39 protein-coding genes and 1 tRNA gene (2 of these 40 running past the window's edge) are annotated in these 47581 nt (G+C 54.0%); 16 read left to right on the top strand and 24 right to left on the bottom strand.

Features of this window, described 5'->3' with window-relative positions; genetic code table 11:
* Positions 1–133: 133 nt before the first annotated feature.
* The 4 genes from A6X21_RS05520 to A6X21_RS05505 all read right to left on the bottom strand — a co-directional run bounded on the left by A6X21_RS05520 (position 134) and on the right by A6X21_RS05505 (position 6237).
* Positions 134–2158, bottom strand: coding sequence for a DEAD/DEAH box helicase (locus A6X21_RS05520; protein ID WP_068846564.1), 2025 nt, complete (start codon positions 2156–2158; stop codon positions 134–136).
* 74 nt (positions 2159–2232) lie between these two features.
* On the bottom strand, positions 2233–2742 hold the full coding sequence (locus A6X21_RS05515) for a hypothetical protein (protein WP_068846563.1): 510 nt from the start codon (positions 2740–2742) through the stop codon (positions 2233–2235).
* A 148-nt stretch (positions 2743–2890) separates the two neighbouring features.
* Positions 2891–5101, bottom strand: coding sequence for an HlyD family efflux transporter periplasmic adaptor subunit (locus tag A6X21_RS05510; RefSeq protein WP_068846562.1), 2211 nt, complete (start codon positions 5099–5101; stop codon positions 2891–2893).
* A gap of 2 nt (positions 5102–5103) precedes the next feature.
* Positions 5104–6237, bottom strand: a complete 1134-nt coding sequence (locus A6X21_RS05505; protein WP_068846561.1) for a phosphatidate phosphatase App1 family protein — start codon at positions 6235–6237, stop codon at positions 5104–5106.
* A gap of 712 nt (positions 6238–6949) precedes the next feature.
* On the opposite strand from A6X21_RS05505, the gene A6X21_RS05495 reads away from it, so the two are divergent.
* The 9 genes from A6X21_RS05495 (at position 6950) to rplU (ending at position 16723) form a co-directional block, all read left to right on the top strand.
* Positions 6950–8431 carry an SDR family oxidoreductase gene (locus A6X21_RS05495; protein ID WP_068846559.1) on the top strand — a complete coding sequence of 494 codons (1482 nt, stop codon included), beginning with the start codon at positions 6950–6952 and terminating at the stop codon, positions 8429–8431.
* 115 nt (positions 8432–8546) lie between these two features.
* Positions 8547–8753, top strand: coding sequence for a hypothetical protein (locus A6X21_RS24275; RefSeq protein ID WP_131818200.1), 207 nt, complete (start codon positions 8547–8549; stop codon positions 8751–8753).
* A gap of 26 nt (positions 8754–8779) precedes the next feature.
* Complete coding sequence (locus A6X21_RS05490) at positions 8780–10048, top strand: PQQ-dependent sugar dehydrogenase (protein WP_068846558.1); 1269 nt, start codon at positions 8780–8782, stop codon at positions 10046–10048.
* A gap of 319 nt (positions 10049–10367) precedes the next feature.
* Complete coding sequence (hpf, locus tag A6X21_RS05485; protein WP_068846557.1) at positions 10368–10712, top strand: ribosome hibernation-promoting factor, HPF/YfiA family; 345 nt, start codon at positions 10368–10370, stop codon at positions 10710–10712.
* Between the two features lie 296 nt (positions 10713–11008).
* Positions 11009–11479 carry a PTS sugar transporter subunit IIA gene (locus tag A6X21_RS05480; RefSeq protein WP_013108643.1) on the top strand — a complete coding sequence of 157 codons (471 nt, stop codon included), beginning with the start codon at positions 11009–11011 and terminating at the stop codon, positions 11477–11479.
* Between the two features lie 155 nt (positions 11480–11634).
* A complete protein-coding gene (locus A6X21_RS05475) occupies positions 11635–11919 on the top strand; it encodes an HPr family phosphocarrier protein (RefSeq protein WP_013108642.1) in 285 nt (94 codons plus the stop codon).
* Between the two features lie 89 nt (positions 11920–12008).
* Positions 12009–13757, top strand: coding sequence for a phosphoenolpyruvate--protein phosphotransferase (gene ptsP / locus A6X21_RS05470; RefSeq protein ID WP_068846556.1), 1749 nt, complete (start codon positions 12009–12011; stop codon positions 13755–13757).
* A gap of 902 nt (positions 13758–14659) precedes the next feature.
* The gene (locus A6X21_RS05460; protein WP_068846554.1) at positions 14660–16273 is read left to right on the top strand and encodes an Rne/Rng family ribonuclease; all 1614 of its coding nucleotides are present in this window, start codon (positions 14660–14662) and stop codon (positions 16271–16273) included.
* A gap of 108 nt (positions 16274–16381) precedes the next feature.
* Positions 16382–16723 carry a 50S ribosomal protein L21 gene (rplU, locus tag A6X21_RS05455; protein WP_013108638.1) on the top strand — a complete coding sequence of 114 codons (342 nt, stop codon included), beginning with the start codon at positions 16382–16384 and terminating at the stop codon, positions 16721–16723.
* A 204-nt stretch (positions 16724–16927) separates the two neighbouring features.
* Here the strand turns inward: rplU and pdeM are convergent, their stop codons facing one another.
* From pdeM to A6X21_RS05440, 3 genes are all read right to left on the bottom strand, one after another.
* Positions 16928–17620: a ligase-associated DNA damage response endonuclease PdeM gene (gene pdeM, locus A6X21_RS05450; protein ID WP_205847388.1), complete on the bottom strand. Its 693-nt coding sequence runs from the start codon at positions 17618–17620 to the stop codon at positions 16928–16930.
* Positions 17621–17850: 230 nt separating this feature from the next.
* Positions 17851–19332, bottom strand: a complete 1482-nt coding sequence (locus A6X21_RS05445; protein WP_068846553.1) for a sulfatase family protein — start codon at positions 19330–19332, stop codon at positions 17851–17853.
* 142 nt (positions 19333–19474) lie between these two features.
* The gene (locus A6X21_RS05440) at positions 19475–23647 is read right to left on the bottom strand and encodes a PVC-type heme-binding CxxCH protein (protein WP_068846552.1); all 4173 of its coding nucleotides are present in this window, start codon (positions 23645–23647) and stop codon (positions 19475–19477) included.
* 390 nt (positions 23648–24037) lie between these two features.
* Here A6X21_RS05440 and A6X21_RS05435 point away from each other — a divergent pair, with 390 nt between their 5' ends.
* The gene (locus tag A6X21_RS05435) at positions 24038–24433 is read left to right on the top strand and encodes a hypothetical protein (RefSeq protein ID WP_131818199.1); all 396 of its coding nucleotides are present in this window, start codon (positions 24038–24040) and stop codon (positions 24431–24433) included.
* 70 nt (positions 24434–24503) lie between these two features.
* Entirely contained in the window at positions 24504–25427 is a 924-nt protein-coding gene (locus tag A6X21_RS05430) for an ADP-ribosylglycohydrolase family protein (protein ID WP_068846550.1), read from the top strand.
* 227 nt (positions 25428–25654) lie between these two features.
* Here A6X21_RS05430 and A6X21_RS05425 read toward each other — a convergent pair whose 3' ends face one another.
* From A6X21_RS05425 to hsdR, 15 genes are all read right to left on the bottom strand, one after another.
* On the bottom strand, positions 25655–26119 hold the full coding sequence (locus A6X21_RS05425) for a hypothetical protein (protein WP_068846549.1): 465 nt from the start codon (positions 26117–26119) through the stop codon (positions 25655–25657).
* A 252-nt stretch (positions 26120–26371) separates the two neighbouring features.
* Entirely contained in the window at positions 26372–26587 is a 216-nt protein-coding gene (locus A6X21_RS24270; protein ID WP_131818198.1) for a hypothetical protein, read from the bottom strand.
* 706 nt (positions 26588–27293) lie between these two features.
* Positions 27294–28043 carry a hypothetical protein gene (locus A6X21_RS05405; protein WP_068846544.1) on the bottom strand — a complete coding sequence of 250 codons (750 nt, stop codon included), beginning with the start codon at positions 28041–28043 and terminating at the stop codon, positions 27294–27296.
* 315 nt (positions 28044–28358) lie between these two features.
* Positions 28359–29198: a hypothetical protein gene (locus A6X21_RS05400; RefSeq protein ID WP_131818197.1), complete on the bottom strand. Its 840-nt coding sequence runs from the start codon at positions 29196–29198 to the stop codon at positions 28359–28361.
* Positions 29199–29706: 508 nt separating this feature from the next.
* Positions 29707–29895 (bottom strand): hypothetical protein, encoded by a 189-nt coding sequence (locus A6X21_RS05395; protein ID WP_068846540.1) that lies wholly within the window; start codon positions 29893–29895, stop codon positions 29707–29709.
* A gap of 228 nt (positions 29896–30123) precedes the next feature.
* Positions 30124–30579 (bottom strand): tetratricopeptide repeat protein, encoded by a 456-nt coding sequence (locus A6X21_RS05390; protein WP_165603686.1) that lies wholly within the window; start codon positions 30577–30579, stop codon positions 30124–30126.
* Between the two features lie 62 nt (positions 30580–30641).
* Complete coding sequence (locus A6X21_RS05385) at positions 30642–30935, bottom strand: hypothetical protein (protein ID WP_068846535.1); 294 nt, start codon at positions 30933–30935, stop codon at positions 30642–30644.
* A 512-nt stretch (positions 30936–31447) separates the two neighbouring features.
* Positions 31448–32536: a M14 family metallopeptidase gene (locus A6X21_RS05380; protein WP_068846533.1), complete on the bottom strand. Its 1089-nt coding sequence runs from the start codon at positions 32534–32536 to the stop codon at positions 31448–31450.
* A gap of 624 nt (positions 32537–33160) precedes the next feature.
* On the bottom strand, positions 33161–33967 hold the full coding sequence (locus A6X21_RS23640; RefSeq protein WP_083233415.1) for an HNH endonuclease: 807 nt from the start codon (positions 33965–33967) through the stop codon (positions 33161–33163).
* Positions 33968–34001: 34 nt separating this feature from the next.
* The gene (locus tag A6X21_RS05365; RefSeq protein ID WP_068846529.1) at positions 34002–35093 is read right to left on the bottom strand and encodes an endonuclease NucS domain-containing protein; all 1092 of its coding nucleotides are present in this window, start codon (positions 35091–35093) and stop codon (positions 34002–34004) included.
* A 3-nt stretch (positions 35094–35096) separates the two neighbouring features.
* Positions 35097–35222 carry a hypothetical protein gene (locus A6X21_RS25320; protein WP_261340637.1) on the bottom strand — a complete coding sequence of 42 codons (126 nt, stop codon included), beginning with the start codon at positions 35220–35222 and terminating at the stop codon, positions 35097–35099.
* Positions 35219–36121, bottom strand: coding sequence for a hypothetical protein (locus A6X21_RS05360; protein WP_068846527.1), 903 nt, complete (start codon positions 36119–36121; stop codon positions 35219–35221). The genes A6X21_RS25320 and A6X21_RS05360 overlap by 4 nt, the downstream gene beginning before the upstream one ends.
* An 11-nt stretch (positions 36122–36132) precedes the next feature.
* Positions 36133–37623, bottom strand: coding sequence for a restriction endonuclease subunit S (locus A6X21_RS05355; protein ID WP_068846525.1), 1491 nt, complete (start codon positions 37621–37623; stop codon positions 36133–36135).
* Positions 37620–39101: a type I restriction-modification system subunit M gene (locus tag A6X21_RS05350; RefSeq protein ID WP_068846523.1), complete on the bottom strand. Its 1482-nt coding sequence runs from the start codon at positions 39099–39101 to the stop codon at positions 37620–37622. Before A6X21_RS05350 ends, A6X21_RS05355 begins: the two co-directional genes overlap by 4 nt.
* A 3-nt stretch (positions 39102–39104) precedes the next feature.
* A complete protein-coding gene (gene hsdR, locus A6X21_RS05345; protein ID WP_068846521.1) occupies positions 39105–41525 on the bottom strand; it encodes an EcoAI/FtnUII family type I restriction enzme subunit R in 2421 nt (806 codons plus the stop codon).
* Between the two features lie 483 nt (positions 41526–42008).
* On the opposite strand from hsdR, the gene A6X21_RS05340 reads away from it, so the two are divergent.
* The 4 genes from A6X21_RS05340 to A6X21_RS05325 all read left to right on the top strand — a co-directional run bounded on the left by A6X21_RS05340 (position 42009) and on the right by A6X21_RS05325 (position 45929).
* On the top strand, positions 42009–43058 hold the full coding sequence (locus A6X21_RS05340) for a hypothetical protein (protein WP_131818196.1): 1050 nt from the start codon (positions 42009–42011) through the stop codon (positions 43056–43058).
* 184 nt (positions 43059–43242) lie between these two features.
* Positions 43243–43470: a helix-turn-helix domain-containing protein gene (locus A6X21_RS05335; protein WP_165603685.1), complete on the top strand. Its 228-nt coding sequence runs from the start codon at positions 43243–43245 to the stop codon at positions 43468–43470.
* Positions 43460–43642 carry a helix-turn-helix domain-containing protein gene (locus A6X21_RS05330; RefSeq protein ID WP_068846515.1) on the top strand — a complete coding sequence of 61 codons (183 nt, stop codon included), beginning with the start codon at positions 43460–43462 and terminating at the stop codon, positions 43640–43642. Before A6X21_RS05335 ends, A6X21_RS05330 begins: the two co-directional genes overlap by 11 nt.
* A gap of 262 nt (positions 43643–43904) precedes the next feature.
* Positions 43905–45929 (top strand): AAA family ATPase, encoded by a 2025-nt coding sequence (locus A6X21_RS05325; RefSeq protein WP_068846512.1) that lies wholly within the window; start codon positions 43905–43907, stop codon positions 45927–45929.
* A gap of 298 nt (positions 45930–46227) precedes the next feature.
* Here the strand turns inward: A6X21_RS05325 and A6X21_RS25145 are convergent, their stop codons facing one another.
* Positions 46228–46725 (bottom strand): hypothetical protein, encoded by a 498-nt coding sequence (locus A6X21_RS25145; protein ID WP_068846510.1) that lies wholly within the window; start codon positions 46723–46725, stop codon positions 46228–46230.
* A 9-nt stretch (positions 46726–46734) separates the two neighbouring features.
* Between A6X21_RS25145 and A6X21_RS25480 the strand changes: the two genes are divergently transcribed.
* On the top strand, positions 46735–47581 hold the 5' portion of the coding sequence (locus A6X21_RS25480) for a tyrosine-type recombinase/integrase (protein WP_369009486.1). The gene runs 20 nt beyond the window's last position; 847 of the gene's 867 nt are visible here — the first part of the coding sequence; it begins with the start codon at positions 46735–46737; its stop codon lies beyond the right edge, outside the window.
* A tRNA-Glu gene (locus A6X21_RS05305) sits at positions 47564–47581 on the bottom strand (it continues 55 nt past the right edge of the window). The genes A6X21_RS25480 and A6X21_RS05305 overlap by 38 nt on opposite strands.

The raw sequence follows: 47581 nt of genomic DNA, 5'->3' as shown, positions 1-47581 counted from the left end.
GATGTCAGATACCCAGGTCTTTTGAAGGAGTTTCTGCTTTTCGTAAAGACGAATCGCCTTAACTTGGTGCGTATGGGGCAAACGAAGACGTTTGACCCCAGCCACCCGCCAACTTGACCATCTGATTCAGATGTTATGGCTTGGGGCCGATGGAGCGTGTTCCCTTACCGTGCCGGGCCTTCAGATCGAACAGGCCAAAGATTTCTGATGCGGTCATCGAGAGCGAGGCATTGAGGTTATCTCCTTCACCGAGAATGGCACGGAATAACTCGCGTTTCTCGGTCAGGACTCGATCAATTTTTTCTTCGATCGTGTCTTTGGAAATAAAACGCGTCACGATCACCTGGCTTTTGCAGCCAATGCGGTGAGCCCGATTGATGGCCTGGTCTTCAATTGCCGGGTTCCACCAGCGGTCATAGAGGAAGACATAGCCGGCAAACTGCAGGTTGAGCCCCACTGCCCCGGTGGCGTAGCTCATCAGAATGATGTGCTTGGTGGGGTCTTCTTTGAACTGCTTGAGAACGGGTTCGCGAAGTTTGGTAGGAATACCACCGTGGTACACCAGCGGGCCAAAGCGTTCGAGTTTCTCTTTCAGAAAGTCGAGTGTCTTCGTCCATTGACTGAAAAGAATGGCTTTGCCACCACTGGCGGCCACTTCCTCCATATCCGCTTCCAGTCGATCGAACTTGGCACTCTCACCCGTCAGAGGATCCCAGTTGGTAATCTGTTTGAGGCGTAGCACCAGTTCGAACACATGCTGAATCGAAATGCTGTCACCCATTTCGTTGAGTTGAATGACCCCCTCTTTTTCAGCGGTGTCATAGGAGTATCTCTGGGCGGGGCTCAATTCGAGAATGGCATCGCGATCCAGTCTCGGAGGCATATCCTTCATCACGAGGTCTTTGGTCCGCCGAAGAATGAACTCCTTTGAGAGCGATTGTAATTGTTTGAGATCGGGCGTGCTGCCTGGAGGAACGAGTTCCAGAAACTCATAAAGTGCACCGAGTTCTTCCGGCCGATTTTCGATGGGTGTTCCTGTCAGTGCCCAAGCTCTGCGGCGAGGAATGCGGCGCGCTGTTTCAGCAGTACGCGACGTGCGGTTTTTAATCCGCTGAGCTTCATCCAGCACCACCAGATCGAACTTTGGAAACTCGTCACCAAAATTGGCGACATCCCGTACCAGAGTTTCATAATTGACTATCAGCACTGGGACACCTGGCATCGTCCAGGTAATGCGGCGGCGATCAGTATCCCCTTCGACCACGACAAAGGGGAGCTCTTCTGCCCATGTGCGGAACTCACGCTGCCAGTTGGGTAAGAGCGGCTTCGGGCAAACCAGTACCACGCGCCGAACCTGACCACTCCGCACCAGGAGACGAATGGCAGTAATGGTCTGCATCGTTTTCCCGAGACCCATCTCGTCGGCGAGAAGTGCCGCATCGTGCGAGAAGAGCCAGGCAATCCCTTCGTACTGATAAGGGAATGGCTCGAAGGGCATGATCAGCTCTTGTCCTTTGAGCCAGGTCTGCAAAGGGGGCTGCAAAAGATAGAAGAGTCGATCTTCGAGAGTCAGGACGCCTGCGGGTGGCTTGATGCGTGTGAGCTTGGTTTCAGGCTTTTCGGCCAGTGCCGCCGCGGATTTCTCAATGAGATCAGCAGCAGTGACATCCGCTGACGAGACAACGGATTCCTGTGCAGCGGCAGCTTCGGATACCGAGGCGTTTTCAGCCGTCGACTCCTGACGAGTTTCTTCTTTCGGTTTCGGTGGAGGTAAGAACTCCAGACCTTCGGGAAACTTGAGTCCAAAGGTCTGAATGCGTGGCCGGCTCGGCTTCCAGGCTGGCCCCAAGGGGATCGTTTTCATCAAAGTGACAGGCTCGGCATCAACTTTCGGTAGACGCTGCAGAGCACTGTTAATCCCTGCCAGATGCAGGTCTGTCCCCATCGAGAGAGGCACGTCCTTTGTATCAGGCGGTGCCACATTCTGGTTGTCGTACTGAGCAATCGACTCGAGAACCTGCGGCAACCAATGGGGAGCCGGAACTGCTGATGAGCTTGAACTCTGCTCGACTCCTTCGTGCAAGCCCTCTGAACTGGTACGTTCTGGAGCAGTGCGAAGGGTATGAGCCACGCTCGTTGTTTTTGAAGATTCGTCCATGATCTTCTGGGCTCCCAGGCTCCGGCCTCTCGTGAGCGACTGCCCGTTCCATCATGGGCCGCCTGTTTCGATACTTAGCTGCGATTGAGAGCCGCTTTCATCGTTTCCTGAAGGGCTTCCCGAATACGATCAAAAGGCTCTTTCAAGTCGGCTGATGTGGGAACGTCTTTGCATTGATCCCGCACATGATCCATTTCGCTGGCATGCGAGGAATGGAACTCCAGATGACGGTTGCCGATCCGTAAGGTGGCATTGGACTCGTCACTGAAACAGCCTACGGGGATATCGACATGCTCGCGTAACTCACAAAGACTCTCATCTTCAGTGAGGACAAGATGCGGCTTGACCCCCACCTTTTCGATCAAAGTCTTCCCGATCAATTCACTGAGCAGGTAGGGCCTGAGTGTCGGGCCATAGAGAATCTGCTGAGTTCGATTGGGTTTCACCGGCGTGGTACATTGAAATTCCAGTGGGCGACCGTACCGGTTTGTGACCAGCAAGCCGCCGACATAACCCCGCTCGGGGTCTTCCACGGCCGTCAGAAAGCCGAGGCGGAGCTGATCCTTCTTGGCCTGATCCGACATCCAGAGTAATCCTCAGAAAGCTCAGAAATGGGAAACAAGTCCTTCGCGTTGGCTTTGATCGTCGCCTCTTGTCGCGCGGCTTGAGCAGGAAGTGAACCTCCTTCGAGATAGAAGCTGGGTAAACTCTGCGGGGGCAGTTGCAACGACTTTACCAGTCGATCCGCAGAATCCGCCGGAATTCTCTCATCAGCCAGCGAAACCATGATTCGGGAGGAAGTTGAATCTTCGCTGATACTGGCATCCCGGTGAGAACTTGCTCTGAAGCATCGTTCAGTGTGGCTTTGACCTCGTAAACCCGCTGATCGGATGTGAAGGCTGGGAAGCCCCACTTCGAATCAGAGGCTCTGTTGACTGTACCGGTTGTAGCGATTGGAGCGTTTGAGATCTCTGTAATCGTCCCTTTGAGCAGGCGCTGCGTTGCACTTTGCGGCCAGATGATCACTTCCTGCCCGGGAGAGACCCTGACAATATCGCTCTGACTGACTCTCATCAGGACATCATACCCAGACTGGGGCGCGATCCAGGCCAGTTCGGCTCCGGCTTCGACAAAAGCTCCGCGATTGGAAGGATCCAGGATCGAGCCACTCCACGTGGGCAAAGCCAGTTCATTCCGCAGTGGATCCTCCATTGGAATCGCGGATCTGGCCTGAGTTTCGACACGCGGAATGGTGATCAACCTTCCGGAGACGAGAGCCTTGATTTGATGCCTCTGCTCTTCGGCTTCCCACTGAGCCAGTTGCTCTTGCAGATCTTGCAGTTCCTGCTCTGCCGTGGGAATCATCGCCTGAACGGCTGGCTCGAACACCTGTCGTTGCAACAGGCCTTCCAACAGGAGTTTCTGAGTGGCGACGCGCGCTTTCTGCTGGAGGAGTCTTTGCTTCTGGACACGATCTTCCAGTTCGAGAATGATCTCGCCTTGTGAAAGAGTCGATTTGCTGGTGGCGAACATGACACGACCTGAGACAGGGGATCTGACAATCACACCTTCATGGGGGATCACGTATCCATCCGCAGTCATCGAAGCTGGCCATGGCCAGAGCAATCCACCAGTGACCAACAGCACAATCGCCAGAGCGATCAGACGGGCACGCGTGGTTTTCAGAGCATTCTGCCGCTGGGTATCAGTGAAATATCTTCGAGATTGATTCACAAAGGAAGTTCCTGTTCCCACGAGCAACATGGATCCCAAGACCCAGGTCATGATGTCGAGGCCGTAGGGTTTGAGCCAGGTGTGCAGAGCGACGAGTATGGAAATCATCAGCCCCAGTCGAAAGAGGCTCGAAGCCACGGCATATCCGATCAAACCCGCCGCATTATGATAAGAAACGCCGCGTGGCCAGGGTCGAGAAAGACCTAACCAGCACCAGTCGAGAAAGACCGTCAGAGTCTGACGCGAACGATCAGCAAGATTGGGCATCTTGAGTGCATCAGCGAGTATAAAGTATCCGTCGTATTTCAGGAGTGGATTCCCATTGAAGACCAGTGAACTGATGCCACAGATCAGCATCAGTTGCAAAGCCATGTTGGAAACAAGACCAGGTTCAGCCAGCCACCAGACTAGCGTGGCCAGTGATGCAATCCAGAGTTCGATATAAATTCCAGCAGCAGCAATCGCCATTCGCGACCAGCGGGAAGGTAATCGCCAACTGTCGGTCACATCGCAGTAGAGGACGGGGGTTCCAACAAAGAGCATGACCCCCAGTTCATGGCAATGGGCACCATGCCTTAAAGAAGCGACTCCATGTGCCAACTCGTGGAGAATTTTGACCAGGCAGAGGCAGAGGGCCAGTTGCCAGAAAACCAGTTCCTGACCAGTTGCCAGACGAACCGCCACGAAGAGTTCAGCAGGATGTGTGAGCACGATGGTTAAGGACGTGATTGCCAGCAGGAGGCCCATGCCGATCCATGGCCACTGGAAGATCCAGCCCATCAGACAGTTGGCAACCTGCAGCAGATCAATTTCGCCAGGCAGGTGAGTCGGATCGATCCCACGAAAACGAATCGCGAGGGGGTTGGCAAATTTCGCCCAGAACTTACGGGCACGCAACCTGTGAGCCATCATGGTCATTGTCTGTGCGTCGAATGGTGATTCGATGGCCCAGCCCTGCTGCCTGAGTGTCTGCATGAACTGTTCGAGGGCCTGTGGACTGATGGTTTCTGAGAAGCGATCTTCAAACAGGTGGCAGAGGCTGGGAATCGCGATGCCCTGTTCCAGCTTTTCCAGCAGAAAAGTCTCTTTCTCACTGAGGAGCGAGTACTTGAGAGCCAGAGGGTCGAACAGATAATGATCACCTGCCTGGCCGCCCGCGAAGGGGATGCATTCCACATCGGTACGGAGGAAGAGACCGCCCGAGATCATGACTAAGTATCCGGCATCGAAAGTGGCGGTGGTTCCGGGAGAACAACCTGTGATCGAAAGCCGTCGTACTTCTCGACGCAATCCAGTACTCGAGAACGCAGTTCTTCGTGGTGCGGATACAAGTGCCATTTGTCCGCCGGCAGATCGGCAAATCCCTGCTGGAATCGTGGCCAGTCCGCCGTTTCACCATGGAGAGCACGCAAGTAGACACCCAGAATCTGCTGCGGAAAGTCGCGGAGAACACTGGCGTAGATTTCCGGATCCTGCTCGCCTGTATCACCAATCAGAACGAATTTTCGATCGGGAAATGCGGCGAGAATTGGATCGATGGAAGTCCGTTTATGCTGCATCTGGGGCGATTTCTTTAACTTGCGAGCCGAGTCCCGCAGGCGAAATCGCTTGAGATGAAATGATCCGACCGGGAATTGATAGGTCTCCCAGAATTCACGCAAGGGTCGATATAATTGCCAGGGACTGCCGGAGACATAATGAAACACAGCCCCTCGGGCGGCCAGATCCCGATAGATTTCGGCCATACCATCGACAGGAGAGAAGACGCGGGCAAAGGTGTTCTGAAAGAGATCCCGACGATTGGAAACATTGCTGTGTTTGACGGTGTCATCAACGTCTGAGATGACCGAGAGCCCCTGACGATCAACGACAATCGAGGCTCCATCAAACTGGCGATTATCGGATGGATCGAGAACCGCCTGACAGGGAACCCAGAGACCGGGACGAACCGCTTCTCCAGTGATACTCTCCAGTGTTTCCTTCGAAAGTGTGATCGCTCCATTGAAGAGACCAGCGGCGGAGGTCTTTCCCGCATCGACCAACTCTTGACCCACGCGCACCACAATCTGCCGGTTCTCTTCAACTCCCACAAGAAAAGGCTTCAGGCGACTGGCAAAGGTCTCGGTGAATTCCGCGTCAATCCGCAGAGCTCTGCGGATGGCACCCATAATGGGATGCCTGAGCCACGGGAGATTCAAATTGTAGATGCAGCCCTGAATGTGCATCGTCCATCGCTCGCCTGTGGAATCAGGGGCGACATACGAAGGGTAAAACACAATCTCCTCGTTGTGCCTGACTTCGCAACAATCGACAGATCGGACTTGTGCACGGGATCGAAACAGCACGCGTTCCCTCACCTGATGACACTGGAACTCGTGAAGGTACTGGGCAAACTGAACATGACTTAGTCTCCCATATAATCGTGTTCACAACAATCTGCATCTATGGCATGAGAAAAAGTTTCGATGTTTCTGATTTCTGAATGAAATGTCAGCACTCCACTTTCCGCAATTGACCTGAAGGCTCATTGATGACTTCCCGAGAGTCTGGCCAAGTATCCATGCGTTCACACACGTGACTTGGCGATAACCGGAAAGAAATGTTACATTCGGCAAATTGGGAAAAGATTAACAGCATGTGACGTCACGGGCTCTCATCGTCCGAAGAACACGCATGCCATCGTTTCGACAATGTTTGCTAAAATTCGTTGTTGAGATGTGTTGGGGCTCACTGCCGATTGGCAAGTGCCCTGGGCGTTATCGCGGCCAGTTCATATGTGACAAGTTTTGAACCAGTACAGCTGGTGCAAACGTCAATTTCCAATGGTGATTATGGAGAATGCACACGTCAGTGATGTTGCGATTTGAAAAGAAAGCTTCATAAACTGAAAGTGCTCGAATTCGTTGAGGATTTCACGAAACAGGGTCATGCCAACGTACAACGTGGCAAGCTCAATAAAAATAGAATCTGGATCGGCGGATCAAGCCTCACTTCCGCCAGTTTTGAGTTGCAGCGTGCATTGCAACTTCAGTGCGAGGCGATGAGGGAACGCGACGGATGAGTTATCAACTTCTGACGGGTGCGACAGGTCTGCTGGGAACATACCTTCTGCGAGATCTGCTGATGGCAGGAACGCGGGTGGCTGTGGTTGTGCGACCCAACCGTCGACAGAACGTTCGCCAGCGAGTCGAAACGTTAATGACCTACTGGGATGAAACTTTGGGGACGAAACTTCCCCGCCCAGTCGTGCTCGAAGGAGATATTTCCCAAGCCGACCTGGGGCTCGATGCTGTCAGCATGCGCTGGGCAGCCGAGCATGTCACCGGTGTGATTCATAATGCTGCCAGCCTCTCTTTTGTGGCAACCAGCGAAGATGGTGAGCCATACCGATCGAACATCGGTGGGACACGACATGTGCTCGAGTTTTGCCGGAGCCTGGGAATTCGACAGTTCTTCCACGTCTCGACAGCCTACATTGCCGGCCAGCGTCAAGGGCGTGTTCTGGAGACAGAACTGGATGTTGGGCAGGAGCTTTCCAACGCTTACGAAGAAAGTAAGCTCGCTTCGGAAAAGATGGTTCGCGAAGCCGATTTTCTGGATTCACCGACCGTCTTCAGGCCCGGAATCATTATTGGTGATTCCGTCACCGGATACACCACAACCTACCATGGCTACTATGCCGCCCTGCAGCTCTGCAATACGATTGTGAAGACATTCAATGCAGATGAAACGGGCCTGGTCGGAGCTCAAAAGGTACGGCTGGCACTTAATGGCAATGAGACCAAGCATCTGGTCCCTGTCGATTGGGTCTCGGCAGTCATGGCCCATGTGATCACACACCCGGAACATCATGGCCAGACATATCATCTGACACCACAGCATCCGGTGACAGTCCGCATGATCCGCGACATCCTCGAAGAAACCTGTCATTTCTATGACACTCATCTCGTGGGGGCCGGAACGACTCTCGACAAGATGAGCGAAGCCGAGAGTATCTTCTATGAGCATATCCGGGTTTACAATTCCTACTGGAAGAATGACCCGAGTTTTGATCGGACCAATACTCTTAAAGCTGCTCCGCACCTGCCCTGCCCGGCGGTGAATCGACGTCGGCTCGTCGAGCTTTCGAAAATCGTCATTCGCGATGGATTTCCATCTCCCAGCAAGCGTCCTGTCGATCCTGAATTCGATTCGGCAGCGTTCTTTCAGCAGATGGTGGATCAAGCGGCCCGAGATCCTCAGTATGACGAGCAGGATCGAAGCATCAGCCTGAATCTACTCGGGAATGGTGGGGGCCAATGGCACTTACGGATTCGCCAGGGGAATATCGTGGGAGCCGAAATTGGCCTCAATGACGATTCCGAAGCTCTGGTGGAAATGACGATCGACAGCTTTGCTCAACTGGTCACGGGTCAGAAAGCAATCAGCCAACTGGTCGCTGAGTCTCTGGTACGCACCAGTCAGGAGCGAGCCGAAGAAGATCTCATTTCCGTCCTTGATCAACTCTCCCAGCAGGAAGTGGCCGGCGTACCGAAGTAGGTATGCTGCCATCCGATTCCCTGTGTGTGACTGATCGGTCGACTCTCGTTTTGACGATCTGATCAAGGCAAAAGCTGACAAAATCAAGTCGAACTTCAAGTGCCTGGGTGTGAACATGACTTTCACCCAGGCACTTCTTTATGTAACAAGCGAAATTGATTTTCGAGTGGTGCCAATACCGCCCCTATCAGCCGAGTATTTTTCAATCTCCGGTACCGGCTTGCAGGAGCCTGCATTTCTTGTTGAGATCAAGCTTGCTTTAAGTGATACAAGGAACTGCCCGGGCCTGATCGCCTGCTATTCAATGACGCGCAATCAGTAACGACGGCTTCTATCCAGGGAACAGATATGCTGATTCAGAATCGATGCGGTTTGTTTGTGATGGCGTTGTTGTTCACCCTGTGTGTCGGCGAGGCCTGGATGGCCCGCAGTCCCGCAGCCGAAGAGGCGATTTCCACAAAGCCACTGCCAGTCAAGGTTGTGCCGGTTTTTGAGAACGTGGAATGGTCGGGTTGGGAAGCGGTCAGCGAAGATGGTCTTTCCCAGACATTTCGCCCGATTCTGCTGACCAATTTTGGCGATGGATCGAACCGGATTGTGGTCCCCACGCAGCAAGGTGTGGTGCATGTGATTGAGAATACGCAGGCGAAGCAAAAGTCTCACATCCTCTTCGATCTCAGTTCGAAAGTGGTCTATAAAGACAAAGAGAACGAAGAAGGATTTCTCGGAATGGCGTTCCACCCGAACTTTCGAGAAAACGGGGAACTCTTCGTGTATTACACCACGAAAGACGCCCCTCACACCTCTGTGGTTTCCCGGTTCAAAGCCAAAGGAACTCAGCCACAAACAGTTGATCTGGCCAGTGAAGAAGAAATCCTGCGGATTCCGCAGCCTTACTGGAATCACAACGGGGGAACAATTGCCTTTGGTCCTGACGGTTACCTGTATATCGCGTTAGGTGATGGTGGCAGTGGTGGTGATCCTCACAACAACGGGCAGAACCTGGAAACATGGCTGGGGAAGATTCTCCGGATTGATGTCAATCAGCGGGAAGCAGGGAAGGCTTACGCGATCCCGGCTGATAATCCATTTGTCAAAAAGGCTGGTGCCCGTCCCGAGATTTATGCACTGGGATTGAGAAATGTCTGGCGGATGGCCTTTGATCGAGCGACAGGAGTCCTCTGGGCCGCCGATGTCGGTCAGAATCTGTGGGAAGAGATCGACATCATTCAGAAAGGTGGCAACTACGGTTGGAGTGTCCGTGAGGGTTTGCATCCATTTGGGAAAAATGGAAATCGCAGCAGCCAGGGCATGATCGACCCGATCTTTGAGTACAACCATGACGTGGGTAAATCGATTACCGGTGGATTTGTCTATCGCGGCGAAAAAGTCCCCGAATTGCAGGGGAAGTACCTTTATGCCGATTACGTTTCGGGCAAGCTGTGGGGACTGGATTACGACAGCAAGGCTCAGAAAGTTGTGGGCAATCATCTCATCCCCAGTCAGCAGCTCCCCGTTGTGAGCTTTGGAGAAGACGAAAAGGGTGAGGTCTATTTCATGACAGTCACTGGCAGTGGTAAGGGGATCTACTCTTTCCAGTCAGGTGCTTCTCACTGAGCCTGAAATCCAACTTAAAACGGTGATCACCCGGTAATCCAGCCGTCGCTGATGCCCGGCCGATTGTGGTAAGCAAGTTGCAACTGAAGAATTGGCATTGAGTTGCAATCGCTGATTTGCATTGACGCAAGTTCGACTGCCAATACAATCGGCGAACATTGTTTCAGTGAACGGCATCTTTGAACCTGCGGGATCTTTACGCCTGGTGGCATCGAGCCATGCGTCTTGAATGCCATGCTGAAACAGGCTGATTGGTCGATTTGAGTATTCAAAAGATTTTGTGTGACGAGCCGATGTCGCTCTTGAGGAGTTTTCAACTGTGCAAATAGCGATTACGACCCGACATGGTTCGATCAGTCCCGAAGCTCAAGAGTTGATTCGCGAAAAGTCCGAAAAGCTGTTGACCTACTTCGCCCGCGTGACTTCGATCAATGTCACCGTAAGTTTCGAGCATCACAGGGCGACTGTGGAAATTCTGGTGGATGCCGAGCACAAGCACGACTTTGTGGCGACAGATACCGGCGACGATGTGATTGCCGTATTCCATGCTGCTCTGCACAAGATGGAGCAGCAGATTCACAAATATAAGGAAAAAGTGCAGGATCATAAGGGGGGGCCGACTGCCGCCGATGTGGCCATGCTCCCTGCTGATGGTGAAAAGTAATCCGCTTTACTGGTTGATGATCAGCTCCTGGAAGATCGATCTTCAATCAAGAAAACAGAGAAAGTGCTGCCTCTGGATGGAATTGCACTCGCTATCTGGGCACACTGTTTTACTGCAGTAGTCAATGGTGGTACTAAAACATGGTACCAGGTTTGAGACAAGGACTGGAGTTTCATCGCACGACGTCCGTCGTGTGAATAACTGCTGGTCAAAACGATTCCTACATTTTCCGTTTTTGCCATATTCCCGGCTGGTCAAAGTCCAACGGGTCCGGTTGTCCGAAGCAGAGGTGTTTCATGAAGTTGTGCGACTTCGTTGTTCCTGCGGCAATTGTGCCCGATCTTCAGGCAACAACTAAAGAGGCGGCCATTCGAGCGATGGTGTCCAGCCTCTGTCAGTCGGGAGTAGTACCGGCCAGTGATGAAGAAGGCATTGTTTCGGCGATTCTCAAGCGTGAAGAGCTTGGTTCTACCGGGATTGGCCGTGGTGTGGCTGTGCCTCACACGAAACATCCTTCAGTGGATCGACTGATTGCCACTGTGGCTCTTTCTCACACTGGCGTAGATTTTGCAAGCCTTGATGGTGAATCGGTCTACATCATGTTCTTGCTGATCTCGCCACCTGATCGCCCGGGCGATCATCTTCGCGGGTTGGAAAACATTTCGCGACATCTCAGGAATGACAACTTCTGTAAGTTTTTGAGACAATCAAAAACACACGAAGCGGTTCTTGAGTTGCTCAAGGAAGCGGACAACAACGAAATCTAGTTTTTGACCAAGAATCATTTCCCTTGGAGCAAAAGCTGTTGGAGAATAGACCCTGACCGGTACTTGCTGACAGACGCCTGAAAAACCTGGCGAGATCATCATTGATCCGATTCGTGTTACTGATCTGATCCGTGTTGCTGAAAGGAGCAGCCGGTATGAGCCAGATGATTCACCGCAGAAATGTCATCGTACGAACAGAGCATGGACTCCATTTGAGCCCTTGTTCTCGTGTGGCTCAGGCGGCTTTGAAGTTTCGTTCCCAAGTCTGGCTGACTAAAGGTTCTGTACGAGCCGATGCCAAAAGCGTACTCGATCTGATGACTTTGGCAGCCGGCCCGGGAGCTGAGCTGACGCTGGAAGTCACTGGCGACGACGCTCCTGAGGCAGTGGAAGCGATTCTACACCTGTTCGAGTATGATCTGGTCAGTGCATCGTCCTGACGAATTCCTCCTGCATGACTCATGCGGAGGAAACTTCTCTGCAATTGAGTGTCTCTACTGATAATTAGATCGATGGAGGATTGGACGGCATGCTGGTGAAACACGGGATTGCCGTCTCTCCAGGAGTCGCCATTGGTCAGTCGATGGTGCTCGGGGCTGAGTCTTTTCGAATTCCTCAACGCTTCGTAAGTGTCTCAGCCGTCGATGCTGAAATTAATCGCTTTCGAATCTCCCTGCAGGCTGTCTGCACAGAAATCGAAGAAAACGAGCGCGTCGCCCGCGAGCGTCTCGGCAATCAGTATGCAGCGATTTTCACTGCTCATCTGATGATGGTGCAGGATCATCGGATTGTCGACGAAATCGAATTGCTCGTCCGGCAGAAATGCTTCTCACCTGAGTTTGCTGTCAGCCGCGTGTTCCGTCAGTACGCCAAGAAGTTTCAGAATCTTGGTGTCCCTTATCTGGCTGAGCGTGCCACCGATATTTTTGATCTCGAAAAGCGAGTTCTCAGGCAATTGCTGGGAGAACGTCGGGAAGAGCTGCGAAACATCCAGGCGCCAGTACTGATTCTGGCACATAACCTGACTCCCAGTGAGACAGCGAGTCTGGATAAAGCCTATGTCCTGGGGTTTGCGACAGAAGTTGGTGGTACCACCAGCCACACCGCCATTCTGGCCGGCGCGCTGGAACTTCCGGCTGTGGTGGGAGTCGGGAATTTTCTTTCGGATGTTGCCGGAGCCGACACCGTTATTATCGATGGCAGCCACGGTGCTGTCATTATCGATCCCGATGCAGAAACTCTGGCTCGCTACCGTGCTGTTGAACAGGAACATCGCAACTTTTCGAATCGTCTGGAAGCGATCCGCACTCTGCCAAGCGTCACTCTCGATGGAGTAGGAATTTCTCTTTACGGCAATATTGAATTTCCGCACGAAGCGGCCTCGGCCCGTCAGCGGGGTGGCGAAGGAATTGGCCTTTATCGCACCGAATTTCTTTATCTCGATGCGAGTGCCGAACCCACAGAAGAAGATCATTACCGCTCGTATTGCGAAGTGCTGAAAGCCTTTCCAGATCGTCCTGTTGTGATTCGTACCCTCGATCTGGGAGCCGATAAACTCCCGATTGGCTTCCGCATGGAATATCCCGAAGGGGTGAATCCAGCACTGAGTTTAAGGAGCATCCGTCTCAGCCTGCAGCATCTGGATCTCTTTCGCACTCAACTTCGTGCGATTGCACGAGCTGCCTGTCATGGGGATCTCCGCATCATGTTCCCGCTCATTTCCACTTTGCTGGAACTGCGGCAAGCGAAAATGATCCTGGGCGATGTCCTTGAAGATCTGGAAGAACAAGGGATTGCCTATCGCCGCGACATTCCGGTCGGCATGATGATGGAAGTCCCATCAGCAGCGATCATGGCTGAGCAGTTTGCCCGCGAAGTCGAGTTTTTTTCCATCGGAACCAACGATCTGATTCAGTATACGCTGGCATCTGATCGCGGCGATCCAAGGATTGCCAATTTGTACCGGGCGGGAGATCCGGCCATCATTCGGCTGATTCAAATTGTGGTCAAGGCTGGCCAAAGCCGGGGAATTCCTGTATCAGTATGTGGTCAAATGAGTTCGGATCCGCTTTTTGTTCCGCTTCTGGTGGGGTTAGGCCTCAGGCAACTGAGTGTCACACCCCATCTGATTCCGGAAATTAAAGAGCTGATCCGTAAGCTCACAATTTCAAAAGCAGAAAACCTGGCAAATCGCGTTTTGCGAATGGAAACAGCGAACGATGTCGAAAGCTTTCTTCGCGGAGAGCACCGGAAGTTGTCGCCCGAATCGCCAGCGTAATCAGGTTTTGTGTTTTTGATTTTCTGACATACTTTCGGAAGTCTGTGATCTCTGAAAAGCCGAATGCGGGAACCCTGCAATAGCACCGAGAGTTGCCTTGCCATTGCATGATCCCATTCGGGAGAGTTCGAAGTCCGTAAAACAGTCAAAGATCATTGTGTTTTGTTGTGTCTAACTGGCCCTGGTGCGAACAACCAGGCCAATGAAAGTTATTCCTCTAGTTAGTCCGCATGTGAACAACCTGTCTCTTCAGTCTCCTGCTGATGACGATGTCCTGGCACTCTGCGATGTGCAGAAAAAAGTGCCCGTGGACTGTTACGTCTCTTTAAGGAATGGTTGTATTCCTGCTCGCGAGATTGGCGTCGCCAGTGCATACGGTCGGCCAGCAAATGCTGCCATGATTTCTGTGCACTGTCCTTCCAATCTTTGCTCGAATTGCTCTTCCCTTCGGTTGTGGACTGCCTCCAGGCAGGGCCCGGTGGTGTTTGCTCTCTCTTCGTTCCGGTCTGACTGCAATCGCAGGAACAGGCCCGTTCTGCTTCGAGACAATCTGCACCACCAGCAACCCTTCGGAAATTCCTCTTCTGCCTTTTACTCGACGAAACCGGTGTCGATACTGCCTGCCCTGCAATCGCAGCAGTTCCCAATGGATTTCGAGAGTTCGTATCAGAGGGATGCAGTGCCTGACATCAGACCAGCTCGACTTCGACTTTTCGAAGCAAGAATTGGTCAGATGACTTCGAGATGGCAGGGATCAACCGGCAGCCTTTGCATTCAAGGCGACCCTGATTGGACAGGTCGACATCGATCCTGGTTGTCAGTTGAAGAATCCAGGCAATGTTGCCGGGGACTGATGGTCGGTCTGTCGTGTTGACATGCGGATGACCCTTGAAAGGTCATCCATGCGTAAAGAAATGCTGATGAACGTCCTCCAGCCGGAGGAGAGCCGAATTGCCATTCTCGAAGATGGCGTTCTTGAAGAGTTGTATGTTGAACGCAACAGTCTCGAGAACTACGTCGGCAACATCTATAAGGGCCGGATTGTTAATATCGAGCCCAGTATTCAAGCGGCCTTCGTTGATTTTGGCGTTGGCCGGAATGGCTTCCTCCACGTCAGCGATGTTGAATACCAGTACTACAAGCATCTGGTCGACGGTCCCGACGAAAGCTTCGATGACGATGACGACGAAGAGGATGAAAAACCTCGCGGTCGCTCGCGGGCACCACGTGGACTGGATCGGACATCCCGCGGTAAGCCTCCCATCCAGGAGATTTTTCGCCGGGGCAGCGAAGTCCTGATTCAAGTGATTAAAGAGGGGATTGGGAACAAAGGCCCAACCCTCTCGACTTACATCAGTATTCCTGGCCGATACCTGGTCTTAATGCCCGGTTTGCAGCGTGTGGGTGTCAGTCGCAAAATTGGCGATGACTCGATTAGACGCCGCTTGCGCCAGCAGCTTAAAGAACTCAGCCCACCCGAAGGTCTGGGATTCATCATTCGCACGGCAGGAATTGATCGCTCGCAGAAAGACCTGCAGCGCGACATGAACTATCTGCTGCGATTGTGGAACGTGATCGTCAAACGAATTCGGAAATTCCCCGCTCCCGTGGATATCTACGAGGAGAGCGACATGATGATCCGCACGATTCGCGACATCTACAACAGCGAAATTGAAAGCATCTGGATCGATGAACCTCGGGCCTATGAACGGGCCAAAGAGTTTATGAAGATCGTCTTGCCCCGCGCAGTTGATCGTGTACAGCTTTACGATGGCAAAGAACCGCTCTTCCATAAGCATGGCGTCGAAGAGGAAATTGCCCGCATCCAGCGCCGTCACGTTCCGCTTAAGGGAGGCGGATCGATTGTCATCGATCAGACCGAAGCTCTGGTGGCCATTGACGTCAACAGCGGCAGCTTCCGTCAGGATGAGAACGCCGAGGAAAACGCTTACCAGATGAATCTGCGGGCCGCTGAAGAAATCGCCCGGCAGATTCGTCTCCGCGATTTAGGTGGCGTGATCGTTAACGACTTCATCGATATGCGTGAAGAGCGTCATCGCCGGGGTGTTGAGCGGGCACTGGCCGATGCCGTGGCCCGCGATCGTGCCCGTACCAAGATTCTCAGGACCAGCCCCTTTGGTCTTGTGGAAATGACAAGGCAGCGAATTCGCCCTTCGCTTCGCCGCAGTGTCTACGAAGACTGCCCCTGCTGTGCCGGAACTGGTCAGGTCAAGACCGCCGAAAGTATGGCGATTGAAGTCATGCGGCTGCTGATGTTCCATGCCAACCATCAGGAAGTAACGAGAATTGTTGTCGATGTTCAGGAAAGAGTGGGAGCTTACCTGAACAACAAAAAGCGACGAGAAATCAGCCAACTCGAAGAGCAGTATGAAGTTGCGATCAGCATCAACTCGCTGTCGAACGTGACACCTGAACATTTGCGATTCTTCTGTACGAGTGAATCGGGAACCGAGATTCGCTTTTCTTCCCCGGAAGACTCGAAAGCGCGTCGCTAGTCGGTTAAAACTCGGTTTCCACTTGAAAAAGTGCCAGTTGCACCTTGACTGGACAAACACTGAACATCAGAGACGGGCTGGCTGGTGCACCGCCCCGGGAGTGACGAAATGGTTTTTGCAATTTTCGAAGATGGTAGCCGTCAGTATCGCGTTTCGGTGGGCGACGTGCTTGTGGTTGATTACCGCAAGGAAGCCAATCTGGGCGACGTGCTGACTTTTGATAAGGTGCTGCTGGCCAACGGTGGTGCTGACAGCCTGATTGGCACACCAGCCCTGTCGGGTGCCACGGTCACAGCCGAAGTGGTGAACAGCCTCTTCAAAGGACCCAAGCTGGAAATTCAGAAGCTCCGCCGCCGCAAGAGCAGCAAGCGTCATACAGGTCACCGCCAGAAGCACACCCAGATCAAGGTCACGGCAGTCAACGTGCCCAGCTTGGCCGTTGCTGAATAACTCACTGCAGGCTGAATATCTTTCAGCGACGCCGTTGAATAAAAAGTCCGACCTCGAGCGTGAATGTCGAGGTCGGACTTTTTCGTTGGCTTTTGGATGATCGCCGCATCTCAGGTATCAACAGCACGCAGAGAGTCAATCAAGCATGCCTGCTCCGAGCCGCAAGCATGGCACAAGTGTGGCCAAGACAATTCAGCCTGACAATCACTGGCAAGGAATTTCGACAACGCCTGTGTCAGCCACGGGAAAGATCCGATCTCCCCGGCCGGGCTTAATGTTATACCCACCAGCGAAACTGCTGAAGGCCGGAAGCGTTAACTGGCTCTGCTGCAGATGAAAGCATGGCAGACGCAGCGTTTGGCGGGCCAGACCTTTCAGTACGATTGAAGGATGAATATGCCCTGCCAGAACAAACCCCTCGGCATGGGGTTGTGGCTCATGCTGCCAGACAAAAGGCAATTCGATCACGGGAGGGCGTGCGATAACGATCTTCCAGTCAGCCAGTGGCAATCCCGCCTGCAAATCATGATTCCCCTGAATGAGTTCGATGCGGAGATTTTCGTGCCTCCTGCGCCACTGCGTGACTTTCTCAAATGTCGCCGCGGATCTTCCCTCGCGGCTATGCAATAAGTCGCCCAGCACAATCAGGCGAGTGGCGTGAGTTCGCTCGATGACATGGCTCAGTCGTTCCAAGTCTGCCTGCGTTGTTCCCTGGGGGATGGGAATCGATGCCGCACGGAAACTGGCTGCCTTGCCCCAGTGAGTATCAGCGACCAGCAATGTCGAGCATCGCTCCCAATAGATGGCTTTTTCTGGAAGCAACCGCAGGGTTTCACCAGCCACCAGGAGCTGCAGATCACCCTTCGTTGCAGAAGCTGGCTCCGCCAAAGTCTCCACTCAAATCACTTTCAATCGGATGGAACATGAACCATGTCGAAGGTTAGCTGAAGTCCCCAAAACTGCAAATCTTCAGCACCACTCAAGAACAGTAAAAGCCATTCCACGCGAGGAATCAACAGCGTCCGCTGTGACCCTAGCTGATGCTGCTATCGGTGACTCAAAAACTCCATCAGCAGCGGCAAACTTTTATACAGAGATCACCAAACCGGGAACCTTCGAAAGAAAGGTCAGCGAACCTGGCCCTGGGCCTGAATTTTTCCGAGCAGAGCTTTCAACTCAGCAACTTTTTCGGGATTCTCGGCATACAGATTCTGACGCTGAGCAAGATCGTCCTTCAAGTGATAGAGTTCACCCGGCAATGAGTGGCTGGAGTAGCCATTGGCTTCGTCGAACCACTTGGGAACCTGACTCACAGCACCGGTTCTGGCATCAATCAGTACCCAGTCACCATGCCGGAGGGCATAGCCTTTAGGATGGGTGTTGTGAACCAGAGTCTGGCGAGCACTGGAACCAGTCCCCTGGAGCAATTGAAGTTGATTGTAGCTGTCTTCTGCTGAGCCTGGAGGGATTTCGGCATCAACAACAGCCGCAATAGTTGCAAAGAGATCAATCTGACTGATGAGTTCATCACAAACCCTTTCAGCGGGAACGACACCCGGCCAACGGACAATCATCGGCACACGATGTCCACCTTCCCAGATGTCGCGTTTCAGCCCGCGCAGTGGGCCCATGCTGCGATGACCAAAGTTTCGAACCCTGTCGTAAGCATAGCGCTCAGGGCCATTATCGGCTGAGAAGATCACGAGTGTATTTTCCGAAAACCCATGCTTCTCAAGAGCCGCCAGCACGCGGCCGACCGTGTCGTCTGTCTGGAACATAAAGTCGCCATAACCACCAGCCTGTGATTTACCTGTGAAATCCGATGTCGGCACAATCGGGGCATGCGGCGAAGTGAAAGGGAAGTAGAGAAAGAACGGTTGATCGGCTTTCTGCTCGCTGATCCACTGCTCAGCTTTTTGAGTGAGTGTGGGCATAACAGCCCAGAAATCCCAGTCTTGAACAGCCGGGCCCGGCCGAGCCTCCCAGCTTCCTTCTGCAGTGGGTGCAGTCGTTTTTAGAGTGACAGTCGGTGTCGTAATGACACGATCATTCTCAAACCAGGCATAGGGCGGAAAGTTCGGGACGTCATCGCCAAAGTAGTAGTCAAACCCGTGTGATCGTGGCCCGCCCGAAATGGGTTGGCTCCAGTCGAAAGCATCAGCGGCATAACCGGCTTTGTCAGTCGGCTTTACACCTTGCTTCTTAATGGAATTCCAATCCCAGCCCAGGTGCCATTTACCGATACAGGCAGTTCGGTATCCTTTGGTTTTCAAGAGTTTGGCAATCGTCAGCTTTTCATCGTCAAGCACCGGAGAGTCGAACGAGTTCACGATGCCGTGAAACTTTCTCCAATGATATCGCCCTTGCAACAGTGCATATCGACTCGGCGTACAGATGCCAGACGAACTGTGAGCATCAGTAAAGCGTGTCCCTTGCCGGGCGAGTCGATCGAGATTTGGCGTGGGGATCCTCGACTCTGGATTCTGAACGTGAAGATCGCCATAGCCCATATCATCCGCGTACAGAATGACGATGTTCGGAGGTGCCGCCTGCACCCATGAACTTCCTATCAGCAGAATCAACAGCGTCATGGCCAGATGAAGCGGCATGGCAAGGGCCTTTGAACAAATCGTCACAATGTCACGAATCCGCTATGGATGTGACTGCCAAAAAACAGATGTCCATTCCCAAGGAAATACAGGCTGGCCACCATCAAAGGCATGATCATGGCCAGCCTTATCCCGTCAGCATTTAATGCCCATGATGGAAGGCGGAATCGTGTGCATTCCCGGCAGCCAATAAATAGGCCATCAAATCCAGAATCTGCTCTTTGTCGAGCGTATTCAGCAAGCCACTGGGCATGATGGAAACCGGAGAAGCAACCCGGTCATCAATCGACTTCTTGGGAATATCAACTCGCTTGGGCGGGCTGCCGGCAAGCAACGTTAACGTCTTGTTGTCTTCCGCAGCGACAACGCCTGTGTAGGACTTCCCATCATCGAGGACCACGACGACCTGACGGTACTTTTCGTCGATATTGCGAGAAGATTCCAAAATTTCCCGCAGCAGTACATTCGGGTCTCGCTTGTACTTCTTGACGACTTCATCGATGTTCGGCCCCACGGCTTGAGTCAGGCCTTCGAGTGTGGGAGTTGCTGCCGATTCCTCCTGGCTGAGGCGATGGCATTGCACACAGCCTAAGGTCGTGAAGTGCTTTTTCCCTTCGGCAAAATTGCGATGCTGACTCACTCGCTTCAGATCGGCAGCAAAGTCGTCAAGCTTCCACTCGGTCACTTTGATCTCCTGCTGCGGATTCTTGGCCAGAAACGCCTTGAGATCATTGGTCACAAACAGCATGCCCCGCATGAGTCGATGATGACCAGGGAACGAGCAGATATAAGGATAAGCTCCTTCTTCGGTGGGAGCAGTAAATTCAATCACCTGCTCCTGACCAAAATCGACCAGCGAACTGTGCCAGAGGATGTCGGTACTTTCAGGCACGAAGCCTCTATCAAATCCGCGTGCACCAAGATTGATTGCCGCGATTCCGACATCATCAGCCGTCCCTGGCTTCACCAGCAGAATGTTGTGGGGCATGAAGTCATAGTTCGCGAACTTCAGGCTCACCTTTTTGCCGGGTTTTACTGTGAGTTCTTTCACATCGTACATCATCTTTTCGGGAATCGTGGCAATGCGAATTGTGGTTAGCTCGGGTGTATCACTCAGAATGCCGGACTTTTGCGAAGAGGCAAGTTCCGCTCCCGCCACGATACCACCGCGCAGAGTCTTCTCGACGTTGAACCAGAAATGCTTGACCGTCTTAGCGGCATTGCGGGCATGCGGCTCAGGCGAATTTAACACCATTTCCAGAAGCTGCAGATCCTTGACGTTGTGCTGCTGATGCAGCCAGAGAGCTTCCAGCAGATGATGGGCATCTTCCCGTTTGTTCGGGTCAAACTGCTTGATCCACTCTTTCGTGGCTGCAATAACTTCTTTCGAATCACGCTCGCTCAATTCCACTCGTGTCCGATGACGAATGCCATCGACTGGCGATTTGAGGTTCTCGAGCAGTTTGGCAATCGGCTGGCCATCGATGGGGACTGGCTTCTGCAGCGGTCGATCGACCGCTTTCACGCGATAGATCCTGCCATGCGAATGATCGCGATTGGGATCGCGCACGTTGTGCTGCATGTGACCGATAATCGCATTGTGCCAGTCGGCAAAGTAGAGCGTGCCATCGGGTGCGAAGATGGCGTCCGAAGGTCTGAAGTTCTTGTCGCCACTCATTAACAGGCCACGCGACTTGTCTTCGGTTTTGCTTCCATTGGCATTAGTGACTGTCACCGTGAGCTGATCGCCCGCAGGCTCACCCCAGACCGTTCCTGTTTCTGGATTACGTTCCAGGTTGTAATGCTTAATGCCCAGAAAGCCAATCACATTGCAGATGAGGAAATCACCCTGCATCGATTCTGGAAAATGCGAACTGCTGACGATCTCACTGGCAGTGACAGGGCGCACTTCCTTTTTCAGAAGTTGATGCATCTTGAAGCCATTGCCTTCGGGGCGAACCTGATAAGCGTTGCCGCCTGTTCCATCGGTCGCGTACTGATAACCCCAGTAATCGAAGGATGTCCCGTGGGGATTGGGAGAGTTAATCGCATGCATCGAAATCGTAAATCGACGCGGATCAAACCGGTACATGGCTGAAGCTGTCGATTGCAGCGAAGGCCCCCAGGGGTGCTCATGGTTGTGCACCATGAAGACACCGCTCTGCCAGTAGATTCCACCATCCGGGCCATAGATCAGATTGTTGGCACCATGGTGAGTATCAGAAGAATCCAGACCCTGGAGCAACGTGATCCGGCGATCAGCCACATCGTCGCCATTGGTATCCTGCAAGAACAGCAGTTCCGACTGACAGGTCACAATCACCCCGTCATTCCAGAACTCAAAACCCAGAGGATTCTGAACTTTGGCAAACTCGGTTGAACGATCAGCCACACCATCGCCGTTGTCATCGTGCAGAATGATCAACGCATCGGTCATTTCCTGATGTGGTTCCCACTTGGGATAGGTTGGCCAGACCGCTGCCCAGAGTCGGTCTTTGGTATCGAACTGCAACTGGACGGGATTCACCAACTGCGGAAATCGCTGCTCATCTGCGAAGAGACTGACTTCAAATCCTTTCGCGACGGCCAGTTGCTTTAATCCTTCTTCACCACTGATGTAGTTCAGTGTCCCTTCCTTCATGGCACTGGAGCTTTTGCTTCCACCACCGACATTCGAGATGACAGGGACAGCCGGCGGAACATTGCTGTCATCGACCGCTTTGTCTTTGCCAGCCGCACGAGCCCATACCACTTCATCGCGGTTAGCTGTCATCACATCGAGCATCTCGAGTTCAGGCTTCAAAACGTCGGCGTTGCTCTGATTATTGACGAACGTCAACGTCGAACGACTTCCCCAGACATCGTTGCCATCCGAGGCTCGATAGCGATTCCACCAATGCAGGTTCTTATCGAGGACAGCCTGGCGTAACTTTTCCGAAGCCTGTGACGAACTGACAGGCTTGCCTAAGAGTTCAGAAGCAATCACTTCCGCCAGTTGGCGATTCCCTTCTTCCGTCAGATGCACGCTGTTGATCGTGAGTGGCTGTGAGGCCTTTTCATACAGTTTCAGCGATGGATGGAAGAGATCAATGAAGGCGACACCAGCTTCCTGAGCCGCCTCTTGCGTCGCACGAGTCAAAGCCGCCAGGCGCACGTTCTGAGCGCGGCCGTCGGGGACATTCGGATTGCCGGTATCTTCCTGAGCAATCGGGCTGAAGAGGACAATCCTTGGGAAGTCCTTACCATCCGGCTTGGCTCCACGGGTCTTTTTGACAAACTCCAGGAGTTGCCGCTTGTACTCTTCGGGCTTGGTATCGAAGGATTCGTTGTAGCCAAAGAAGGCAAACACAACCGTCGGCTTGACGTGCCGCAGATAAGCCGTGATTGAGATCTGGCCGGAACTTCTTGGAAAGCTGTAGGGACGGTCGCCGCTGGCACTCATATCGCGAATGCGTACATTTTTCCCCACGAGCTGAGACTGCAGGAGTGTCTCCAGCCAGCCGTCATGCTGCATGCGATCCGCCAATCCGTTGCCCAGAATGGCAACGACATCATCTTTCTGAAAGGCAAAGGGGACAGGGTCTCGATAATCAGCCGGTACAGTGGCTAATGGCGGTTCAGACGACGCGCCTGAGGAAGAGTTCTCACCCTTCGGCATTGCTTTGCCGGGCTTGCCATCGTAAGCGAGATAGCGGAGCTCACCACTTTTGCCGAGGTCGATTTCGAGGCCTTGCGGGGCGGCAATATCGGCCTTACGGAAGAGTTCTTTGCGGTCAGCATCGAGCAGTATCAGAGAGAAACCTGACAGACGGTTTTCAAATCCAGTGCGGTTCCAGACAGCAATCTTCTCAATGTTCGCTGGCTTGCCGAGATCGAGTTCCCACCAGGGTTGCGGCTCTCCATCATCGGAGGTGTGAGTCTGCCCCCCTTTGCTCCAATCGGGGTGTTTGTTGCCATCCACAGCCCGGGAAGCCACCCCTTCGCCATGAGTGCTCGACTGCGTGGCTTTCCCTTCGCGGGCGATGTTTTTCCCCGCGCTGAAGACTTCGACTTCTGCCAAAGTGAGAATGCGTTTTTCGCCGGGAAGTTCAATGCGTACAAAACGGACAGGCTGCTTCACTGAAGAAACTGGTGGTTGATTGGCTGCGGCTGTTTGAGCCGGCTGTTTCGCCGGGGTTTGCTGAACATTGGCCACCACGATCCCGGTCGATTGCTCAGGCGGTGCCTCCACGAAAAGCGTCTCGCCCGCATTCGCTGAAGTCGACGCGAGCAGACACAAAGAAAACGTGAACGAAGGCCATACAGACTGGTACATCTCGATGAAAACCCTTCTACAAACTGTTCTCTGGCACATCTGATCTGTCATGCGGTTGACTGCCAGAGTTGTGATTCAGATGTCGAAATCGGTCTGACGCGGTGAAATCATCGGCGGATCCAGAGATGACTTACACATATCGACAACTGTCAATGTTTTAGCTGTTCGGGAATCGATAATCCATAACTGTCGGGAGAATGATGGAAAGTTTGGCTGGAATGATTCCCGCAGGCAGCGGATGACAATTCAGTCGCTCGGGTTGCGCAATGGACGTCAGAAGGGAATCTGTAATGATATTATTTCCTGCCTTGATGATCGCATGAGACGCGGCCCATGGCGGCGGCAAATGAGCCCACGATCGCGAGTCATCAGCGAAGGAGAGGTGCTGGGTTGAGTTGGAAACAGATCATTGCCTGGGACGGGATCTTGCCGGGAATACTGGCAATACTCCCATTGCTGGTTCAGATTTTTGCTCGGGGAAATGATCTGGCCGTGATCAGCGTCGTCGTTCTGGTGCCGATCATCGCGGCATTGGTTCGATCTTCGATCGGCTACAGACAGTTTCGCCGGCTGGGGATATCCACACCTCCCCTCTGGCGACAGTTCTTCCTTGGCTGTGCCATTGCACTGCTGATGCTCTGTGAAGGGACAGTCGCGATCTTCAACTTTGCGAATGATGAACCTGCTGAAGCCTGGGTGTTTCCCGCAGTCATCTATGGCACCTACCTCATCTGCATTTTCTTCGCCTTCCTGAAACTCCCCGAAGGGCCTCAACTCAGTGATTGAACCAATGATTGTTAATCGCCAGGATCAGTGCGAATGTTCTGAGAACACCGATGTAGATGGAAGGTGAGCCATGCCGGTTGAACAACAAATGCAAAGGGCCTGCCTGTCGTTGGAAGGGTTATCGATCGGAGATGCTTTTGGCCAACAATTCTTCCTTCCTCATGTTGCTGCCGGGGCCAATCGAGACAACCCACCCACTCCACCATGGAACTACACCGACGATACCGAAATGACCCTCGCCTTAGTGGAGACTTTGCATCACCACCATGCCATCCATCAAGACGATTTCGCTCTGAGATTAGCGTCTCGCTATGAATCACAACCCTATCGTGGCTATGGAGCCGGCGCACGAAGGCTGCTACAGGAGATTTCTGCTGGTGGTGACTGGCGTGCGTTGAGCCGAAACATGTTTTCTGGGCTTGGTTCGTTTGGGAATGGTGCTGCCATGCGAGCGGCTCCATTGGGTGCCTGGTTTGCAGGCGATGTCGAGACAGTCATTCAACAGGCAATACTCTCGGCGGAAGTCACTCATGCTCATCCTGAAGGACAGGCGGGAGCTATTGCTGTGGCGTTAGCGGCAGCATGGGCTGTGGAACATCGGGGCGGAGCTGCCAATGAGATGATCCCCTGGGTGATTTCACATATGGATCCATCTGAAGTGCGACGGCGACTGGAATGGGTTGCCACTTATCCATTGGATACCTGGGCCTTTACTATCGCATCACAGGTAGGATCCGGGTACGACATCAGCGCTCAGGATACCGTTCCTTTCTGCCTCTGGATGACCGCTGCTCACTGGGCGGACTACAAAGAAGCGATGTGGGTCGCAGCGAGAGTCGGCGGAGACATCGACACAACATGCGCAATCATCGGTGGACTGATTGCATTAAATGTCGGGAAAGAAGGGATTCCAGCTGATTGGTTCCATTTTCGCGAGCGGCTCAACTGGAAAATCTCAGTGATTGAACCAAGCGCTGTTAATCACCAAGATTAAATACTGAGTGACATTGGCTGGCAGTCTGCGGGCTGTGTACTTTCTACAGCCTGAGAAGATTTTTGGGGCAGGAGGAACTGCCCCCCCCCAAGCAACGAGTCTAATGGGACGCGCGGTTTTGTCGATCCGTGGTGCTTGAGCGAATACCCCGTCCGAATTGATCCAATTGATCTCGTTCGCTGCCGGCGTGCCTGCCGATTGCCATCTTTCAATGGACTCCAGCGAAATCATTCGACCAATTTGACCTCGACCATAGACATCGGGTCCAAGGCCGTACCGCGTACGTCGCAAACAGCCATAACGTGCCAAGAGCGTCGGGCGTTAACGACCAGGGCACCCGCCTTGCCAACGGCCCCAAGCACGCCGCCGGTTTCATAAAACTCCGGGGGAATCACGTAGGGAATCGCGAACCGAAGCGTCTTGATCTCGCCTGCGGTCATCTTGAAAGGAACCTCTTCGACAGTCTCGGCGATAATCTTATCCACAACAGAGCGGGCCTGGCCGGTGCCGGTGATATGTCGAGTCAAAAACCGATACGTGAGCCTCAGAATTTCTTTCTCACCCTTGGAAGAAAGCTCGACCGAACCAGCGATCTCGTTGCCCGAACAGGCAATCTCTTTGTTATCAAGCTGCAGGGCGACTTTCACTCCCCCGATGTTCAACCAGCCTTTAATCGTATCGAAGATACTCATGGGGATCGGAGACCTTGTGAAGGGATTGGGCGAACTGTTTCAAGTAAGTATAACCAAAGCGTTGCCATCCAGATATCGAATGACGCAAATCCAACAGAACTCGGCGGTTCTGACGACGATCAGCAGAACTCAGGCGGGCGGGGGTGTTGTTGATCTGACGTTCCGAATCCCCCCGCTGCCCCATGTGACCTCGTCACATTCTGCCGAAGACGAACGGCTCAGCTGATCCACGGCGGAAATGGAAGCCTGAATTCAAACAGTACGCTTCCCGCCGTTGGATGGAGCTTCTTGTTCGGTGCTCTTTTTGTATTGTAGGGTCAAGGTCTTCGCGCAGTGCCGGACTTGCCCTAACCTCGGGAAGTCATTTGGAACAATCTGGATCTCCTCAACCTCAATCGCGCTGCCAAGCTCACCGTTGGCATCTGCTACACCCGCGGTCACTTCCGCAACGTAAGCGTCCACATCCATGCTCGGATCAATCAGAGTTCCCCGTGCTGCGCGGATGGTTACCCATGGTCCTTTGTCAGGGGTCGTCCCGAACCTCAATGACACGAGAACGCAGCCAGGTCCTGTCACGTGGCTCATTCGATAGTAGGTATCAACACGGATCTGGGACATATTTTCTTCACCGAACGACCAAGTTCAGGGGACACGAGAAGAAGACAATACCCGGAGCAAGACCAGGGCTCCCCTGCAACGCATTGTTTGGCCTGCTTGGCTCGTACTTATTTTGATTTGCCAGTTCCGGGAGGCCGAGATCGGCCGCCGAGAAGATCACTGCCTCGTCTCGGATAGAATTGCACAACTCCGCCCAGTAAACCACGATCGCCGTGGCCGGGCCGAGTTTGCATGCGACCGCCACCCAGTACCTCAGCCTGAGCCGCTGGATTAGACGCTGCATGCCCGGACTGCAACCGCCATCGATTTGGAACGGCGTACCCGGTTCGGACCGCAAGAACCGGTCCGCAACCCGTCGTCGAAAGTCACCACATGCGCGCAAACTGTGGTGAGGTACTCCCGGTGCCGCTTCTGCCGCAATCGCGTCCGCATTCATTCCCTCAGGCTCTTAGGGCCGAACGACAAAGGTAACCGGGCGGCGGCCACTGGATTGGAAGACAGAAAACGGTCCCAACCGCCGCTCGGGTTGACCGCCTTGTTCGGCGTCTCAGTATCTCTACTCAATTATGCGTCCACAAAGCCAAAATGAACCCGACACCACACCACCAACAACTGGTGTAGTGTGACACAATTCTGGATCAATTAGGACGTCAAATGAACCACCAAGCGTATCAACCTGCGCCCAGTAGTATTTGGAACCGGTCAAGCTATTCGTCTTTGTTGCAGTCTCGGCCACATGACCCGTGAAGATGGCTGTCGAGCTGGGTGGTTCTGTTGAGCCGCCTTCGGAAGAAAACAACCCGGATGGAATGAATGACTGTGATGCGAATCTAAGTTCGCCGGTTTGTGAAGCATTGTATGCATCGAGTGTTGGATACACAGAGATTTCGTGTGCAAATGCCGCAATTTGCGAGTGGACGATCGACGGCAATATAACATCATTGTACTTACAATAATCAACGGCATCGAAAACAAATGGAAACGCGCCCGACTCGGGATCGTTTTCATCAGGATCGGCCCATCCGTGAAAGGCACCTTCAAGTGGAGTATCTCCGTGCCGAGTGACACGGGCATTAAGTCGAACGCGGACTCTTGACTTGCCAGAGAAGAACGGTGTCATGCCGACAAGTTCGTTATCGGCATTAGTTTGCAGCCACATTTCAGCACCGCATTCGGACGACCACCTCCAATAAATGCCGTCATCCACTTCAATCGGAATCGCCAGCGGCCCAATGCGATCTGCAAGCGCTGCAAAGTCCGCTTTGTCGCTCACTGGAAGGCCGATAGATGACAGATGGCTTGGCATGTGATGAATTTAGTTCGAGTGTGGCTCTTGTCGCCTAACAGGTATTCGACCGCCGAAGTGCGGTAGAAGATTACCGCAGATTGGCGGTGCGGTATGGACTTGTCAATCTTGATGCGTCAGACGGGCCAACGAGTTGCAACGAACCGTTGATTACGACTTCATGCTACACCGCACTTCGTCGCCATACCATGCCGCAACCTTCACAATGACGACCTGACGTGCGTCAGTCACCTCATACCTTACAGCAATAGCAACGGGAAGCAGAAACGAGTCCTGACCCCTTTTTCCTCGGATGCCCCCTTTTTCCTCGGATTGTTACGCGATTTCCTGTGTCTTCGTATTGGCATAGATTCGTTGCCGGATTATTGGGCTGGGGTCGATCTTCCAAGATCCGTCGAGCATTTCCAGATCGATCTCGCCAAAATCCGGTGCCATCACACGTGATCGCATTCCATCGTCGGATACAAACAGCACTGGAATCGAATAGGATTCCGCGATTTCATCCATCTTTGGAATCACGTCAGCAGGATAACTACTCGACCATAGAATTTGTATGTCGTCACGTTGCAATGCATGTTTCTCGATCTCTATTTGATCACCGCGATGAAGCGCCCTCGAAAACAGTCTCCAGCAAATGACCTGAGGTTCAGCATCTCGGATCGAACCATTCATTCGTTCGGTTGAAAGCAGTTGTGCGACACGGTTTCCGTCAACTGCTTCGATGTAAGCGCTCAACAATGTGTGCAATTTGGCAATCGCGTCTTCGTCAGTTTGTGTTGCCTTCTTCAGTACAAACGGCCAGGCCAGTTTTGCCGGGAATCCACAGGCTAGAGTGACGTACTCGTTGAACGCAAATCTATTTTCACCTCCGAATGGTGATTCCGTCATCGCGGCTGCAAACCCTTGGATGTATGCGGCAACTTCGTAGAACGACCCGTCGCAAACGTACATTCGGTGACGCTTGCAAATGTGGTCGACCAATTCTTTGAAGTCAGCAAGGGAGGACATCTTTTTTCGCGTAACGACACGGTTAACCGGGCCGCGGCTAACCAACATTGATTTCAGAAACCGCGCGGCCCGCGGCTCCGGTTGAACCGATTGTTCGCCGTTCATCCGTGTGCGGCGTGACGATGGATAGAGAGCAAAGCCAGTCATGTTGGTTCGTCGTGTTCTGCTGCTTGCTGCTCTAATTTTATAATGATTGCACCGATCCATTCAGACGTACATTTTGCCGAGCACCATGCGATATCGAACTGGCCTCCGCGTAAGTTCTCGACGACTAAATTCTGTGATGATGTTTGACGCCCGTTCTTGACCTGAAGTGTATCGAATGACAAGTATCCACCAAGTCGGAGGTCGCCGTGCCCCGTTCTTCCATCAGCTGTAGTGAGCATAGCACCACCAGAGATTATGTATGCTGAGTAATCATCACCATGAAAAAGTGATGCACGGCATTGAAGGCATGTGTTATCGGAAGGCGCATTGTGACCGTCGTTGCCAGTTAGAATCGGAAGCTCGGATGTCACTTTGGCACTCCGTTGACGGCGAACGACCAAGCTAACCTGCCCGGTGCTGCCGGGCCACTCCACATGGATTCTACTACAAAACCCGCCCGGCAGCACCGTGTCAGGTTGAGCGAGAGGTTAGGCGTGCGCCTTGCCGCTTATGGAGACGCACGGGACTCGTCGTCTCGCATGCGATCTTTTTCGCGCTCGATGATTGCGGTGAGTTCTTCGTCTGCCGACCCGCGAGCCGAAATATCCTCGTGCAGGAATGCATTCTTGATCTGACGCCGTAAAAGGAACATGACGAGAAGGAGCGTGACCAAACCGCCGATGATTGAGTTGACCATTGCTGACGCGCCCTCCGCCGCCCAACAGGTATTCGACCGCCGAAGTGCGGTAGAAGATTACCGCAGATTGGCGGTGCGACATGGACTTGTCAATGCTGATGTATCATACTGGCAAACGAGTTGTGACGGGTCACCAGTTAGAATTCCATGCTGCACCGCCCCTGTCGTGCATGCGATGGTTTTGCCTTCTTCGCAGTGGTATCCGTGTAGCTAGAGGGGAAGTCGCACTTAAGTTGCAGCGTCATTGAGTCTATCACAATGTCGTTTCATCATCTCCAAATCTGACGCTCTTGCCTTGAGAAAGTCATCTTCTGGATCGTGGAAGGGCGAAAAATGCTCCAAGGCAAGCTCTCCAAAGTGTACGGCTTCCTTATACCGGCGTTGTTCTGCGAGGATCATTGCGAGCTTCATTTCGTAAGTCGCGAGTGTTTCCACTTGCGGCTGAATTCCATTTGCGTAAGTTGTCAATGCATGTCGCGCTGCTTCTTCCGCTTCTGCCAATTGGCCGTTCTGCTGGAACAAGTGCGATAGCATGTTCCAAGCGTTTGACACATCGACAACATGACCAGTCTGCTGAGCGGATTCCAGTATCTGTTGCTGGATTGGTATCGCTTCGGCGAATCTTCCCTGAAGTTTCAAGGCAGATCGCCTGCTATACAGTTCATAGTCAGCGGTGGAATCCAAGGCCATCACCGTTTAAGGCAGAACGACTACGCTAACCCGGTTGCCGCGAGCGAGCATCTATTTCAAAACCCCGTATTCGACAACTCGGGTTCAGCGTTTTGTTCGGCGTGCCTATGCTCGGCGACCAATACACGCCCGGCCTCGGTGAGCCAATACCGCACGCCACCGGCCAGGCCAAGGGCGGTGCGAACCTCGATCAGACCCTCAGCGGCTAGCTCGTTGATCTCTGCAACGAACGGGCCGATGCAATCGGGGCTACGGCCGCTGAGGGCTCGGTTCACTTGATACCAGTACCACTCGCCATCGTACCTCGCGATGACCCGCAGCACTTCGCGTTTGGCCGCAGCCCTCGCCATCGACACGCCCTCCGCCGCCGAACAGGTATTCGACCGCCGAAGTGCGGTAGAGGATTACGGCAGCTTGGCGGTGTGGCATGGACTTGTCAATACTGATGTATCATGCTGGTAAACGAGCTGCGACGGATTAGAAGTTGGAGTTCCATGCTACACCCCACTTCGTCGCCATACCATGCCGCAACCTTCACAATCTCGACCCGACGTGCGTCAGTCACCTCATACCTGACAGCCATCGCAGCGGAAAGCAGAAACGAGTCCTGACCGCTTTTCTGACCCCAAAGCTAGGACTGAGTCACTCCGCCAACAAAGATAACTCCTTTGATTCTTCAGCGACGGGGAATCTCTATTTCCGCTAAAACCATGGCAAGTCGATTTGTTAGCGAAATTTGATCGTCGAAAAAGAGATTGGGAAATGCCCGTCGCTGACGCTTCCGGCTCGTAGAGCGAGTGGAACCTTCCCTGTTGTGTTCCACTGTGAACTGGCTCAATTTCAATGAATCGCTGCCGGCAATTCATGATTGCACCAACCCTTTGAGTGCCTGCTCAATCAATCTCTGGCCAGACGTGACACATGAGGATCGCCATGTCGGTGATGCCGGGCAAAACAGCTCCATCAAACGTTGTTTGGCTCGGATCGTCGATGGATCTTGCGGGCGGCCCCAATGATGGGCCTGATTTTCGGCCCTTAAACCGGCAAGAACCTGAATCCCGCTGTAAGTACCGAACTCAGCACAGGCAAACAGGTAGTTGGCCGCTAACCCTTGCGAGACACACCAGCGGCCAAATCCACCCCGGGCCTCGTATGCCATCTCAGCCGAGTCGATCGCTTCAAAGGAATCCTTGCCGAACCAGTGGGAGAACCAGTTTCGCTGCGTTGCATTCAAGGGGTAATCAATCAGGAGTTTGTGAGTACCAAAGCGGCCTAATCCCGTATGAAAGTCGAGATGAGCGACCTGCCGGCTTCCTCTGAGCCAACGGGGCATGTATTCGCGTAAAATTTGTTGTGAGCTAGATGGCCCATCTCCACCGAAGAACAGACCTTGGGGGAACTGGTATTGCCCACCAGCAATCGACTGTCTTAGTGCCGGCATGCCGTATCGAGCAATCAGCCATAACGCTTTAAAGGTAAATGGTTCCCATGATGATGGGGAACGTCGTGGGTTCAGAAATCGATCCAACTGCCGATAACCCTCCGGGGCACCTTCGAAGTGTTCGCCACGAAGCAGAAAGTTGCGATTCGGGTCAACGTTGTTTTCATCGAAGCGACGTCGCCAGGCAAATCCATAGGGGTTAAGCCCATGGAGAAAGACACATTTCACAGAGGGAGCTTCGGCACTGAGCCAATGCTCCAGGCAGGCTAACTGTACGGCTGAGCCGAAAAAACCTTCGACACCATGCAGACCCGATGAGACGACCAGGACCTTGTCGGTTGCTTCGCCATGCGATAGCGCGACGTCAAACTCCAACTCTTCGCCAGTCGGGCCACAAAGACCGATGGCATAAGACTCCAAATTCCAGCCGAGCAGAGATGCTGATTGCTGAAAACGCCGCTGGGCTGTGGCGTAATCTGGCGAAAACGTTGTAGGAGGAAGCGTGGCCACTGTAACGCTCTATAGAGAGGAGACTCGATGGAAGGGACGCTTCGTTGCCGGGCGACCCTTTCGCAGAAACGCTCCGTTACAGGAAACTGTCATTCCCCGGGAATCAATTCCGACTCCCCGCAGGCACAAGGTTCTACTGTAGGCACACGAAGCAGACTTCAATAATCAACTCATGCCTGAAGGTCTCGATAAAAACGAAAAAAGCCCCTGACGCATCAGGAGCTTTATTCGTTGAGCATTTGCCGAGGACAACAGCAAAGTCGATGTACTGACCCCATGGGGATTCGAAGATACACCGATTCATAGCTTGAAAGCAAAGCATTCTCCCAAATCTGGGGCACTAACTGGGGCACGGCTGGAATCTGGGGCAGTTCAAAGTTCATCCGCTCTTGTGGCTGGATTGGTGCAAGCTCTCGCCACGGATGCCGATCTCCGGCGGCTGGCGGCTTGTTGGGGGCGGCTCTCGGCTGATGATCGAGCACTTCTTTCGGGATATGCCCAATCACTCACCATTCGGCGAGACCATCATTGAGGCGTTCGGGATGAGAAACTTCGCTCCCACCACAGACTGCGGCATGCACTGTTGGAGTAGCCATCGGACGACTTGAGACCCTGCTTAGTAGCTCACTTTGAATTGGCTGCTGTCACTCTTCGTTTTAGATCTTCGATCGTTGGCCACGGGGACCCTCGGTGCAGCATACGATGACAGTTCGCGCAGACCATTGCCAAATCGGAGGGCTTTGTGATTGCCCCCGGGGCAACATCACAAAGTGGGATTCGGTGATGAGCTTCGATGAAATCAGGCTCGTCGTAAAACTTCCCAAAGTCGAATCCACAAACCTCGCAGAACAGCCGTCCGTCATTCTGATTGCGGAACAGTTGCTTGGCGATGCGGACCAACTCACGACTGCGTTCGCGTCGGCGATGGGTGCGGACCGTCAAGTCCCCTTCTGGCGCACTGAATTCCAGGTCGATTTCGCCGATCACGTTGGTTCCATCGTCGATCAGCGGGGCATCTGGCTGCTGCCCTATCCACAGTCGGATGACTGGCAACACGTAAGACGCATTCTGCATCTTGTCCTTGTAGTCCGATGTCGTCATCGACTGGGTCTTGTTGAAGACATCCAAGTAGCGATGAACTTCTTCCGCCCGGAGTGGGCGCGGTTTGCCGGTGCTTTCTGGGATGAACCTGACGCCGTCATGGCTCTTTTCGACTCGGAACATCGCACCACGGCCTAAAGTGAACAGCATCTCCCCAGCGTTGTCATCGACTGTCTGTAGAAAATCAGCGTATGTGATGCTCATTGCTAGTTTGCCTTGCCGGGTTACGCCTGTGTGAGTTCCATGACCAGACCAGAGAGGAGAGACAATACACTGCTGTGAAGCGGGAGGCGGCGCGAGCTGGGTTTCCAACGCGTCCACCAACGCCATCTGTCATCCACTTTCGTCACAATGGTGGCTCAACTTACGACGGGCCATCCCAGTTTCTGAAGACGGTTTTCAAACGTTCGACGGTGTGACGCCATTTCGGCGTCGTGGGCTGGCAGACGGTGTTCTGGTTTCCGAAGAGACCGATCTCCTGGAATGCCTTGTCGGCACTCAAGGTGTCGAGCCATGCCACGCGCACGAAATGTTCGGCCTTGTCCACGTCATCGGCGCCCCGGCGCAGGCGGTCGGCATTCGTCAGCACTTCCAGGCACGGCACTTCACCGGCAGCCGTCTGGACTTTGAAGTCGTTCACCGACACCACCGACTCGACGACCCGTCCCACTCCGACGTAGCCCGAACCCGGAATCTTCACCCACACGCGGTCTTCGGGCGAAAGCAGCTTGAGCGTTTGGCTATACCAGCTTCCCCCGCCAGCGCTGATAAACCCGTAGGTCCGGGCGTCTTCCCACGTGCAGTCACCGCCATACGAAACATAGAACTCGCCGTTCCACCGCTCTTTCTCGCCTTTCACCGTTGTCGAGCTGGCGACATTCGCCTGCGTCTTGCTGGGATCAATCATCCAAGCCCGGCTGAGAAGTTTGTCAGATCCATGCTGAAAGACCTGGAAGAAGACGACGTTGATCGCGACGCCACACGAGTTAAGATAACCGATGATGCGCTCGGTGGAACTATCCAGCTCGGCGGCGACCAAGAGGATCTGGTGCGATTCGTTCAGCGTCTCCTCATCGAGTTCGACGCCGAAGTGTTCCTTGAAGGCTTCGTTGAGATTCTTACCGCCGGAAAATCGCTGGTAGATCGGTGCAATCTTATCGGCGGTGAGCGTCTTTACCCAGGAAGCGTAATCCAGCGCCTGTGCCACGACCTCGCGGGGCGTGCGGTTGCGTTTGAGTTCGATGAGGACCAACGAGGCATCCGGGGCGATTGCCAGCAGATCGATCCGACCGCCCAGCCCGGTCGGTTCCTGCCGACCGATCAGCATCCACTGCCTGGAGAGGATCTGTGGCGCGGCCACAATCATCTCTTCCAACTGCTGCTCACTGGCCAGCGGGCTGGTAGGCAGCGGCGAAGGGGTCGAGCCGATTTTCCAGATGGCGTGTTGAATGGGCATTCGTCAGTCCTGGGTGGTGAGTTCGTTGACGAGGGCGGAAAGGAGGTTCTCGGCAGTGGTGCGGGAGGCTGCGAGTTGTTGCTCCAACGCGTCCAGCAAGACCATCAATTCAGATGTCTTTGCATTCATTCCATTACAATTCGTGGCTGAACCTCGCCGATGCGACCGGGAAACTTCTTTTTTAGTTCTTCATAACAGAACGCGGCCATCTCATACTTTGAGAACGGTCCTTCCCACCCATCTGCTAGGGTGTCGGGTCGGAGTTCCTTCGGGAACCTCAAGTTAAACGACTTCCCGGCTGGTGGGTTGATTTCCCTTTCCACATAGTTGTCCATTTCCGGCAGATAGTGTTTGCCGACGGACTCCAAAGATACGAGGTGGCCTTCCTCATTTCGTTTCACCCTCCGAAAGACGGGCTCTCGAATCATTCCCTGCTGATGGCTGGGGTGCCAGTATGACACTGCTACTCCGAGGTCCCTCAATGGTTTCAATTCCGGGAGATCCAGCTTTCTTGTGTCCTCGTTTCGCTTCGCCGAGAGAACCCACACCGCGTCATCAATCGGAAGCGGTCCAGGAATACGCACCTCGTGCAGGGCACCGAGGTCGTCGCTCAATTCGACATAACCTGAAGGGGCGTCCTTGAACTTGTCTTTTACCTCCTGCGTGGCATGCTTTAGGTATGCCGGTTGATAAAGGCCTTTGCTTTCGAGCAAGGCACGAGGAAAGCCGATGGCAATCTCGAAGGGTTTCGGACGAAGTGAGCGGAACCGAGTAAGTTCCGTAACAGGCAGTTCTGTGAGGGCGACATAACTCTTTTCTTCACTTGGTCGGAGCTTGCCGTCATTCAAAATGCCTTTGAGATTGTCGAAGTAAGTGCAGTGAAAGATCAGCGGCACCCAAGCAATAGGCAGCGCATCTCCCAAGTGAGCTCTCTTTTCCCCAAGATCTGCCATGCGCTCGTAGTAGGCGTCGTAAAGTGCCAAGGCCTCTTCGAAGCGATACATGCGGAGCAACTTTTCGAAGGTCATAAAGTGGTCTTTCAGGCGGTCAGTTCGGCGACGAGGGCGGAGAGGAGGTTGGCGGCGGTGGTGCGGGAGGCGGCGAGCTGCGTTTCCAACGCGTCCACCAAGGCCATCAGTTGCTCCACTTTAGCCACGATCCGGCGTTGTTCGGCGAGGGGCGGGATAGGAACGGGGATGCGCTCCCACTTGCCCTTGTTGATAATGGGCGTTGCGGAACCAGAAGCGTTGGTGAGAACTTGCTCTTGGAAGTATGCGGAAGTGACTGCCAAGTGGACGAACTCCGGCAGGTCATGCCTCAGCCGCACCGAGTTGATTTGCTGATTAAACCCTAGAGGTTCGCGGCAGAGAGCGGCCTTTCCAATAGACCCACCGATGCACACCATGAGAATATCCAACGCGTTCGCCTCGGTGCTGCTCTCCAGTCCCTTGCTCGTGATCGTTTTCTCTGAGGCGGTGATGTCGCCACTCGGTGTTATTTGGCCAGGGCCGATGAAGGGGAATCCAGAACCGTAGTTGCTCGGATCGCTTGTTGGCGGAGTTCTCCCCGTTTTACAAAGTCCCAAAGTGCCAAGCGGCTTCCATTGCCAGCTACCCGGGATTTCAAACGGCGATTCTGTTTCGGAAGATGCCTCAGCCGGTTCGTCGTTGGGGTCCTGGGGGACGAGTTTGCCTTGGACGGCGAGGGTGAGGATCGATTTGCGGAGGTCGGCGGGGGGGATGTCGTAGGACTTGTGAAAGAGGAAATCGAGGTTGGCCGGGGTGGGGGCGTCGGCGAAGCGGGCCAGCGACGCGCGGGCGAGTGCGGCGTGCCGCGTCTCCCGTTCCTGCTGCTGCGCCTCCAGCCGATCACACAACGCCATCAACTCATCCACCTTCGCCACGATCCGCTTCTGCTCGGCGAGGGGCGGGAGGGGGATTGCGGCCGACTCCAAGTCCTGTGTACCGAGGCGAGGCATTTTCATGCCGTAGTTTTTTGCTGCAGCGTATCTAAGGAAATGGGGCGACCGGAGAAAGAGACGGAGATAACCTGCTTCGACAGATTTCTGAGGGCGCAACGGAATGATCTCTGTGGTGCAAAAACCGGGACGGTCAGCGACTACCACTTTGTTTAGGTAAGGGCGGAGCTTTCCATAGAGAACGTCACCTTTTTGAAAACTGGCTTTAGTGCTGAGGGACCTCCGTTCAGCAAAGGTTGCCGTGGCGATAACTTTCCCGGCATCGCCATCAATATCTTCGAGGTCCAGCACCCAGTCGGAATCATTCAGCGAAGCAGAATCAACTTTGGCAGCGACGCGACAATCGGCGGCTTTGTTGAGTGTGATCCATTGCCAATCGTGCGGAATGGAAAAGGGGTTGGACGAATCTGACGGAGCTGACGAATCGGGACTGCAAGAGATAAGCAGGCGACCGCGCACAGCGAGTTCCAGCACCAGCTCACGCATCTTAGCCACCGCATTGGGCGCGTCGGCAAACTGGTCGAACTTTTCGAAAAACGTTTCCAGCTTCATTCGGTGGCCCCACCGGTCGCCATAAGGGCATGGTGAAGTTCCTGTTTCAGCTTGGCGCGCGTTTCGGCGATCTGGGCGAGGAGTTTTTCGTATTCGGGCAGGAGGTGGTCCACGTCGCCGGGGCCGGTGTCGGAACAGTGCGGGTTCTTGAGATCCAGGTTAAAGTTGCCCGCCCGGATCTGGTCGATCGAGACGCGCCAGGCCTGCTCGTTTTCCACCCGCTTGCTGTAAGCGCCGAGTTTATCGGGCTTACCCCACCATTTCCGCTCGGCTTCGAACTCCTCGATGCGGATCGGTTTCCCTTTGTTGTAGCTCTTGGCACCCGGCGGATAAGGGTGCTCGTAGTACCAGACGTCGTTGGTGGGCGTCCCCTTGGTGAAGAATAGCAGGTTCGTGCGGATGCCGGTGTAGGGATTGAAGACACCGTTTGGTAGACGGACGATCGTGTGGAGGTTGCACTCGGTGAGCAGGGCTTCCTTGATGCGGGTCTTCACCCCTTCGCCGAAGAGGGTGCCGTCGGGCAGCACCAGTCCCGCCCGGCCGCCGGGCTTGAGGAGCTTCATGAGGAGCACGAGGAAGAGGTCGGCGGTTTCGCGGGTGCGGAACTCGGTGGGGAAGTTGGCCTCGATGCCGTCCTCCTCCATACCGCCGAAGGGCGGGTTGGTGACAATGACATCTACACGCTCCTTCGGGCCCCAGTCGCGCAGCGGGCGGGCGAGGGTGTTGTCGTGCCGGACGTTGGAGGGGACGTCAATACCGTGCAGGAGGAGATTGGTCATGCAAAGGACGTGCGGCAGGTGCTTTTTCTCGATACCGGAGAAGCACTCCTGAATCGTGCGTTCGTCGGCTTCGGTCTTGGCCTGTTTGCGGAGGTGCTCGATGGCACAGACGAGGAAGCCGCCGGTGCCGCAAGCGGGGTCGAGGATGGTCTCACCGATGCGGGGATTGACCTGCTCGACAATGAACTGAGTGACGGCCCGTGGGGTGTAGAATTCACCGGCATTGCCCGCCGACTGGAGATCCTTGAGCAGCTTCTCGTAGATGTCGCCGAACATGTGGCGGTCATCGGAGACGTTGAAGTCGATGCCGTTGATCTTGTTGATGACCTGGCGCATCAACGTGCCGTTCTTCATGTAATTGTTGGCATCCTCGAACGCCATGCGGATCAGTCCGGCGATCTTGTCGCCACCGCCAGTGAGACCCTTGAGCTTGGGCAGAAGGGTGTTGTTCACGAAGTCGAGGAGTGCTTCACCCGTGATCCCTTCCTCGTCAGTCGCCCAGATCGACCAGCGGAGGTGCATGGGCAACGGGGACTTGTAGTTGTCCCTGAGCAGTTCCATCTCCTGCTCACGATCGTCGAAGATCTTGAGGAAGAACATCCAACCGAGTTGTTCGAGCCGCTGCGCGTCGCCGTAGGTCCCGGCATCCTTACGCATGATGTCCTGGATGGATTTGACGATATTGGAGACGTTGGGCATGGACTAGACTGCTTCCTGGTAGAGCGCGGCTTCGAGTTCGCGGATAGCACCGAGGTAACCGGGTTTTCCGCCGAAAAGCGTCAGAATCTCCATCGGTGTGCCGAGGGAGGATAGCGGGTCGACTTTGAGAATCTCAAGTGACTCGACGCTGATGATGCCGCTGTCGGCGTACTTCTGGAGGAGGGCGTCGAGCACGGCCCGCGCCTGTTCGCCGTACTTAGCGAAAACGTCGCGTTTCCGCACTTTGTCCGCGCGTTCCTTCCGGGTGAGCGGCGGCGCGTCGAACGCCACATGGCAGATGAGATCGAAGGCGTCGTAATCGCGACCGACCAAGGTTGCCAGTTCCTCGAAAAAGACACCGTTGGAGGCCAGTTCTTCGAGGATAGCCTGCTTCTTGACCGCATCCTTCCAGACCGTCAGAAAGTCATTCAACGACTTGTACGATCTGAGAACCGTCTTTCGCGAGTAGTCCTTGAGCGACTCGGTAATCAACTTGCCATGTTCGTCGAGGTACTGAATCCGCTCGGTGGCGACGCGAACTTCTACCCGATCGACGTAATACTTTTTGACGCTGCCAGGGGGTGGTTTGGGGCCATCACCACTGCCGGTCCCGGAATCACCTTCGCTGGTAGTGCTTTCATCTCCCGCCGGATCATCTCCAAATGGTGATTCGCCGTTATCCGGCGGTTCTTCGCCGTCGTTTTCGCCTTCCGGGGTATCATCGGGCGGGAGGGGCGGTTCATCCGGACCCGGTTCGTAGATCTTCACCGGTTCCCCGTCAAAGTTGGGATCGGCGAACTGTGACGTGGCCCTTCGGAAATCCATGATCGTGAAGAACAGCTTGCCATAGTCCTCGTTGATGCGGGTGCCGCGCCCGATGATCTGCTTGAACTCGGTCGGCGAGTTGATGCGGCGGTCAAGCACAATCAGGTGGCAAGTCTGGGCATCCACGCCGGTACTCATCAGGCGCGACGTGCAGGCGATCACGGGATAAGTCGATTCCGGATCGATGAAGTTATCCAACTGTGCCTTGCCCTCGTCGTTGTCGCCGGTGATCCGCATGACGTACCTGGGATTGGCGGCAGCCAGATCGGGGTTGGCGTTGACCATCGCCTGGCGCATCCGCTCGGCGTGGTCGATGTTCTCGCAGAAGATGATTGTCTTGGCGAAACGGTTGGTGGCCCGGAGGAACTCGGAAACCTTTGCGGCGACGACGATGGTTCGCTGTTCGAGGATGAGGGTGCGGTCAAAGTCCCGATCGTTGTATTCACGATCCTCAATGAGTTCGCCGAACTTGTCGGTTTGACCATCCTCAGGACGCCAGCCATCGAGATCTTTGTCGAGACCGATGCGAATGACCTTGTAGGGGGCGAGGAAGCCGTCGGAAATCCCTTGCTTCAACGAGTAGGTGTAGATCGGCTTCCCGAAGTATTCGATATTAGAGATGTCCTCCGTCTCTTTCGGAGTGGCTGTGAGGCCGATCTGTGTGGCTGATGAGAAGTATTCCAGGACCTTTCGCCACGAGGCGTCATCGGCAGCACTTCCCCGATGACACTCATCGACGATCACCAGATCGAAGAAGTCGGGCGAAAACTGCCTGTAGACGTTCTGCTCTTCCTCGGTACCGGTGACGGCCTGATATAGGCATAGGTAAATCTCGAACGACTTATCCACCGTGCGGTTGCGGATTTTGGTCATGGCCTGACCGAACGGTTTGAAGTCGTTGGTCTTCGTCTGGTCGGCCAGAATGTTGCGATCCACGAGAAACAGGATGCGTTTCCTGGCCTTCGATTTCCAAAGACGCCAGATGATCTGGAAGGCGGTGTAGGTCTTGCCAGTCCCCGTGGCCATGACCAGCAAGATGCGATTCTGGCCCCGCGCGATCGCATCCACAGTGCGGTTGATGGCGATGAGCTGGTAGTACCGCGGCGCCTTTCCTGAGCCGTCGTCGTAGTAATCCTGCGTCGCAATCGCTTCCTGCTCGGTGCTGTAGCCTTTGGAAAGTCGATAACGGTTCCACAACTCTTGGGGAGTGGGAAACTTGTCCAGCGCGATCTGTCGTGTGACGACACCGCTGGTGACTGTGCGGTCATGCTCCAGGAAGCCATCTCCATTAGAGCTGTAGGCGAATGGCACGTCGAGAATTGCGGCGTACTCCAGCGCCTGTTGCATGCCGTCTCCGACGGAGTGGTTGTTATCCTTAGCTTCCAGGACGGCAAGAGGGAGGTTTGGTTTGTAGGAAAGAATATAGTCGGCCTTTTTTGCTACTCCGCGCCTTACCGTCTTTCCGCGTACGATGACACGGCCCTTCGTGAAATAGGCCTCCTCGCGGATCTGGGTCATCACATCCCATCCCGAGGCGACGATGCCTGGCGTGATGAACTTGGTGCGAATGTCCGCTTCGGTGAGGGCCTTCTTGTCCATGCGGCTGCGTTCCAGGTTGTCTTGTCGTTGGATCTTTACGTGGAAGAAACTAAGAACTGCCCACGAATCTTCAGCTAATAGGTTTGTCAGCGTGGATAGAATGTTGTCACGTCAAAAGTTCAGCGTCAATGCAAACCCTTTGCGGGCGGGTGGATTCTCCATGTGCCTTCCTCGGTCACGTCCTCTGGAAGTCCGTCAATGGTCGCAAAGTATTGACGCATGATAAACACATGACGGTACCGGGGGGGGCTAAAAAACGAGTGGTAGGGGCGATAAACCATTCCGTTCAGCATGCGTGCATTTTCGCAAGTTTCGCAGACGAAAGTTCCGACTGGCTGGGGTTGCTCACTTCGGCAAGCAGATTAGGATGAAAATTCGGTGCCAGTCGGAATAGCAATCCGGCTGGAATAATCTGCGCCCTGCATGGATCAGCCCCTACTCCGATTCCTGCGGGGCGCAGCCCTTTCTGGAAGTCGGGGAATCATGTTTGACATACTTTCATTTGAGCGTACACCTGAATTCCTTCAGTGCCTACGGCGAATGTTGATCAACGCTCCCATTAAGTGGTCGAATTCAGATGATTGGGAATCACTGAGCGAAATCGAACAACGAGCAACGCAACGACTTCTCGGGGCAGGGCTGCTAACTTTCCGAATCGCTGTTGAGTTCAAATGGGAGCGACAACACCGACTCTTGAATATGACTTGGTCCCGAACTTGCGGAAGGGACTCTTCTGTTTTTGAGGTCACTGGCCCTGGAGCAGTTCAACATATCACATTCTTAATGTTGGATCGTAACGGCTTGATCAAGAATGGAAAAACAGTCGCGAAACACACATTGCGGATTCGAGACGATTACTTTGGATTTCGAATCAGCGATGAAGGAGAACTAGCTAAGTTAGACCTAATTAGCGGAGATAGGTCTAAGGTGTGGTATGTCGATCAATGTATGACTGAGTTGCAAAGCAAACTGCGTGTCATCGAGAGATTTGATTGCGACAAATCTGAGAAAACTCAATCTGCCAAAACAGCTGATGTAACGGTAGCCAATGCTCAATCGCTCGCTTCGATAGGTGATGTGAATGTTCACGTCACTCCGAATATTCACATACAGCACAACGTATCTGGCCCCTTTAAGCTCGAACTACCAGAAGGGGTTTCTGTTGGTATGTCGCAACAAAGCAACGGGGACACGGCAGGAGAAGAATGTCAAGCACTTTCACGCTTAATCAATTTGTACACAGATGGCGTGGCCCATGAAAAGATTCGGCAGGCATCGCTGGTGCTGCAAAGCGATACACTGACCGTAAATGAAAAACTGGAAAAGATCGATGCATTGGTGCCATTCCCCCCTCATGTCTCTGCCCAACAACTAGCGGACATGCTTCAAAAAACCAAAACTTCCGTACTGAATTCGGAATGGTGGAAAAGAAATCGCAGAGGCAGAAAGGACGAAGATTCAGAACAACGGCGGGGATTGCACAAGAAACGAACGTCGGAAATAGACGACACGATGAACGACAAAGACGAGTAACCGATACCGGTAAGCAGTTACCGACAATTTACCGGAAGAAAAAATCTGTGCATTTTGTGGCCGCATGATGCAAGATTCTGCGGCTTTCCTCATGTGTGCGAGGTTACCGATTTCGGTTACCAGCGGGGGACTTCCAATAGACGAACCGTACTTCGCGGTTCGAAAACTATGGGAGCAAGTCGCCATGCTAATTGAACACGTTGAGTCCCTGGCACTCCGGCCAAAAGAGGCTGCTAAAGCCTTGGGGATAGGTGCCCGAACACTTTGGGCAATGACTTCGCCACGAGGACCGATTCCCTGTGTCAGAATTGGGACAGGGAAGCGGCAAACAGTCCTTTACCCGAAGGCTGACATTCAAACCTGGCTTTCCCGCGAAGCCGAAATGGCAAAGGGGGCAGCCAATGCCCGCTAATCAACTCCCCGAAACCCTCGCTTGTGATCGTGTTGAAGCTGCCAAGATGCTTGGTTTATCTCTGGCCACGATTGATCGACTCGTGAAGGCGGGAAGCATCCCTCACCGCAAGATTGGTCGAAGGGTGCTGTTCTGTCGTGAGACTCTCTTGAAGTGGCTACGGGGCGAATAACGCCCGGCCCGACTCATTTCTCCCAACAAACGAGAGCAGCCACGCTCTCCCGCATCACTTGGCGAACGTGGCTGCTCATTCAAAGGTAACTCAGCATGAATTGTAACGCCGAAGGTCCGCGCCGAGAACAGGATTTCTTGAATGTAGAGAAGATCATCCCAACATTCGCCTCACTAGCTGCTCGTCGAACTGCGGGCAACGAAAACCCCATGACTGAACTCCGCGACCGCTTAAGGGTTGCACGGCGGAAAGGGGGTGTTCGATGAACACATTCCCGAAGATCACACTCGACGAACTTGAAGGATTACTTCAAGGGAAACGCGGTAGTGCCCGATGCCCGGCCCATGAGGACAGAAATGCCAGCCTAAGTTACTCCGAAGGCAGGGATGGTCGACTGGTGATGAAATGCCATGCGGGCTGTGAGTTCAAGGACATTGCGGCAAGCCTGGGGCTGCATCCTTCACAGTTCATGCCCGAGAGCGAACTTCATGATTCCCGGCGAGTGACTAGCAAAGCTCGACGGACTTCCTCGAAGCCAAGCGGCAAAGGATTCGCCACGGCTGATGAAGCTATCGTGGCCAGTTCTCGCCAGTTCGGTCGGCAGCCTGATCATCAATGGGAGTATCACGACGCGAACGGCCAAATTGTTGGCCACATTCTTCGATGGAATCAATCTGAAGGTAAGGATATCCGGCCCATTTCGTTGATTGATGGCAGATGGTATCCAAACGGGATGCCCGAACCCCGGCCATTGTTTGGATTGCCCGAAGTGCTGAACTCATCGTCCGTGGTGTGGATAACTGAGGGCGAAAAGGCAGCCGATTCATTGCGATCCATCGGATTCGTGGCCACGACATCGGCAGGGGGCTGTAAGGCAGTCAACAAAACGGACTGGTCGGCCCTGGCTGGTCGATCCGTTGTTCTCTGGCCTGATCATGACGATCCCGGCGAATTGTTTGTGGCGGAAGTGGCCGACATCCTGCAAGCCATCGAACCTGCGGCCACGGTGAAGATCGTGCGGCCCTTCGATGGTGATCCTGAAGCGGCCAAAGGCGATGATGCTTTCGATTGGATCGAACGCCGGGATGCGGCACTCCCTGACGACCTGCGGGGGCAATTGGAAGCTCTGGCGGCTGTGACAAGTCCCGAGAAAAGAAAGTCCGATGACCGGCCCCTGATGCTCGAAGTCCATCGCGCCAGCGATATCGAAACCAGAGAAACGACGTGGCTTTGGCCCGGTCGAATCCCAGCGGGCAAGCTCTCTCTACTGGTGGGTGATCCCGGCTTGGGCAAGTCACTCCTGACGGCAGACATGGCGGCCCGGCTGACTCGGGGCAACGGCTGGCCAGACGGTCAAGCTATGGGCGAATCCTGCGAAGTGGCTTTCGTGCTGTTCGAAGATTCATTCGGCGATACAACCAAGCCACGACTGCTCAAAGCAGGTGCGGATTGTCAAAAGGTGCTTTGGATCGAAGGACGAACTTCCATTGATGCCGAAGGGCGGAAGGTGGTGCAATCATTCGATGCCACGCGGGATGTTCCCGAATTGGTCAAACTGGTGGAACAGAATCCGGGAATCCGGCTGCTGATCGTCGATCCACTCTTGGCCGGACTGGGAAAGACCGACTCGCACAAGTACGGAGATGTTCAAGGGGCATTGAATGCCCTGGTGCAGTTCGCCGAAGCCTATAACGTGGCAGTGATCGGCATTGGCCATCTGAATAAAGGGACCGGCGGCAAATCGATCTATCGCTCGATGGGCAGTCTCGCATTCACAGCCAAGGCAAGAGCTGTCTGGCATCTGGGAGCGATGAAGGACGATCCCCAGCGGCGATTGTTCCTTCCTGCCAAATTCAATCTGGGACCAATGCCCGAAGGATTAGCGTTTACTGTGGTCGATGGGATGCTGCACTGGGAAGCGGATGGCATCGGGATGAATGCCGATGCACTCCTCGAAGATGAAGCCAGCAATCGGAGTTCGGTGCCCGATTTATCGGTCGATGATTTCCTGAAGGCAGTTCTCGCTGATGGACCAAAACCGGCCAGTGAAGTCCTCGATGAGGCAAAGCAGGAAGGCATCCCGCCAAAACGGACGCGACGATCATTCAAAGAACTGGGCGGAAAACGTCGAAAGCTGGGGAACGGTCCCTGGCTGTGGTCTCTATCGGGGCAAGATGACCAACATTCCCCAAGGTGCCCGACATTAGAACCGGGAGTCTTGGGCATCTTGGGGGAATCTTGCTCCCCGGCTGTCGATGCTGAACAGACATCCGAACTGCTCCCATGAACACGCCATGGGTCCTTCCCGGGGGTTGATCATACCGCGCGATGTTCGCACCCGCGCGGATTCGACAGACATGCCGATTTTGGCAGGCTGTTAATGCCCACGTTTTCAGGGTCCTTCCAGCGGGGGGGCATGACCTAGGGCGGTTTTCGGCATGTAGGAATTTCTGCCGATATGACCACGCAAACCCGCTGCTGCTGCTGACCTGTGAAGCATGCGAACTGCTGATGACTCTTGCGCGCTTTTCGTGATTCATGATATTGTTTGATTGTTCAAGCTCATTCGAACTGTAGGGGTTCATTCAATGGCATCTCTCGAAACTGACAATAAGTACGGATATAGAACGATTCGTGTGATCTGCGCCGATGGAAAAAGGCGGCCTATTCACCTGGGGAAAATTCCTCTCAAACTGGCCACGTCGATCAAGCTGCAAATCAGTGAACTGGAAAGCCATCGGGCGGCAGCACTCCCGCTGCCCGTAGCACTCGCCAAGTGGACGGCAGACATTGATGACGATCTCCACGAAAAGCTCGTGGCTGTAGGTTTGCTCGATCCACGAGTGAAGCCCAAAAGCAACGGCGGCCAAACTCTCCACGATATGACGGAAGAATTCATCGCTTCTCTTGCCGATCTCAAACCCGGTTCGCTGCTGCCCATCCGGCAGACGATCAAGAATCTGATTCAGCACTTCGGCGCGGACTGCCCTATCGGGTCGATCTCTGAGGGGCAGGCAGATGGGTTTGTTCGATTCATCCGGGGCAAAGTGGCGACAGCAACGGCCACGCGGCGAATCAAACATTGCAAGTCGATGTTTCGCTGGTCGGTTCGTATGGGGCGACTGCAAAGCAATCCCTTCGAATTGATCAAGGCAGGAAGCCAGACGAACGCATCCCGGCAAGCCTACGTTTCGAAGGAAACTGTTCTGGCTGTGATCGACGCGGCCCCATCGCTCGAATGGAAAGCCCTGATTGCTTTGGGTCGATTCGCTGGCCTGCGGATTCCCTCAGAAGCTCTGGCCATGCGGTGGCGTGACATCACTTGGGAACCGGGTCGAATTCTTGTGCATTCCCCAAAAACTGAGGGATGCGGCAAAGCCACGCGGCTGATTCCATTGTTCGCTGATGTACGGCCCTATCTGGAGAAGCTGTTCGACGCGGCGGAACCTGGCGCGGAATTCGTGTTCCCGAATCTTCGGCAGTCCATGCGGGCATCGACGGCGGGTGAATGGCAGGGGGTGAATGTGCGAACCCGTTTGATGGACATCATCCGGGCGGCTGGCATCGAACCATGGCCGAAAGCCTGGAACAATTTGCGGGCATCACTCGCCACGGATTTGACGGAAATCGTCCCTGCCCAAACGGCAGCGGCCTGGCTGGGACACTCAATTGCCGTGGCTGGCCAGCACTATTGGCAGATCAAGTCGGAACATTTCGACATGGCCTGCGAAACGTCCCGAAACAAGCTCCCAAATCTGGGGCACAATCCGGGGCAGTCTGCCCCAGAACTGGGGCACTCAGAAGCCATCAGAACAATTCCCGAATTGGCAGGCGACTGGGGGAAAAACGAAAAAACCCCTGAAAATCAGGGGCTTTTAGCGTTTGTGACTTCCACTGAGGACAACAGCAAAGTCGATGTACTGACCCCATGGGGATTCG

The organism is Planctopirus hydrillae (assembly GCF_001707835.1).
Lineage (GTDB): Bacteria > Planctomycetota > Planctomycetia > Planctomycetales > Planctomycetaceae > Planctopirus > Planctopirus hydrillae.
Note: the sequence above shows the minus strand (reverse complement) of the source record. Positions and strands in the feature narration are given on the sequence as shown.

Coding starts and splice junctions, on each gene's coding strand:
- A6X21_RS05520 (WP_068846564.1), bottom strand. CDS start 2,158: ATGGACGAATCTTCAAAAACAACGAGCGTGGCTCATACCCTTCGCACT.
- A6X21_RS05515 (WP_068846563.1), bottom strand. CDS start 2,742: ATGTCGGATCAGGCCAAGAAGGATCAGCTCCGCCTCGGCTTTCTGACG.
- A6X21_RS05510 (WP_068846562.1), bottom strand. CDS start 5,101: ATGATCTCGGGCGGTCTCTTCCTCCGTACCGATGTGGAATGCATCCCC.
- A6X21_RS05495 (WP_068846559.1), top strand. CDS start 6,950: ATGAGTTATCAACTTCTGACGGGTGCGACAGGTCTGCTGGGAACATAC.
- A6X21_RS24275 (WP_131818200.1), top strand. CDS start 8,547: ATGACTTTCACCCAGGCACTTCTTTATGTAACAAGCGAAATTGATTTT.
- A6X21_RS05490 (WP_068846558.1), top strand. CDS start 8,780: ATGCTGATTCAGAATCGATGCGGTTTGTTTGTGATGGCGTTGTTGTTC.
- A6X21_RS05480 (WP_013108643.1), top strand. CDS start 11,009: ATGAAGTTGTGCGACTTCGTTGTTCCTGCGGCAATTGTGCCCGATCTT.
- A6X21_RS05475 (WP_013108642.1), top strand. CDS start 11,635: ATGAGCCAGATGATTCACCGCAGAAATGTCATCGTACGAACAGAGCAT.
- ptsP (WP_068846556.1), top strand. CDS start 12,009: ATGCTGGTGAAACACGGGATTGCCGTCTCTCCAGGAGTCGCCATTGGT.
- A6X21_RS05460 (WP_068846554.1), top strand. CDS start 14,660: ATGCGTAAAGAAATGCTGATGAACGTCCTCCAGCCGGAGGAGAGCCGA.
- rplU (WP_013108638.1), top strand. CDS start 16,382: ATGGTTTTTGCAATTTTCGAAGATGGTAGCCGTCAGTATCGCGTTTCG.
- A6X21_RS05445 (WP_068846553.1), bottom strand. CDS start 19,332: ATGCCGCTTCATCTGGCCATGACGCTGTTGATTCTGCTGATAGGAAGT.
- A6X21_RS05440 (WP_068846552.1), bottom strand. CDS start 23,647: ATGTACCAGTCTGTATGGCCTTCGTTCACGTTTTCTTTGTGTCTGCTC.
- A6X21_RS05430 (WP_068846550.1), top strand. CDS start 24,504: ATGCCGGTTGAACAACAAATGCAAAGGGCCTGCCTGTCGTTGGAAGGG.
- A6X21_RS05425 (WP_068846549.1), bottom strand. CDS start 26,119: ATGAGTATCTTCGATACGATTAAAGGCTGGTTGAACATCGGGGGAGTG.
- A6X21_RS24270 (WP_131818198.1), bottom strand. CDS start 26,587: ATGGATGTGGACGCTTACGTTGCGGAAGTGACCGCGGGTGTAGCAGAT.
- A6X21_RS05405 (WP_068846544.1), bottom strand. CDS start 28,043: ATGCCAAGCCATCTGTCATCTATCGGCCTTCCAGTGAGCGACAAAGCG.
- A6X21_RS05400 (WP_131818197.1), bottom strand. CDS start 29,198: ATGACTGGCTTTGCTCTCTATCCATCGTCACGCCGCACACGGATGAAC.
- A6X21_RS05395 (WP_068846540.1), bottom strand. CDS start 29,895: ATGGTCAACTCAATCATCGGCGGTTTGGTCACGCTCCTTCTCGTCATG.
- A6X21_RS05385 (WP_068846535.1), bottom strand. CDS start 30,935: ATGGCGAGGGCTGCGGCCAAACGCGAAGTGCTGCGGGTCATCGCGAGG.
- A6X21_RS23640 (WP_083233415.1), bottom strand. CDS start 33,967: ATGGCGTTGGTGGACGCGTTGGAAACCCAGCTCGCGCCGCCTCCCGCT.
- A6X21_RS05365 (WP_068846529.1), bottom strand. CDS start 35,093: ATGCCCATTCAACACGCCATCTGGAAAATCGGCTCGACCCCTTCGCCG.
- A6X21_RS25320 (WP_261340637.1), bottom strand. CDS start 35,222: ATGAATGCAAAGACATCTGAATTGATGGTCTTGCTGGACGCGTTGGAG.
- A6X21_RS05360 (WP_068846527.1), bottom strand. CDS start 36,121: ATGACCTTCGAAAAGTTGCTCCGCATGTATCGCTTCGAAGAGGCCTTG.
- A6X21_RS05355 (WP_068846525.1), bottom strand. CDS start 37,623: ATGAAGCTGGAAACGTTTTTCGAAAAGTTCGACCAGTTTGCCGACGCG.
- A6X21_RS05350 (WP_068846523.1), bottom strand. CDS start 39,101: ATGCCCAACGTCTCCAATATCGTCAAATCCATCCAGGACATCATGCGT.
- hsdR (WP_068846521.1), bottom strand. CDS start 41,525: ATGGACAAGAAGGCCCTCACCGAAGCGGACATTCGCACCAAGTTCATC.
- A6X21_RS05340 (WP_131818196.1), top strand. CDS start 42,009: ATGTTTGACATACTTTCATTTGAGCGTACACCTGAATTCCTTCAGTGC.
- A6X21_RS05335 (WP_165603685.1), top strand. CDS start 43,243: ATGCTAATTGAACACGTTGAGTCCCTGGCACTCCGGCCAAAAGAGGCT.
- A6X21_RS05330 (WP_068846515.1), top strand. CDS start 43,460: ATGCCCGCTAATCAACTCCCCGAAACCCTCGCTTGTGATCGTGTTGAA.
- A6X21_RS05325 (WP_068846512.1), top strand. CDS start 43,905: ATGAACACATTCCCGAAGATCACACTCGACGAACTTGAAGGATTACTT.
- A6X21_RS25145 (WP_068846510.1), bottom strand. CDS start 46,725: ATGTTTGATTCGCCGCGTGGCCGTTGCTGTCGCCACTTTGCCCCGGAT.